A 57,047-nucleotide genomic window follows, 5' to 3' on the forward strand; every position below is an offset into this window, starting at 1 on the left:
ACGCTGCCCGATCTGCAGAACGGCCCGGCCAGCCTGATCCGCGGGGCAAAGACCCAGATCCAGCATGTGGGAATTTCGAATTTCCGCCTGCCGATCCGCTACCACACGCGGGATAACGGCGACCTGACGCTGGAAACCAGCGTGACCGGCACCGTGTCGCTGGAGGCCGAAAAGAAGGGCATCAACATGAGCCGCATCATGCGGTCCTTCTATGCCCATGCCGAACGCGATTTCAGCTTCGAGGTGATCGAACACGCGCTTGAGGACTACAAGCGCGATCTGGACAGCTTCGATGCGCGCATCCAGATGCGGTTCTCCTTCCCGGTGAAGGTGTCGTCGCTGCGGTCGGGGCTGTCGGGCTGGCAGTATTACGACATCGCGCTGGAACTGGTGGACGTGGCCGGGGTGCGCAAGCGGATCATGCACCTCGATTACGTCTACTCCTCGACCTGCCCCTGTTCGCTGGAATTGTCGGAACATGCCCGGCGGACGCGCGGGCAACTGGCAACGCCCCATTCGCAGCGCTCGGTCGCGCGGATTTCGGTGGTGGCCGAGGATGGCCCCTGCCTGTGGTTCGAGGATCTGATCGACATCGCCCGCCGCGCCGTCCCGACGGAAACCCAGGTCATGGTCAAGCGCGAGGACGAACAGGCCTTCGCCGAACTGAACGCGGCGAACCCGATCTTCGTCGAGGATGCCGCGCGCAGCTTTGCCGAACAGCTGCTGGCCGATCCTCGGGTGGGCGATTTCCGGGTTGTGGCCAGCCATCAGGAAAGCCTGCACAGCCACGATGCCGTGTCGGTGCTGACCGAAGGCGCGACCTTCGCCAGCGAAAGCCTTGACCCGCGCCTGTTCGCCACGCTGTTTCACGTCGGCTGATATCCGGGCGGCGCTGAGGGCCGGCTGGCTTCCGGCGCGCAGCGCGTTGCGGGGCGGCAGATCGCGTCACGCCACGATTCGCCGTATTGATCTTGACGCAACCGGTCGAAACGTGGATCGGTTCGCGCATCATGATCGACTTGCGCAGCGTCGCTTATATTCTCGGTCGTCTTCTTGTGGTCTTCGGGATCCTGATGCTGGTTCCGGCTTTGGTAGACCTCATCTTTACAGAGGATCAGGATGCGGGGGCGTATCTGCTGTCGGCCGGTGTCACGGCCGGAACCGGCGGGATGGTGGTTCTTGCGACACGAAACGCCCTGGGGCGCGCGCTTGATTTCCGCTCGGCCACACTGCTGACCCTTGGGATCTGGCTGTTGATGCCGCTGTTCGGGGCCTTGCCCTTTATTCTTGGCGCTCCGCAACTGTCCTTCACCGACGGGTATTTCGAGGCCGCTTCGGGTGTGACCACGACCGGGGCAACCGTCATCGTCGGGTTGGAAGGCTATCCGGTTGCCATGAACCTGTGGCGCGGGATGCTGAACTGGACCGGCGGGCTTGGCGTTGCGTTCCTGGCCATGATCTTTCTGCCCGTGATGCGCATCGGCGGGATGCAGTTCTTCCGGTCCGAAGGGTTCGACACGTTCGGCAAGGTTCTGCCACGCGCCTCGGATATCGCGCGAAGCCTGTTCCAGGTCTATGCATGGCTGACGGTGGCGGCTGCGGCCTGTTATCTTGCGGCCGGGATGACACCTCTGGATGCGGCGGTCCACGCGATGGCGTCGATTTCGACCGGAGGGTTTTCGGCCAGTGATGCCAGTTTCGGAAAGTACCCCGGCGCAGGCGAATATGCCGGTGCCCTGTTCATGATCCTCGGGGCATTGCCCTATGTCCGCTACATCGAACTGTCGCGCGGTGGGTCCCCCCGACCGATCTGGCGGGATGTGCAGGTTCGCGCCTTTCTGGTCTGGATGGCCGTCGCCGTGATGGCGTGCACATTGTGGCGCAAGGCCGTCGCGGGGGGCGAGTTCGAAGACGTCTTTCGCGACGCCCTGTTCAACATCGTGTCGATCTTCACGGGCACGGGGTTCTTTTCCGGCAGTTTCGCCAGTTGGGGCGGGTTTGCATTGGCCGTAGCCTTCGCCGTGGGGTTCGTCGGCGGGTGTTCGGGGTCCAGCACCGGGGCGCTGAGCGTGTTCCGGGTGCAGATCGCCGCCGCCGCGATCGGGTCGGCGATCCGTTCGATCCCGTTTCCCGACCGGCTGTCCCCGATCCGCTATGGCGGTCGGTCGGTCGACATGGACACGATCAACGGGCTGATCCTGTTCATATCCGCCTATGTCGTGGTCTTCGGCCTGTGCACGGTCGCCGTCTCGTTCACCGGGGTCGATCTGGAATCCTCGATCTTCGCGGTCTGGGCATCGCTTGGGAACATCGGTTACGGATTTGGCCCGCTGGTGGCTCCGACGGGGACCTTCATCGACTTTCCCGAGACAGCGAAATGGGCGCTGTCCATTGCGATGCTGACCGGGCGCCTGTCGCTGCTGTCCTTCCTGGTGATCCTGCTGCCAGCGTTCTGGCGCAATTGACAGGGACGAGCCTTCGGCGTTGACAGCCGCGCCTTGCCGGGCCAAGCCTTCGCCCATGATCGACCTTCGCCCCGTTGGCTACATCATCGGCCTCTTGCTTGTCGCCTTGGGGGCGTTGATGCTGTTCCCCATGGCGCTGGATCAGTTTTCCGGCGACCCCAACTGGCGCGCGATGCTGGAGGCCGCGATCATCACGGCGACCTCGGGCGGGGTTCTGGCACTGGCCTGCGCAAATGCAACCGTGCGGGGCCTGACGCTGCAACAGTCCTTCATCCTGACGACCGGGGTCTGGGTCGCGCTTCCGGCCTTCGGTGCGCTGCCGCTGATCCTTGGGGCGCCGGGGCTTGATCCGGTGGATGCGCTGTTCGAATCCGTTTCGGGGATGACCACGACCGGCACGACGGTGATCGCGGGGCTTGACGGTCTGCCGCGCGGCGCGAACCTGTGGCGGGGGATGTTGCAATGGCTGGGCGGGCTGGGGATCGTCATCGTTGCGATGATCTTCCTGCCGGTCATGAAGGTCGGCGGGATGCAGTTTTTCCGTTCGGAAGGGTTCGACACGCTGGGCAAGATCCTGCCCCGTGCGCTGGATATCTCGACCGCGCTGATCCAGATCTACCTTGCCCTGACGGTGGCCTGCGCGGTGACGTTCTTCGCGCTCGGGATGAACGGGTTCGATGCGGTGATGCATGCCCTGACCACCGTGTCCACGGGCGGTTTTTCCAGCTATGACCGCAGCTTCGGGGCCTTTGTCGGCGCGCCGGAATATGCGGCGGTGGTGTTCATGATCCTGGCCTCGCTGCCCTTCATCCGTTTCGTTCAGGTGATGCAGGGGCAGTATGCGCCCCTTTGGCGCGACCCGCAGGTGCGGGCCTATCTGCGCTGGACAGCCTATGCCACCCTGGCCGTCGCCCTTTACGAACTGGTCCATATCGGCGGTTCGGTGGAACCCGTCTTGCGTGAGTCGCTGTTCAACGTGGTTTCCACCTTCTCGGGCACGGGCCTTGCCTCGGTCGACCTGTCGTCATGGGGGCCGTTCCCCTTCGTCGTGCTGATCGTCGTGGGGCTGATCGGGGGCTGCACCTCATCGACCGGCTGTTCGGTCAAGGTGTTCCGCTACCTGATCCTGTTCGAGGCGATCCGCGTTCAGATCCGCCGCCTGCACAGCCCCAACGCCACCGTCGCGGTGCGTTACGAGGGCCGGACCGTCGGCGACGACGTGATCAACTCGGTGGTCGTGTTCTTCACGCTGTTCATCCTCAGCTTCGGGGTGCTCTGCGTGGCCTTGTCCCTGACCGGGCTTGCCCCCAAGACGGCGATCACCGCGGCATGGACCGCGATCGCCAACGTGGGGCCGGTCTTTGGCCCCGAGGTGGGGGCGACGGGCGCGGTGATGGGCTTTCCCGAAAGCGCCAAGTGGCTGATGATCGCCGGGATGCTGGTCGGCCGGCTGGAGCTTTTGTCGGTCTATGTCCTGTTCCTGCCCCGCTTCTGGCGGGTGTGACGGGACAGGGACGGCGGGCCGCCGTGGGTAAGGGCGGCCCGGCCTGCGGTCATTCCCAGCAGGACACCAGAACGGTCATCCGCGTGGCAAGGCGCGTCAGGTCCTCGGGCGCCATCGCGCCGCCGGCTTGCGCCACGCCGCCGGTGAGGCCAGCCCCCTGAAGCATCCCCAGGATGCGGTCGGAGGGGACGGCGAAGGACACATCGGGCGGCAACTGGCGCGTGCCATCGGGCGCGGCGGGCTTCAAGAGCCCGATCACCGCGCCGGATTCGTCCAGCACCGGGCCACCCGCGTCGCCGGGCAACGCTGCCAGCGCAAGGCGTGAGACATCGGTTTCGCCGTTCAGGCCCGTCACGTCCTCGAACCGGCCGAAGGTCAACGCGGGCGAGGGCAGCTGATCTTCATAGCTGTATCCCGCCACGGCGATCTCGCCGCCGATCCGGGGCGCGTCCTGGCGGAACGCGGCCACCGCCTGCGGCGCGAGCGGTGCGGACGGCCTGACCAGCGCAAGGCCAAGGGCGGCATCCTCGACCGCGACGGTCGCGTCGTGGTCAAGTTCGATCGTAAGCCTTCCGCAGCCCTGAACCGCCTCGGTCGTGGTCAGCACCGCGCCCGAGCCGTCAACGAAGAAGCCCGACCGCGACCGGATCGGCCGACGCACCTCGAGCCCGGCCATCAGGCCGCGTTTCGTCGCTTCGGACATGGGCACAAGGCCGGGATCCATCGCGCGGTCGCCGAAGGGGGCAAAGGAGGTCTGCATCGCCTTCAGCACCCGCGCCATGCGGTCTGCATCGGCCACGGGGTAGGACAGGATATACCCCTTGATCAGCCCGCGCGACAGTTCCGCGAAGGCGTGGCTTTGAATGCTGCCGTTCCGCCCGGTCATGGTGAAGCTGCGTTCGCGGCGCTCGCGTTCGCCCTCGACCGGCATGATCGCCAGCGTCTGAAGCACGTCGTAAAGACCATAAAGCGTGGCCTGATCGCCCGGCTGGCTGATCAGCAGGACCGATACGCCCGACCCGTCCTTCTGGGTGAAATGCACGAAGGGCGGTTCGTAATGGTCGAACGCGACCAGCGCCGTGGGCAGGGTGATCTCGATCCCGGCCTCTTCTTCGCGCAGGGTCTGCAAACCCAGTTCCTTCTGTGCCAGATCGTAGGCGGCCAGCAGCGTCTCGCGCTGGAAGGTGGTCAGCACGCCCGAGGCGTCAAAGCCGTTTTCGGCCTGCCAGGCGGCCATCGACTTGCGCGTGCCCGGTCCGAAGGCGCCGTCGATCGCGGCGTCGTAATAGCCGAACCATTGCAGGGCGGTCTGCAACGCCTCGCGCGCGGGCCGGTCAAGCTGGCCTTCGGAACGGCGCGCCTCGGCCGGGGTTTCGTCGACGAACACGGGGGGCGCGGGTTCGGCGGGTGTTTCGGGGGGGGGCGGCGCGGCCTCTGCCGTGCCGTCGGGCAGCGTCGTTTCCTCCACCGGTTCCGGCAGCGGCGCCGGTTCTACAGCCGCCGCAGCGCCCGCTTCGCCCACGGGCCAGAACCTGTCGCGGAAGCTGTTGCCCTCGGCGATGTAACTGTCCCCCGGCACAAGCCCGGCGGAGCGCAGGTCGCGCAGCCGCATCTGCGCCTCACCCGCGCCATAGGGGCCAAGCACGATGGCGTACCAGCCCGAAGACAGCCGGAAACCCGCGACATTGGGGAAGGATTGACCGTAGGCTCGGGCGCGGTCCTCGGCCTCGCGCAGCGTGGGCTGGGCTTCGATCTGCAACCAGACCTGACCCGGCGCGGCGGCGTCCTGTGCGGCCACGGGACGGGCCAGGACCATCGCGGTAACAAGCGCCACCAGCATCACCATGTATTTCATCGTCAAAGATATCCCCGATATGCGTTTTCGGCTCCGGACCCGACGACCCTAGTCGGGACAGGGGGGTGATGCACGCCGAAACTGCACGCCTCCCCCCATCGCCGCATTGACCCTTTTCCGCCTTCTGCCTATGGAGAGGGCGCTTTTCAAGGGGTTCGCGCATGACGGCCAGATCAGACCTGCCTCGGAGTTTCCAGGAAATCATCCTGCGGTTGATGACCTATTGGGGATCGAAGGGTTGTGCCGTGCTGCAGCCCTATGACATGGAAGTCGGCGCGGGCACCTTCCACCCGGCCACCACCCTGCGCGCGCTCGGGTCCAAACCCTGGGCTGCGGCCTATGTCCAGCCCTCGCGCCGCCCGACCGACGGGCGCTATGGCGAAAACCCGAACCGGCTTCAGCACTACTATCAGTATCAGGTGCTGATCAAACCCTCGCCGCCGGACCTTCAGGACCTCTATCTTGGGTCCTTGCGCGCCATCGGCATCGACACCGACCTGCATGACATCCGCTTTGTCGAGGATGACTGGGAAAGCCCCACGCTCGGCGCCTGGGGCCTTGGCTGGGAAGTCTGGTGCGACGGGATGGAAGTCAGCCAGTTCACCTATTTCCAGCAGGTCGGCGGGCATGATTGCCGTCCCGTCTCGGGTGAGTTGACCTATGGCCTCGAACGGCTAGCGATGTATGTGCTGGGGATCGACCATGTCATGGACATGCCCTTCAACGATCCGGACGCGCCGATCCCGCTGAAATACGGCGACATCTTCCGCCAGACGGAAGAGGAATACAGCCGCCACAACTTCGACGGCGCCACGACCGAGATGCTGTTGCGCCATTTCGAGGATGCCGAGGCAGAGTGCGACCGGCTGCTTGCGCAGCCTTCGGTTGATCCGAAGACCGGTAAATACATCGTGATGGCCCATCCCGCCTATGACCAGTGCATCAAGGCCAGCCACCTGTTCAACCTCTTGGACGCGCGCGGCGTGATCTCGGTCACCGAACGTCAGGCCTATATCGGACGCGTCCGTGCCCTGGCGAAGAAATGCGCCGATGCCTTCGTCACCACCGAAGCCGGTCGGTCGGCGGAGGATGCGGCGTGAGCGGCAAGATTGTCGGAGTTTTCATCGTGCTGAGCGCGCTTGTGGCGGGGATCGCCATATACTGGTTGCAGGTCTATGCCTTCTATGAACCCGCGGCCTTCACACCGGGCGAGGAAATCCGCCTTGTGCCCCTCGATCGCGACGCCCCCGAGGTGATCGTGGTCGAGAATATCGAAGGCATCGACGCCACCTCTTCGCCGCTGCGGTTCCGGGCCTGCTTTACCACGCCCCTTACCCAGGCGATGCTGACCGAAACCTACCGCGTCTATGATGACCCTGTGCCGCTGGTCGCGCCCGGCTGGTTCGCCTGTTTCGATGCAGTGGAAATCGGCGCAGCCCTCGAACGGGGCGAGGCGATCGCCTTCCTGTCCGAACGTGAAATCGCCGACGGTGTCGACCGGGTCGTGGCCGTCTTCGGCGACGGCCGCGCCTATGCCTGGCACCAGCTGAACGGCACCCTGGAGGAGTGACATGCCCGACCTTCTGATCGAACTCTTCTCCGAGGAAATCCCGGCCCGGATGCAGGCCCGCGCGCGCGAGGACCTGCGGAAACTCGTGACCGACGGCCTTGTCGCCGCGGGCCTCACCTATGCCAGCGCCGGCGCCTTTTCCACGCCCCGCCGGCTGACCCTGTCGGTCGAGGGGCTGGACGCCACCTCGCGCCCCGTGCGCGAGGAACGCAAGGGCCCGCGCACCGATGCGCCCGCCCAGGCGATCGAGGGCTTCCTGCGGTCGACGGGCCTCACGCTCGACCGGCTGGAACGCCGCTCCGACAAGAAGGCCGAGGTGTTCTTTGCCGTCATCGAACGGCCCGGCCGCCCGGCCGCCGACATCGTGGCCGAGGTGCTGGAAGCCGCCATCCGCGATTTCCCCTGGCCCAAGTCGATGCGCTGGGGATCGGGGTCGCTTCGCTGGGTGCGGCCGCTCCATTCGATCCTCTGCCTGCTGGCCGACGAGGCGGGCAGCAGCATCGTGCCGCTGACGGTCGACGGGATCGTGGCCGGCAACACCACCGAAGGCCACCGCTTCATGTCGCCGGGCCGCTTCCCCGTGTCGTCCTTCGATGACTACCGCGCCAGGCTTGCCCGCGCCCATGTCGTGCTGGACGCCGCCGAGCGCGAGGCGGCGATCTGGAACGCCGCGACCCAGCAGGCCTTTGCCCTCGGGCTTGAGGTCGTGCCGGACGCGGGCCTTCTGGCCGAGGTTGCCGGGCTGGTCGAATGGCCGGTCGTCCTGATGGGCCGGATCGGCGAGGATTTCCTGCATCTGCCGCCCGAGGTGCTGCAAACCTCGATGCGCGAGCATCAGAAGTTCTTTTCGGTGAAGAACCCCAAGACGGGCAGGATCGAAGGCTTCGTCACCGTCGCGAACCGCGAAACCGCTGACCACGGCGAGACGATCATCAAGGGTAACGCCAAGGTGCTGGCTGCCCGCCTTTCGGATGCGCGCTTCTTCTGGGAAAATGACCTCCGCACCGTAAAGGCGCAGGGGCTGGAAGGCATGGCCGCGGGGCTGGCCAACGTGACCTTCCACAACAAGCTGGGCTCGCAGGCCGACCGCATCCGCCGGATCGAGGCGCTGGCGCGCGAGATCGCGCCCGTGGTCGGCGCCTCGCCCGATCTGGCGGCCGAGGCCGCGCGCGTGGTCAAGGCCGACCTGCAATCGGCGATGGTGGGGGAGTTCCCCGAACTTCAGGGCACGATGGGCGGCTACTATGCCCGCGCCGCGGGCCTGCCCGAGGCCGTGGCCGATGCCTGCAAGGCGCATTACCAGCCGCTTGGCCCCTCCGACGACGTGCCGACCGATCCCGTGGCGGTGGCCGTGGCGCTGGCCGACAAGATCGACACGCTGACCGGGTTCTGGGCGATCGACGAGAAACCCACAGGGTCGAAGGACCCCTACGCGCTGCGCCGTGCGGCGCTGGGGGTTATTCGGTTGGTCTTGGGGAATGGGGTGAGGTTGGAACTGTATTCCAAGCTCGCATCGGCTCAGGTTCCCCATTTGCCAGCGATAGCAAGGGACCGGGATATTACGCTTTTGCCTGACAACTGGCAGCGCGATACCAACCTAGACCTCCTCGCCTTCTTCCACGACCGCCTCAAGGTCTACCTGCGCGATCAGGGCATCCGGCGCGATGTGATCGACGCCTGCCTCGCCATGCCGGGGAATGACGACCTGACGCTTCTGGTCAAGCGGGCCGAGGCGCTGGCCGCCTTCCTGAAAACCGATGACGGCGAGAACCTGCTGCAAGGCTTCAAGCGCGCGAACAACATCCTGACCCAGGCCGAGGCCAAGGATGGCGTCGAATATTCCTTCGGCGCCGATCCGAAATTCGCCGAAGGGCCCGAGGAAACCGCGCTCTTCGCCGCCCTCGACGCGGCCGAGGCGGCCATCGCCCCAGCCATGGGGGCAGAGGATTTCGCCACGGCCATGGCGGCCATGGCCGCGCTTCGCGCGCCCATCGACGCCTTCTTCACGGCGGTGCAGATAAACACCGACAACCCCGTGATCCGCCGCAACCGACTGAACCTTCTGCACCGCATCCGCGCGATCTGCGGACAGGTCGCCGACCTGACCCGGATCGAGGGCTGAGAGGCCGGGCCGGGGGTTTTGCACCCCCGGACCCCCGCAGGGTATTGGGATCAGGTTGAAGGGATGCCCGTTCCCCTGTCAACCTGACTGAAAATACCCCCGGGGGGTGCGGGGGGCAGGCAGCCCCCCGCTGCCGATGGTAACGCTTGCGTGACGGGCCGATCCGTCTATTCTGCAGGCGAAATCAAGGGTGCCGCAGTGCAGAAACAACAGCCTCTCACCGATTTTTCGGAAATTACGCCCTCGGCCGCGATCCGGACCGAAACGCATGGCTGGCGCGCGAAATGCCTTCAGCGACTGATCCGTCTTGACCTGCCGGTGCCGCGCACGGTGGCGCTGCCCTCGTCGACGGTGCGGGCGATCGCGGCGGGAACCCCGGTGCATTGCGAGGCGATCCTTGCCCATTTCGGCGAGGGGCCGCTGATTTCGGTCCGGCCGAGCCCGGTCAACCCCGATTGGGGCGGGCCGGCCACGGTGCTGAACATCGGGCTGAACCATGCCCGCCACGCCCGGCTGGTGGAAACCCAGGGGCAGGCGGCGGCGGATGAGCTGTTCCTGCGTTTCGTGCAGGGCTATGCGGTGCATGTGGCACGGCTCGATCCCGACATGTTCGAGGGGCTTGACGCCGGGCCGGGGGCGCTGCGCGAGGCGCTCAGGGCCTATCGCGACGAGATGGACGAGGATTTCCCCGAGGATCCGGCGCGCCAGTTGGCCGAGGTGCTGCGGTCGATGGCCCGCGCCTGGGAAGGCACGACGGCGCGGCTCTTGCGGCAGGCCAAGGGCGCGCCCGAGGATGCGGCGCTGGGGCTTGTCGTGCAGCAGATGGCACAGGGGATCGGGCAGGGCATCTCGGGCTCCGGTGTCGTCCAGTTCATCGACCCGGTGACGGGGCAGCCGCAGGTGACCGGCCGCTATCTGGGGCAGAGCCAGGGGCGCGACGCGCTGAAGCGGACCGAGGCGATGTATCTGACGCGCGATCCGAGGGGGCCCTCGCTTGAGGATATCGCGCCCGATCTGTTTGCCGAGCTTCTGCGCCACGGCCGCGCCTGCCGCGACAGGCTGCGCGAGGAGATGCAGATCGAGTTCACGATCGAGGATGGCCGGCTTTCGGTGCTGGACGCGGTCAAGGTGGCGCGGTCGTCGCGCGCGACGCTGCGGGTGGCGGTCGCGCTGGCCGATGACGGGATCATCGACCGCAACGAGGCGGTGTTGCGGGTGGAACCCCGCGCGCTGTCCGAGCTTTTGCATCCTCAGGTCGATCCGCGCGGGCCGCGCGACGTCTTCGTGCGCGGCATCGCCGCTAGTCCGGGGGCCGCCACGGGGCGGATCGTCTTTTCCAGCCAGGCGGCGCAGGCCAGCGCGTCGCGGGGGGAGCCCTGCATCCTTGTGAGGCGCGAAACCACGCCCGAGGATATCCGCGGGATGCATTCGGCCGTGGGCGTGCTGACCGAGCGGGGCGGCATGACCAGCCATGCGGCGGTGATCGGGCGGGGCCTTGGCCTGCCTTGCATCGTCGGCTGTTCCGACCTGCGGCTTGACCCGCGCGACAAGACGCTGCGCGTGCCGGACGGGCGCATCTTCCGCGAGGGTGACACGATCACCGTCGACGGCACCAGCGGTGAGGCGCTGGTGGGGGCCGCCGACATGCTGCCGCCCGCGCTTGACGCCACCTTCCACAAGCTTCTGGGCTGGGCCGACGCGGTGCGCGACATCGGCATCCGCGCCAATGCCGACACGCCTGCCGATGCCAAGACCGCGCGCGATTTCTCGGCGCAGGGGATCGGTCTTTGCCGGACGGAACACATGTTCTTTGACAGCGACCGCCTGATCGTCATGCGCGAGATGATCTTCGCCGACACCCCGGCCGACCGGGCGGCGGCGCTGACGCGGCTTCTGCCGATGCAGCGCGCGGATTTCGTTCAGCTTTTCGACATCATGCAGGGGCTTCCGGTCTGCATCCGGCTGTTCGACCCGCCGCTGCACGAATTCCTGCCGCACAGCCGCGAGGGGTTGCGCGAACTGGCCGAGGCGCTGGACCGGCCGCTTTCGGAAGTGACCCGGCGGGCCGAGGCGCTGGCCGAGTTCAACCCGATGCTGGGCATGCGGGGCGTCCGGTTGGGCGTGGTCCTGCCGGAAATCTACGACATGCAGGCGCAGGCGATCTTCGAGGCGACGGTCGAAATCGGGCGCCGCGCCGATCCGGTCGTGCCCGAGATCATGATCCCGCTGGTGTCGGCGCGGCGCGAGGTCGAACTGGTGAAGACGCGGATCGAGTCGGTGGCGGCGACGGTGCGCACCAAGACAGGCCGGGATTTCGACTATCGGCTGGGGGTCATGGTGGAAACGCCGCGGGCCGCGCTTCGCGCGGGCGAGATCGCGCAGCATGCATCCTTCCTGTCCTTCGGGACGAACGACCTGACGCAGATGACCTATGGCCTGTCGCGCGACGACGCCGGGCGCTTCATGAACACCTATGTCCAGCGCGGTGTCTTCCCCGAGGATCCGTTCCACACGCTGGATGTCGACGGGGTTGGGGAGCTTTTGCTGATCGGGGCGGACCGGGGGCGTCAGACACGCGATGACCTGACGCTTTCGATCTGCGGCGAACACGGCGGGAACCCCGAATCAATCGCCTTCTGCCGTCGTGCGGGTTTCGACTACGTTTCGTGTTCGCCCTACCGCGTGCCGCTTGCGCGGCTGGCGGCGGCCCATCTGGCGCTATTGGATCCGATTCGGAAACACTGAACGATTCCATGCGCTTGTGTGGCTTGCGCACGAAAATGAGGCGTCAGTTGGGCGACATTCCGCCGAACTGAAGGCGATTCGTAGTTGCAATTTTGCCACAGTATATAGACTCCCAGAGTTTTTTCGACTACTGCGCCCCGCTGTTACGAATTGGGGAAGGGTTTTGTCCCCGACTACCTGACTGAAACAGACCGGGAAATACGCCCAATGTGCTTGCGACTGACCTGGGTCACCGCCCTTCTGGCGGGACTGACCTTCGGGGGCGCGGCCTTCGCCGAAGTCACGGTGAGCCAGTCCAACAACCGGATGGTGCCCGATGCGGCATCCCCCCTCGTGCAGGGTGCCGCCGCGCCGCTGGTGGCGTCGGGGACCCGCAAGGGGGCCGGCCTTGCCAGCCTCTTCGGCGGCGGGACCGCGACAAAGGGCGGGCTGAAGCCTGTCAAGGCATCGGCCACCCGCGTGCCCGAAATCAGCTATTCCCGGTCCTTCCTTGCGGGGATGCCGGTCGCCAGCGGCGATACGGAGTGGGAGTGCCTGGCCAAGGCGCTTTACTTCGAGGCCCGAGGCGAAAGCGTGAAGGGCCAGTTCGCCGTGGCCGAGGTGATCCTGAACCGGGTGCAAAGCCCGCGCTATCCCTCGACGATCTGCGGCGTGGTGCATCAGGGTGGCCGGAAGGGGTGCCAGTTTTCCTTCACCTGCGACCGCCACCCCGACCGGATCCGCGAAAAGGCCGCCTGGGCGCAGGCGGGCAAGATTGCCCGGCTGATGATCGACGGGGCGCCGCGTGCGCTGACCGAAGGGGCGACCCATTTCCACACCCGGAATGTCCGGCCGGGCTGGGCGCGCAAGTTTCCGCGCACGGCCGAAATCGGCGCGCATCTGTTCTATCGCCAGCCCGGCGCGGGTACCTGACCGCCGGGGGCGGCAGGGGCATTTGCGCGCCCCGTCGCCAAGGCAGGCAACAAAGAGCCATGCAGAAGATGTCGCTTTACTTGCGCGGGGCTTCGGCTTCGCGCTAAGGGGCAGGGGCCGGGCAGGGTAATCTGCCCGCCGACACGACCGGCCCGAAGGGGGCAGAATGACCAGCGACATCCGCCTTGCCTTTGCCCATCCCGAAGAGCGCGCCGCCGCTTCGGCCAGCGCCGATCCCCGCGACCGGATTTCCTTGCGTGACCACGTGGTCGAGGCCGACATCGGCGCCTTCCAGCAGGAACGGGGTCGTACGCAGCGCCTGCGCTTCAATGTGGTGGTCGAGGTGCGTCCGCATCCCGCGCCGCTTGAGGATGACGTGGACAGGATCCTGTCCTACGACCGGATCACCGAAGCGATTGCCGCCGAACTGGCCGAGGAACGGCTGAACCTGCTGGAAACCCTTGCCGAACGGGTGGCCGAACGCGTCCTGTCCGAACCGCAGGCGATGCGCGTCTTTGTCCGCGTCGAAAAGCTGGATCGCGGGCCGGGGGCGCTTGGCGTGGAAATCGTCCGCAGCCGGGCCGAAGCGCCGTTGCGCGCGGTTGATGCGGCGGGCGACATGCAGGCGCTGCACCCCTTGGTGATCTTTCTGGACAATGCCGCGATTGCCGCGCCTGACCTGTCGGCCCGGCTGGATGCCTGGCAGGCGCGCGGGCTGCCGATGATCCTGACGGTCGGCCTGCCGGACATGCCGCGCCCGCAGACCGGGCACAAGCCCACGCAGCGCCGGATCGACCTTCTGGCCATCGAACAGAACGCCTGGACGCTGGCCGCGCGGGATGACCGCTGCGTGGTCGTGGCCACAAGGACCGAGATCGACTGGGCGATGAAGCACGGGCGCACCATCGTCTGGGCGCCTTCCAAGCTGGTGCTGGATGCGGTTGACGGCCCCCACTCGCGCGAACCCGTGGCGCTGGCCCTGTGGCTGGCCGAGATGACGGCCGCCGAGGGCTTCATCGTTCACGGCGATGTTGCGATCCCGGCAGGAAGCCGCGTAAAGGCCGAACGCGCCTGAGAGGCCGGGCTTGCCAGCCGCCGCGCCGGGGCCTAATCCGGTGGCCATGACATATTACCGCCCCATCGCCATGACCGATCCCGCCCGGCCCGCCGGTGCCCATGCTCTTGCCGGGGGCTGGTGCTGGTTCGACCGGGTCGAGGTGCTGGAACGCGGCGCTGCCCGCCCCGGCCCGGTGATCCCCGCCTCGGATCTTCCCCCCGAGACGCTTGACCGGCTGACCGCGTCGCGGGCGCCCTTGGCCGGTCTGACGATGGACCGCCCCCGCCTGATGGGCATCCTCAACGTCACGCCTGACAGCTTTTCCGACGGCGGGCTGTTCCTCGCCCCCGAGGCGGCGCTGACGCAGGGGCGGATGATGGCGGGCGCGGGCGCCGAGATCATCGACATCGGCGGCGAAAGCACGCGGCCCGGATCGGTCGAGGTGCCGGTGGACGAGGAAATCGCGCGCACCGCCCCGGTGATCGCGGCGCTGCGCGCGGGCAGGATTGCCACGCGGATCTCCATCGACACGCGCAAGGCCGCGGTGGCGCGGGCGGCGTTGGGGGCAGGCGCGGACATCGTCAACGATGTGTCGGCCTTCACCTTCGATCCGGGGCTTCCGGGCGTGGTGGCCGCAACCGGCGCCCCGGTCTGCCTGATGCACATGATCGGCACGCCGCAGACGATGCAGGACGATCCGCAGTATGACGACGTTCTGCTGGACGTCTATGACCACCTCGAGGCGCGCATCGGCGTGGCCGAGGCGTCGGGCATCTCCCGCGACCGGATCATGGTCGATCCCGGTATCGGCTTTGGCAAGACACTGGCGCACAACCTTGACCTGATCCGGGGGCTGTCGCTGTTTCACGGGCTGGGTTGCCCGGTCCTTCTGGGCGTGAGCCGCAAGAAATTCATCGGCACCATCGGCGGCGAGGCGCAGGCCGACCGGCGCGCGCCCGGGTCCGTCGCGGTTGCGCTGGCCGGGGTCGCGCAGGGGGCGCAGGTGTTGCGCGTGCATGATGTGTGGGAGACGCGGCAGGCGCTGGCCCTGTGGCGTTCGGTAACGGGAGAGGGCGCATGAGTCGCAAGCTGTTTGGCACCGACGGGGTTCGCGGACGGGCGAACGACTATCCGATGACCGCCGAAATGGCGCTGAAGCTGGGCGCGGCCGCGGGCCGGTTCTTCCGCCGGGACGGCAGCCCCGGCCACCGGGTTGTGATCGGCAAGGACACGCGGCTTTCGGGCTACATGCTGGAAAACGCGCTGACCGCCGGGTTCACTTCGACGGGGCTGAACGTGCTGCTGCTTGGTCCGGTTCCGACGCCCGCTGTGGGGTTCCTGACCCGGTCGATGCGCGCCGACGTGGGGGTGATGATCTCGGCCAGCCACAACCCGCACCACGACAACGGCATCAAGTTCTTTGGCCCCGACGGTTTCAAGCTGTCGGACGAGGCCGAGGCCGAGATCGAGGCGCTGGTCGCGCAGGATATCCAGCCCGCCCAACCGCAGAACATCGGGCGGGCAAAGCGGATCGACGACGGGCGCGGACGCTATCAGGAATTCGTCAAGACGACCTTTCCGGCCGGGCTGCGGCTTGACGGGCTGAAGGTGGTGATCGATTGCGCGAACGGTGCCGCCTATCGCGCCGCGCCCGAAGTGCTTTGGGAACTTGGGGCCGAGGTCATTCCGGTCGGTGTGGCGCCCAACGGCACCAACATCAACGACCGCTGCGGATCGACGCATCCCGAAACCGCGGCCGAGGCCGTGGTCGCCCATGGCGCGCATGTCGGCATCTGCCTTGATGGCGACGCCGACCGGGTGATGATCATCGACGAGGCGGGCAAGGTGGCCGACGGCGACCAGATCATGGCGCTTCTGGCGGCCCGCTGGGCCGACGAGGGGCGGCTGGCGGGTGGTGCGTTGGTTGCCACGGTGATGTCGAACCTCGGGCTCGAACGGTTCCTGCAAGGGCGTGGGCTGCGTCTGGTGCGGACAGCGGTCGGCGACCGCTATGTCGTCGAGGCGATGCGCGAAGGCGGCTTCAACCTGGGTGGCGAACAATCGGGTCATATCGTGATGACCGATTACGCCACCACCGGCGACGGTCTGATCGCCGGCTTGCAGTTCCTCGCCGAGATGGCACGCACCGGAAAGCCCGCAAGCGACCTGTCACGGGTGTTCGAAACCGTGCCGCAGCTTCTGAAGAACGTCCGCTACAGCGCTGAAAGACAGCCGCTTTCCGACGCACAGGTCAAGGCGCGCATCGCCGAGGCCGAAGCCCGCCTTGCCGGAAAGGGGCGGCTTCTGATCCGCAAGTCGGGAACCGAACCGCTGATCCGGGTGATGGCGGAATGCGAGGATGAAGGGTTGCTGCGCGCCGAGGTCGACGGGATCGTGGCCGCGGTGGAAGCGGCCGCCTAGCGGCGCTGCGACACCGCCAGCCCGCCCAGGATCAGCGCCAGCGCGGCAAAGAACTGCAACGGCAGGCTTTCCTTCAGGAAGACGACCCCGAACAGGACCGACCACAGCGGCACCTGGTAATTCGTCAGCGTCATGAAGGACGGCCCCGCGCTGCGGATCACCGTCACGCGCAGAAGGGCCGCCAATGCGGTGGGGATCAGGCCAAGCGCCACTATGGCCAGCATCGCATCGGGACGCGCCGGTTCCGGCACCCCCTCGACCAGGATCATGGCCGGAACAAGGATCACCGCCCCCACCAGCAGCGTCGCCGCCGCCAGAACGATCGGGTCGATCGGCGGGCAGCGCCGCGTCAGGATGCCGGAAATCGCATAGCAAAGCGCCGCCGCCACGCAGGCCAGTTGCGGAAGGCCCGCGGAAAGGCCCTGCAGGGCGGCCGGCCCGATCAGCATCGCCGCCCCCGCGAACCCCAGCGAAAAGCCAGCTGCCCGCCGGGGCGTCAACCGGTCATCCGGCAGAAAGACATGTGCCAGGGGCAGCACGAACAACGGCACCGCCGCCATCGACAGGCCGGCAAAGGCCGAGGGCACGGATTGCTGGCCCCAGGAAATCAGGAAGAAGGGCAGCGCCGTGGACAGCGCGCCGATCACGGCGACATGGGCCGCCAGCGCCGCGGACCAGCGGGGCAGGGTCCGGCGCATCGCAACCGCCAGCAGCACCAGCGACACGGCGCCAAGCGTGGTGCGGGCGCAGGCCACGGTCAGCGGCCCGTAACCGCGCAGCGCGACCGAGATGACCATGAACGTCCCGCCCCAGATCAGCCCGAGGGCAAGGATCGAAAGCCAGTCATTTCGCGTGGGCTGGGGCATCCGGTCCATCTGGGCAGAATTGTTGGAATTCATGCGATCAGTTTGCCATCCAAGACATTTCTGCCTGTGGATAGATCGAAAAATCACAAGGCACCGACAGCGAAAAGGGCGCGCAACCGGCGCGCCCTTTCCTTGTTTCGCGAAGGCGGATCAGTTGCGCGCCTTGTCCACCATCTTGCCCTTGGCGATCCAGGGCATCATCGCACGCAGTTTGGCACCGACCTGTTCGATCTGGTGTTCGTCATTGATCCGACGGGTCGCCTTGAAGAAGGGCTGGCCCACGGCGTTTTCCTGCATGAAGTCGCGCACGAACTTGCCGGTCTGGATGTCGGTCAGAACCGCCTTCATCCGCGCCTTGGTCTCGTCATAGGGCAGGATGCGCGGGCCCGAGACATACTCGCCATATTCGGCAGTGTTCGAGATCGAGTAGTTCATGTTCGCGATGCCGCCTTCGTAGATCAGGTCGACGATCAGCTTCACCTCGTGGAGGCATTCGAAATAGGCCATCTCGGGCTCGTAGCCCGCTTCGACCAGCGTTTCAAAGCCCATGCGGATCAGTTCCACAAGGCCGCCGCACAGAACGGCCTGCTCGCCAAACAGGTCGGTTTCGCATTCCTGGCGGAAGTTGGTCTCGATGATGCCCGAACGGCCGCCACCGATGGCCGAGCAGTACGACAGCCCGATTTCCATCGCCTTACCGGTCGCGTCCTGATGCACGGCCACGAGGCAGGGCACGCCGCCGCCCTTGACGTATTCGCCGCGCACGGTGTGGCCGGGGCCCTTGGGCGCCATCATGATGACATCGACGCCGGGCTTCGGCTCGATCAGGCCGAAATGCACGTTCAGGCCGTGGGCAAAGGCAATCGCCGAGCCTTCGCGCAGGTTGTCATGGACGTATTTCTTGTAGGTTTCGGCCTGCAGTTCGTCGGGCATGGTGAACATGATCAGGTCGCACCAGGCGGCGGCTTCGGCGATGCCCATGACCTTGAGGCCTTCGGCTTCGGCCTTCTTGGCCGAGGGGCTGCCCGGACGCAGGGCAACGACCAGGTTCTTGGCGCCCGAGTCGCGCAGGTTAAGCGCGTGGGCATGGCCCTGGCTGCCGTAGCCCAGAATGGCGACCTTCTTGTCCTTGATGAGGTTGATATCGCAATCGCGATCGTAATAGACGCGCATCGGGCGCTCCTTTCCTTGCTGATGACGGGCAGGATAGGGATTTTCGCGTCAATGATCGTGCAATCTTTGACGTTTATGCGGAAATATGGAAAGTATCATTCATTGAAAGTTCATAATGTGAAAGATACATGCAGATTGACGATACCGACCGCCGCATCCTGCGCCACCTGCTGGCCGATCCTGCGCTTGGCACGGCCGCGCTGGCAGATCGAGCCGGGGTCACGCAGGCCACCTGCTGGCGGCGGCTCGACAGGCTGCGCGCCGGGGGCATCATCCGCACCCAGGGGGCGCGGATCGACTGGCGGGCGCTTGGATACGAGGTTGAGGTCTCGCTGCGCTTCAGCCTCGACAAGACCAATCCGCGGGCCTTCGATGAATTCATCGACGCCGCGCGCGCCGTACCCGAGGTGGTGGCGATCGAGACCTTTCTTGGCCGCGTCGACGTGCGGCTGAACGTGATCGCCCGTGACATGCGCGATTATCAGGAAATCTATCGCCACCGCATCCTGACCCTGCCGCATATCGCCGACATCGAGGCGCTGATGCTGGTGGCCACGATCAAGGATGAAAGCGCCCTGCCACTATGATCGACCTTGACGACATCGACCGCGCCTTCCTGCGGGCGCTCGCCCGTGACGGCACGCTTTCGGCCGGGGAACTGGGCCGCAGGCACGGGATCAGCCAGCCGCAGGCCTGGCGCCGCATCCGCCGGCTGGAAGAGGCGGGCGTGCTGGCGGGGCAGCGGGTCGAGGTGGACCGCGCGGCGCTTGGCTTCGGCGTGACGGTCTTTCTGGGCGTGAAGCTGGCCACCAAGGGCCGGGTCAGCCTTGAGGATTTCGAACGCGCGGTCACCGCCATCCCCGAAGTGCAGGTCGTTCAGCATGTCCTGGGCCTGTTCGATTACCGACTGCGCGTCGTCGCGCGCGACATCGCGGATTTCGAACGCGTGCTGCGGCGGCGGATCATGACCCTGCCGGGCGTGGGCCAGGTCGAGGCTAACGTGCTTCTGACCGAAGAGCCGCGCCCGGGTCCCATCGGGTGAGGGGGGCTGTCTGCCCCCATCTTTGGCTGCGCCAAATTCACCCCCCGAGGATATTTTCGTCAGGTTGAAAGCAGTTTGAGTCAAACTTGTTTCACTTTGGCTCAAATATCCCGGGGGTGAAGGCCGCAAGGCGCGAGGGGGCAGCGCCCCCTTTTCCCCGCGACGTCCGGGCGCAGGCCCTTGCCGGTCGCGCGGTTTCGGGCGATGGTCTGGCTTCGACCGAGGAGGATGACCGATGACCCGTTTGCCCCATGCTCATGTCGACCCGGACGGGTTGCAGGAATTTTCGGTGGTGTTCACCGACCGTTCGCTGAACCACATGTCCAAGCGTTTCCAGAAGGTGATGCGCGACCTGTCCGAGGGGCTGCGCGAGGTTTACCGGGCCGAGGCGGTGGCGCTGGTGCCGGGCGGTGGCTCCTATGCGATGGAGGCGGTCGCACGCCAGTTCGGGCAAGGATCGGCGCTGATCGTGCGGAACGGCTGGTTTTCCTATCGCTGGACGCAGATTTTCGATGCGGGCGGGTTCGCCCGCGAGACGACGGTGGTGATGGCCCGGCAGGCCGGCAACGATGCGCGCGCGCCCTACGCACCGCCGCCGATCGATGAGGTGGTGGCGAGGATCCGCGAGGTGAAGCCCGATGCGGTCTTTGCCCCGCATGTGGAAACCAGCGCGGGCCTGATCCTGCCGGATGACTACATCGCCGCGATGGCGGCGGCCGCGCATGAGGTGGGTGCGCTGATGGTGCTGGATTGCATCGCCTCGGGCTGCGTCTGGGTGGACATGGCCGCGACCGGCGTCGATGTGCTGATCTCGGCGCCGCAGAAGGGATGGTCGGCCTCGCCCTCGGCCGGGGTGGTGATGCTTTCGGCGCGGGGGGTGGAACGGCTTGAGGCCACCGCCTCGAACAGCTTCGCGCTGGATTTGAAGAAATGGCGCGCGATCATGGCGGCCTATGAGGGTGGCGGGCACGCCTATCATGCGACGATGCCGACGGATGCGCTTCTGGGGTTCCGCGACGCGCTGGACGAGACGCGCGCGATGGGGTTCGAGGCGGCGAAGGCCGCGCAATGGGACCTGGGGCGCCGGGTGCGCGCGATGCTGGCCGAAAAGGGCATCCGGTCGGTTGCGGCGGAGGGGTTCGCCGCACCGGGCGTGGTGGTCAGCTATACCGACGATCCCGACATCCAGAACGGAAAGAAGTTCCTCGCCGAAGGCATGCAGATCGCGGCGGGCGTGCCGTTGCAGGTGGGCGAGGGGGCAGAGTTCCGGACCTTCCGGCTGGGGCTGTTCGGTCTGGACAAGCTGAAGGACGTGGACGGCACGGTCGCCCGCCTTGGTGCAGTGCTGGACCGGGTGCTGTAGGCGCTTCCGGGGGGCGACGGCCCGGATGTGGCAGGACGGGGCGCCGGGATGGCGCCCCTTTTTCTTACCGCACGCCGAGGCCCGCGCGCATCAGCGTCTTGCGCACCGGCGCAAGGGAATAGAGCGCGTTCAGCCCCGCCGCCCGCAGGTCGCGCAGCGGTTGCGCCCCCATCATCGAGGCCCGGTTCAGAAGGTCGATGCCCGTGACGCGGGCCTTCACCTCAAGATGGCGGGCGCGGTGATAGCGGTCGAGCATCGCCGTCTCGCCGATCAGGTGCGGAGCCTCGGTCGCCAGATCCAGAAGCACGCGCAGGTCCGCAAGGCTCATGTTCAGGCCCTGCGCGCCGATGGGCGGAACCACATGTGCGGCCTCGGCCATGAGCGCGGTGCGCTGGCCGGTCATCCGGTCGGCGATCTGGCTGATGATGGGCCAGACGCTGCGGCGGCTGACCAGCGTCAGCGGGCCGAGGATGCCGCAGGAGCGTTCGTTCATCGCGGCCTCGAATTCCGGGACCGGACGGGCGGCAAGGCGCGCCACCTCGGGGCCGCGTTCCATCCAGACGATGGCCGAAGAGGGCAGGCCGTCGCGGTCGGGCAGCGGGACCAGGGTGAAGGGCCCGCCCGAGCGATGGATCTCGGTCGAGACGTTCTGATGCGGGATCGGGTGGGTGGTGGCGAAGGCCAGCGCCTTCTGACCGTAGCGATAGGTCTTCACCCCGATGCCAAGCGCCTGCCGCACTGCCGATCCGCGGCCATCGGCGGCGATCAGCAGGCGCGCGGTGACGCTGCCGCCATCCGACAGGGTGACGCGCGCCTCGGTGTCGCGGGTCAGCACGCCGGTCGTGGCGGTTCCGGGGCGGAAGGTGACGTTGGGCAGGTCTTCCAGCCGCGCAACCATTTCGCGCCGGAGCAGCCAGTTGGGCAGGTTCCAGCCGAAAGGCTGGTCCGAGATGTCGGAGGCGTCGAAATCCTTGGTGATGCGCGGCTCTGCGATCTTCCCGCCTGCATCGATGATGCGCATGACCTGGAGCGCGGCGGCATGGGGTTCCAGCCGGGTCCAGAGCCCGGCCGCCTGAAGCACCGGGATCGACGGTTGCAGGAAAGCGGTCGTGCGCAGGTCGGCGCCCGTATCCGATTCCGCCGTCACCGGCGGGGCCGGGTCGACGCAGATGACGCGAAACCCCGCCGAACCGAAGGCGGCGGCAGCGGACAGGCCCGCCACGCCGCCGCCGGAAATCAGGATGTCGGTTTCGCTGTGGCCCATGATCCGCCTCTTCGGTCCTTTGCCCGAATGTAGGGCGGAACGGCGGGAAGGTCCAACCGACATTCGGTCCTTGGGGGGCTCGGCCGGTCAACGGGCGCGTACCGGGCGCCCGTTGACCGAACGCGACCTGTCAGAGCTGCGAGACGGCGATGAGGAAGAAGAAGACCACCGGCACGGCCGCCAGCGCGACCATCGTCAGGGCGACAACGCCGAAGGTCTTGACCGCCAGCGCCAGAACCACGACCGCCAGCGCCACCAGCGCAAGGATCAGGTTGGCGCCCCGGGTCGAGGCGGGCGCGGCATGGGTGGACGCCGCAGACGCGGCGGTATCGGTCATGGTCATGGGAAACTCCTGTTCGCTTCGCCCCTCACTTGGCGGCGCGGGCGCGTCCTGACTATCGGGCAGGTTGCCGCAGTGCGACAATCTCACGCAGTCCGGCTTTCGCGGTCCGGCTCAGGATGTCAGGCACGACAGAAAGTGACCAAGGTCATCTGTATGATGGTGGATGTGCGGTGCGTGATGCGGGTCGGGGGCGACATGAACGGTGCGCATGCCCATTTCATGCGGGGCGGCAAGGTTGCGCGGGTCATCCTCGAACATGGCGGCGCGGACCGGATCCAGCCCGTCGGCGGCAAAGACCGTTTCGAACGCCGCGCGTTCCGGTTTCGGGCGGAAACCTGCGTGTTCGACCCCATAGACGGCATCGAACAGCCCCGACAGGCCGCGCGCCTCGATCACGCGGCGGGCATAGGGTTCGCAGCCGTTGGTATAGACGATGCGCCGACCCGGCAGGGCGCGGATCCGCGCGGCCAGTTCGGCATCCGGCCGCAGGGCGGAAAAGTCGATGTCATGCACGTCGGTCAGGTATGGCCCCGGATCGACACCATGTTCTGCCATCAGTCCGGCAAGCGTCGTGCCATAGGTTTCCCAGTAGTGGCGGCGAAGATGATCGGCCCGGGCGCGATCGACCTTCAGCGCCTCCATCACCCAGGCGGTCATGCGCTTTTCGATCTGGTCGAAAAGCCGCGCCGAGGGCGGGTAAAGCGTGTTGTCGAGGTCGAAGACCCAATAGGCGACGTGCGAGAACTGATCTGCTGGCATGCGGCAGAGGTAATGCGCTTTTGCCCGCGCGGCAACGGGCAGGGTTGATCCTTTCGCGGAACGATGGATAGTGTCGCGCAGTTCTGACGTATGAAAGGGCCGGGCCGGTGCAGAAGGACGCCTATACGCTGATCCTCGAGGCGATCGAGGGCGGGGATTACAAGCCCGGCGACAGGCTGGTGGAATCTGAACTGGCCGAACGGTTCGGCGTGTCGCGCACCCCCGTTCGCGAGGCGCTGCAGCGTCTGGAAACACAGTCGATGCTGACGCGCGACGGGCGCAGCCTGATCGTGGCGTCGCTGGATCACAACCAGCTGGCCGAGCTTTACATCGTCCGGACCGAGCTTGAGGGGCTGGCCGCGCGTCTGGCCGCGCGCCATGCCACGGACGAGGAAATCCGCGTTCTGCGGTCGATGGTGAACGAGGATCGGGCGATGGTCGGGGGGGACCCGCGCGCGATGAGCCGGGCGAACAAGCGGTTTCACCGGCAGATCCATCTGGCCTCGCACAACCGGTTTCTGATCCAGCAGCTTGACCTTGTTCACAGGTCGATGGCGCTGATGGCCACCACATCCTTCGCGGCCGAAGGGCGGGACGAGGTGGCGATGGATGAACATGACCAGATCGTGCGCGCGATCGAGGCACATGATGGCGACGCGGCCTATACGGCGTTGAAGAACCACATCTCGAAAGCGTTCGAGACGCGCCTGCGGGTGGATGCGGGCGAATTGCGGACGCGATAAGGCGCGCCCAGGGGACGTTGCGGTGGATCAGGTTTGACCCGGCGGCGCGGGTTCGGCGGGGTCGAACAGGCCGTGATGCGTCTTGTCCCACCAGAAGGGCCGGGTGACCAGTTCCCAGGCCGCCTTGTACGAGGCCAGCGCCCCAAGCGGGAAATAGAGGTGCAGCATCGGCACCCAGAGCGGGTTGATGCGGTTCGGCGTCAGCCGCAGCGCCATCACCCCCACGGCCAGAAGCACCGCTTCGGTCGACAGGAAGACCGTGAAGGTCGCCAGTTGCAGCGCAGGTGGCAGCTGCCCCGCGACAGGATGCGGCAACCCCAGCGGCACCGCCCAGAATGACCACAGCACCGGCGCCAGCAGGAACTGCGACAGCGTCGTGGCAAAGAAGATCTGGAATCCCAGGAACTTGCGCCAGCCCAACTGGTGCAGCAACTGCCGCGGGCGGCGCATGTGCACCGCATAGGTCATCATGTAGCCCTTCAGCCAGCGCGACCTTTGCCGGATCCAGGGGATGGTGCGGCAGTTGGCCTCTTCCATCGTGGTGGAGGCGATCACCTCGGTCCGGTAGCCGTGACGGGCAAGCCGCATGCCAAGGTCGGCATCCTCGGTCACGTTATGGGCATCCCAGGCGCCCAGCTGTTCCAGGATGTGGCGGCGAAAGAAGACGGTCGTGCCACCCAGCGGGATGGCAAGGCCCAGCCGTTCCATCCCGGGCAGGATGATGCGGAACCACATCGCATAGTCGATGGTGAAGCAACGCGACAGCCAGTTGGTGTGCGGGTTGTAGAAATCCAGCACCCCCTGCAGGCAGGCCACCCGTTCCGGTCGGGCATGGAACCGTTCGACGACGCGCGTGATCTGGTCGGGGGCGGGGGCATCCTCGGCATCGTAGATGCCCACGAGGCTGCCCCGGCAAGCGGCCAGCGCATGGTTCAGCGCGCGCGGCTTCGTCTTCAGCCCGCCATCGGGTACCACGATGACACGCATCGTTGCCGGCAGTTGTGCCCGGCGCAGGGCCGCGCGGGTCACATGGTCATCCTCTTCGACGACCAGAAGGATATCCAGAAGGTCTGACGGATAGTCGATCCGCCCCAGACGGCGGACAAGGCGGGGGGCGATGTCGGCCTCGTGGTAGAGCGCGACCATGACCGAAACCACCGGCAGGCGCGCGATGGCGGGGGGCGGCGGGTCGGGGGGCTGTCGCCGAAGGGCGGCGAAGGCCGCTGCCGCGCGCAGCATTGTGGCAAGCGCGAGCGTGGCAATGGCCCAGGCAGTCGCGAGCCACAGAAGGGCCAGTGGAAAGAGAATGAGGCTGGCCAGCAGCGCCGCCGCCAGCCCCGTCAGCACGGACCATAGCCGCAAGCCGCCCCAGTCGCGGCAGCTTTCGGCCGGGGCGACCGAGGTTCGGGCGGCGCGGTCAAGCGCCTTGCCACGCAGCGCAAGCAGGGCGCGTTCGATATCGCCTTCGGTGGCCAGCAACGGGCGGACCGGGCCCAGACCGGCCTCAAGCATCGGGAGCAGGGTGTCGAACCGGCGCGGATGGGCGACCGCGACGAACGTGACGCCGCCGATCGAACGCCACGGCAGCACGCCATCGGCCAGGCATCGCGCTGCGCCGATCCTGTCGATCAGCCGGGCATCGGGCCGATCCATGGTCGGGTCGATCACCGTCCAGCCGGTCAGACGCGCATGGGCGCGTGCCAGCGCGGCCTCTGGCACGGCCTGCGCGGCCAGCACGAGATCGGCCAGCGGCTGACCGGTGCTGCGCGCCGTTTCCAGAAGGGGAAGGACACGATCTGCGGGCAACCCCTCGTCATTCAGAAGCGTGCGGGCCAGCGCCTGATCCCCCCCGTGCGGAGCCGGGGTGTGCGTCGATGGCAACCCGGACGGCGCCGCGTCGCGCATGGCCACCCGTTGGCCCGCACCGGCAGCGGCCGGGGCCAACGGATGGCGTGGCAAAAAGTCGTGGTTTTGCAGGGTCATGACAGCCGCCCGGAAAGGACAGCCGATGCTCGCCGCGCAAAGGTTAAGGGCGGGTTAAGACCCGGTTAAGCCGTCAGCGGCGCGTGCATTTTCCCGGCGTCCGTCAGCCTGCGGCGCGACGGGCGCGCATCGCTTCGGCGAAGCGGTCGAACAGGTAATAGCTGTCCTGCGGGCCGGGGCTCGCCTCGGGGTGATACTGGACCGAGAAGACGGGCTTGCCTTCGACCCGGATCCCGCAATTCGTGCCGTCGAACAGCGAGACATGGGTTTCCTTCACGCCTGCGGGCAGGGTCTGGGCATCGACGGTGAAACCGTGGTTCATCGAGGTGATTTCCACCTTGCCGGTTTCCACGTCCTTCACCGGGTGGTTCGCGCCATGGTGGCCGTGGCCCATCTTCACCGTCTTCGCGCCCAAGGCCAGCGCCAGCATCTGGTGGCCAAGGCAGATGCCGAACAGCGGCACATCGGCCTTCAGCACGTCGCGGATCATCGGCACGGCATAGGTGCCGGTCGCGGCCGGGTCGCCGGGACCGTTCGACAGGAACACGCCTTCGGGATTGTGGGCCAGAACCTCTTCGGCGGTGGCGGTGGCAGGCAGCACCGTCACCTCGCACCCCGCGCTGGCAAGGCAGCGCAGGATGTTGCGCTTGGCGCCGTAATCGACGGCGACGACGCGCAGTCCGGGCCCCTCGCGGCGGCTGTAGCCCTCGGGCCAGGCCCAGCGTTTTTCGTCCCAGCGGTAGGATTGCGCGCAGGTCACGTCCTTCGCAAGGTCAAGCCCGACAAGGCCCGACCAAGCGCGGGCCTTCGCCACCAGCGCCTCGATGTCGAAATTGCCGTCGGGGTCATGGGCCAGCGCCACGTTCGGCGCGCCCTGCTGGCGGATCGCCCGCGTCAGGCGGCGGGTGTCGATACCGCCGATCCCGATCCGGCCCTTGGCCTTCATCCACAGTTCAAGGTCCGTCACCGCGCGCCAGTTCGACGGTTCGGTCGGGTCCCATTTCACCACCATCCCGGCGGCGACCGGATCGGCGGTTTCGTCATCCTCGGGGGTCACGCCGACGTTGCCGATATGCGGGAAGGTAAAGGTGACGATCTGCCCCGCGTAGGAGGGATCGGTCATGATCTCCTGATAGCCGGTCATCGCGGTGTTGAACACCAGTTCGGCAACCGTTTCCCCGGTCGCCCCGAAGCCGTGGCCATAGAAGACCGTCCCATCGGACAGCGCGAGGCAGGCGGTGGGTTTCACGTTCTGTGGCATGGCGCGACTCTCCGGAGGATAAACGGCGGCAACCTACGGTCAGGGGGGGCTGGGGTCAACCCCGGATATCCGGCTGGAATCCAAAAAGGTTGTGCAATTATTTCAATGGGTTAATGGAATTGCGGCATGTTGTGTTACAGCCCGTGATCCTGTATGGTGCGGCTTCGGACAGCCATGGGGATGAATGACCGATGACGTTGCGGGACCGGCTGCAAAGCGCGCTGAAAGACGCCATGAAAGCCAAGGAGGCCGACCGGCTTTCGACCCTGCGGCTGGTCAATGCCGCGATCAAGGACCGCGAGATCGCCTCGCGCAGCGATGGCGAGGCGGTGGAGGTCACCGATGCCGACATTCTGGCCATCCTCGGCAAGATGGTGAAGCAGCGCCAGGAATCGGCCCGTGCCTATGAAGAGGGGGGGCGGCTGGAACTGGCGGAAAAGGAACTGGCCGAAATCACCGTGATCGAGGAATTCCTGCCGCGCCAGCTTTCGGGCGACGAGATCGGCGGCGCGATTGACGCCGCGATCGCGGAAACCGGGGCGACCAGCATCCGCGACATGGGCAAGGTGATGGCGGTGCTGAAGGGCAAATACACCGGCCAGATGGATTTCGGCGCGGTGGGGCCGATGGTGAAGGACCGCCTGGCCTGATCCTGCGGCAGTCCGCGTTCAAGCCTCAGCCCTCGCCCCAGCCCAAGCCTCACCGCATTGCGCGGAGGCGCTGGCGCAGGTCCCATTCCAGCGCAAGGCGTTCGTCTTCGGTCAGGAACGCGCCCAGTTCCACTTCGCGCGGTCCGCCCCTGAGGGTCAGGTAATGCTTGACCGGCCCGCCGGTCTCGTGCCGTTCGACCTGCACCCAATGGGTGTTGGCCTGCCAGTCCTGCCGCTTGCCGCGCGGGCCGTGGCGGACCAGCGTGACCTGATCGGCGGTCAGGGTCAGGTCCTCGACGATTTCGGCATCGCGGTAGGATCGTTCCAGCGCCCACCAGATCGACAGAAGCGCCAGGAGAAGGAAGGGCAGCAGCCCCCACAGCACGGGCGAGCCGATCACCGCCGACAGCGGCACCAGGAGAAGCCCGGCGGTGGCGCCGATGAACCAGACCATGCCCCTTCGCGGAAGCGAACGGTAGGGCCACAGGTGCAGGCGTTGGGTGTCGTCCTGGGGGGGGAGCCATTCATAGGGCATGGGTGCGGGATCGGTTCGTCGTTGTTGGCGAGGGAAAGGGGGCGCTTCGCCCCCCTCTGGCCCTTGCGGGCCATTCACCCCCAGAGGGTATTTCGTTCAGGTTGAAGGGCAAGGCCCGGATGCGGTTCGTGCAATGCAAAAGGCCCCGGATTTCTCCGGGGCCTTCGGGTTTCGGGATCGCCTCAGTGGGCGTGGCCCTTGTCCCAGTCCTCACGCTTCGGCAGCTGCTCGAACGTGTGTTCCGGCGGCGGCGAGGGCAGCGTCCATTCCAGCGTGTCGGCGTATTCGTTCCAGTAGTTGTTCTCGGTCACGCGGCGACCGGCGAACAGCGTGTAGAACACGATGCCGATGAACAGCAGGAACGAGGCGAAGGACAGCATCGCACCCATCGACGAGATCTTGTTCCAGTAGGCGAAAGCCTCGGGATAGTCGATGTAGCGGCGCGGCATGCCCTGACGGCCCAGGAAGTGCTGCGGGAAGAAGGTGATGTTCACGCCGATGAAGAACATCCAGAAGTGCACCTTGCCCCAGAATTCCGGGTACTGGCGCCCCGACATCTTGCCGATCCAGAAGTAGATGCCGGCGAAGATGGTGAAGGCCGCGCCCATCGACATGGTGTAGTGGAAGTGAGCCACGACATAATAGGTGTCGTGATAGGCACGGTCCACGCCCGCCTGGCTCAGCACGATGCCGGTGACGCCGCCGATCGTGAAGAGGATCAGGAAGCCCATGGCGAACAGCATCGGCGTCTTGAACTCGATCGAGCCGCCCCACATCGTCGCGATCCACGAGAAGATCTTGATGCCGGTGGGCACCGCGATGACCATCGTGGCAAGCATGAAGTAGGACTGCTGGGTCAGCGACATGCCGACGGTGTACATGTGGTGCGCCCAGACGACGAAGCCCAGAACGCCGATCGCCACCATCGCATAGACCATCGGCAGGTAGCCGAAGATCGGCTTGCGCGAGAAGGTCGCGATGACCTGGCTGGCGATGCCGAAGCCAGGCACGATCACGATGTACACTTCCGGATGGCCGAAGAACCACAGGATGTGCTGATAGAGGATCGGGTCACCGCCGCCCGAGGGCGAGAAGAAGGTGGTGCCGAAGTTCCGGTCGGTCAGCAGCATGGTGATGGCGCCGGCCAGCACCGGCAGGGCCAGCAGGATCAGCCACGCGGTCACGAAGATCGACCAGGCGAACAGCGGGACCTTGTGCATGGTCATGCCCGGCGCGCGCATGTTCAGGAAGGTGGTGATGATGTTGATCGCGCCAAGGATCGACGAGGCACCCGACAGGTGCACCGCGAAGATGGCGAGGTCCATCGAATAGCCCGCCTCGTTGGTCGAGAGCGGCGGATAAAGCACCCAGCCCACGCCCGAACCAAGCTGGTCGTTGCCGCCCGGCGCCAGCATCGAGGCCACGCCAAGCGAGACGCCCGCGACATAAAGCCAGTAGCTGAGGTTGTTCATGCGCGGGAAGGCCATGTCCGGCGCGCCGATCTGGAGCGGCATGAAATAGTTGCCGAAGCCGCCGAACATCGCCGGAATGACGACGAAGAACATCATCAGGACGCCGTGATAGGTGATCATCACATTCCAGAGGTGTCCGTTCGGGGTGCAGGCCTCGCCCGAGGCGATGAAGCGCGCGCCTTCAAGGCACATGTACTGCACGCCGGGCTCCATCAGCTCCAGCCGCATGTAGACGGTGAAAATGACCGAGATCAGGCCGACAAGCCCGCCGGTGAAAAGATAAAGGATACCGATATCCTTGTGGTTCGTGGACATGAACCAGCGGGTGAAGAACCCGCGGTCGTCATGTTCGTGGCCATGAATGGCTGCGTCGGCCATGCCTGCCTCCCGTTCGCGTTACGATGGGATCGTTGCGGATGGAATCCGCCCGATCATTGCATTCCGTTTCTAGAATGCCTCTGCGGGGGCGGCAATGCAGGAGTTTGATCTGGATCAAAATAATTTGTCGCACCCCCCTTGCGCAGGGGCGATGGAATTCCGTGGCCCCGAACCGGGGTGGCAGGGAGGCAGGCGGGGAGGCGGGCGGGGAGGCGGAAAGCAGAACGCGCGGCCCTTGCGGACCGCGCGTCGATGGATGGCCGCGGCCGTCGATCAGTTGCTGGCAGCCGGGGCGACCGAGGCCAGATAGGCGGCCATGTCCTCGCTGCCCTTGGCCAGCTTGAAGGTCATCTTCGACTTGGCGCCTGCGTCGCCGGTCTTGTCCTTCAGCCAGGCGGCCGGGTCGACCAGGTAGGCGGCCAGTTCGGCTTCGTCCCAGGCCATGCCGGTCGCGCCGACGGCGACGATCGAGTCGCCATACTTGAAGTCGGCGACCGAACCGACCTGGCGGCCGATCACGCCATAGAGGTTCGGACCGGTCTTGCCGCCCTTCTGGATTTCGGTGCCGTCATCGGCCACGATCATGTGGCAGGCCTTGCACTTCTTGAACTCGGCCTCGCCCTTGGCGGCATCGCCCGAGGCGAAGGCAGGGGCGGCGAGGGCAAGAGCTGCGACCGTGGCGGACAGGATGAGTTTCATCGGTTTGATCCCTTACAGTTCGTGGCGACGCGCGCGCTGCGCGTTGGGTGCCTTCATAGCGAACCGGGCCGCGATAGTCGATTCAATTCCCTGAGACAGTGTGTCGCTGATTGATAATTATCAACCGTTGCAGGCGAAAAGCGGCCTGCCGGTTTCGGAAGGGTCATCGGGGAAATGGCGCGGGAATGTGGCCACCAGCGCCGCGTCCAGATCGGCCATCGTCACGGGCAGGCCAAGATCGACGAGGCTGGTCACGCCGTGGTCGCGGATGCCACAGGGAACGATGCCGGAAAAATGCGACAGGTCCGGCTCCACGTTGATCGAAATGCCGTGAAAGCTGACCCAGCGGCGCAGCTTGATGCCGATGGCGGCAATCTTGTCCTCGGCCGGGGTGCCGTCGGGATTGGCGGGGCGGTCGGGGCGCGTGACCCAGACGCCGACCCGACCGGGACGGATCTCGCCCCGGATGTTGAATTCGGCCAGCGTGTCGATCACCCAGTTTTCCAGATGGCGCACGAAGCAGCGCACGTCCCGCCCGCGACGGTTCAGGTCGAGCATCGTGTAGACGACGCGCTGGCCTGGGCCGTGATAGGTATATTGCCCGCCACGGCCTGCGACATGCACGGGAAAGCGGTTCGGGTCTGTCAGGTCCTCGGTCCGGGCCGAGGTGCCCGCAGTATACAGCGGCGGGTGTTCCAGAAGCCAGATCGCCTCGTCCGCCCGGCCCTCGGCGATGGCCGCGGCGCGCGCCTCCATCGCGGCGAGGGTTTCGGCATAGGGCGAAAGCCCTTCAAGGGTTGTCCATTCCACCATGATCCAGCCGGTTCCTGCCTGCGCCCCTTCCCCAGAAAGGGCTTTGTCGGGGGGCAAGTTATGTTAGCCTGACCGCAAAGGTCCATAAGCCATTTTCCGGGAGGTGCATTGTGCGTGTGAAGCATCGGGTCAAGCATGTTGTCGCGACGGCGCTTTTCGGTTCGGTCCTGGCCTTGCCCGCCGAACCGGCCCTGGCCTGGAAGGTCAATGGCCCTGCCGGAGGGATTGGGGGCATGCATGGCCCGATCCTCGTGCAGGAAACGGCGCCGGCGCAGCGGGCGAAGAACCGCGAGGTGCAGACTGCCCTGAAATTCTTCAAATACCCCGTGGGCCCCGCCGATGGCGAGATGGGCCCCAAGACACGGGATGCGATCAGGCGTTTCCAGAGGACGCTTGGCTATCCGCAGACCGGCAACATCTCGGACCATGAACGCAAGATCCTGATCGCGGCCTATCACCGGGCGCGGGCGGGTGGCCCGGTCGTCGCCGAAATCATCGCGACCCATCCGCGCGGGTTGCGGGGGCTTCTGTTCGTGCAGCGCGACGAGATGGCGGGGCTCGCCAAGCCTCCGGCCGGCGCGGTCGCAGGGGCAGGGGCCGCCGCTGCGGTTCCTCAGGCCCCTGCGCCGGTGGAGCCGCCCGCCGAACCGCCCGCACCGGCGGTTGCCGCCGCCCCCGCGCCGGCACCCGAACCAGCACCCGAACCCGCCGCGCCTGCGCTGCCCTCGCTGTTCGGCAGTTCGGGGCTTACTGTGTCGCTGGCCTCGCATTGCGCTCAGGTCGAGGCCGAGGCCGAAGCCGCCGGGGGCCGGGTCACGACCGGCACGATGACCGACCCGAATCGCGCGCTGGCCGAACAGTTCTGTCTGACCCGTGCGCATGTGATGGCCGAGGGCGAGGCGCAGGCGCGCAATGTCCCCGGCTTCACCCCGCAGCAGATCGCCGAACAATGCGCGGCCTTCGGGCCGGTGATGAAGGATCATGTGGCCGCCCTTTCGCTGGCTTCCGCGTCCGAGGTGCTGGACGGCGTGGACAATTTCGTCCTCCAAAGCGGGATGGCCCCCGCGCAGCTTTCGGCGACCGCGCGCATCTGTCTTGGGGTGGGATATGGCAGCGACGACATGGAGGTGGCCGTCGGTTCCGCGCTGATCCTCTCATCGCTGGGTGAACTGGCCTATGCGGAACTGCTGGGTCACCACCTGTCACAGGGCTTCGGGGCCAGCCGCCGCGCCGACCTGGCGCTGGAATGGTACGAACTGGGCGGCGCACCGGGGCTGGTGCCGGGGATGCCCGAACGGGACGAACTGGTGCTTCAGGCCGCGCTTGCGATCAACGGGCTGTTCGACCCGGCGCCCGCCGCGCTGCCGGTGTTTCCCGTGCCCGAAGAGCCGTTGGCGGAAGAGCCGCTGGCCCAAGAGCCGCCGGCAGAAGAGCCAATCGTCGAAGCTCCGGCCGATCCCGCCGCCGAAACGCCTGCGCCCGAAGACCCCGGGCCCGAAGACCCCGCGCCCGAAGACCCCGCGCCCGAAGACCCCGCGCCCGAGGCGGCGGTGACAGATATACCCGAGGCCGAACCCGCGGCGGAACCCGCAGCCGAACCCACAGCCGAACCCGCGGCGGAACCCGCAGCCGAACCCTTGCCCGAGGCTGTGGCGACCATCGCGCCCGAAGCGCCACCAGCGCAACCGGATCCGGATGAAGGTCGGTCGACCGGGGCGCTTTCGGCGGTGTCGGCGGTGGCGCGCCTTCCCTATGTCATCTTCGGCGATTGAGCCCCGGACGGGGCGGGTGGCGGGGCGGCCTCGGTCGCCCCGGCGTTCCGCGCGAGGGGCGCAAGATTCCCTCTTTTCATCCCCGCGCGGCTTCGCTAAACAGCCGCGGACTACCAGAGATCAGATCGTGCGGATGTGGCGGAATTGGTAGACGCGCAGCGTTGAGGTCGCTGTGGGGTAACTCCCGTGAAGGTTCGAGTCCTTTCATCCGCACCACTGGCAGCCGCAAGGCGCAACTGATCCGGCGGCACTGCACCCCCCTCAGCCCTTCTGAAGCAACCGTTTCCCAAGTCGCGTTCGCGCCCTTGCACGTCGGGCGATCGGGTCGTGCGTCAAGGTCCCGGTTGTTAGCGCAAGACAGATTCGACGCGCGTCGCTCGCGGGCCGCAATTGCGCCTGCCCGGCCCCCTCGATCGGACGAAATTGCCGGGGCGACGCAAAGGCATTTTGAACAATCTGCCTTTGAAACGGCCGTTTTTCGGTCGATCTGCCTGCGGAGGTCGCTTTGGCGTGCTCATCAGGTCGTTTCCTGACAAGGCCGTTGCAATGGATAGTGCATTCCGCTTAATTCGGAACACAAGATCAAGCGCAGCACGAGCTGCCGGACCACGGGGAGACTGGAGTGACCGCTAAAACCGGTGCCGATCGATTTGTCGAATTCGATCATGTCCAGAAAAGCTATGACGGCGAAACGCTCGTCGTGAAAGACCTGAACCTGACGATGCCAAAGGGCGAGTTCCTGACGATGCTTGGCCCGTCGGGGTCTGGCAAGACGACCTGCCTGATGATGCTTGCCGGGTTCGAGACCGCCACCCATGGCGAAATCCGTCTGGACGGCCAGCCGATCAACATGGTGCCCCCGCACAAGCGCGGCATCGGGATGGTGTTCCAGAACTACGCGCTGTTCCCGCACATGACCGTGGGTGAAAACCTGTCTTTCCCGCTGGAAGTCCGTGGGCTTGGCAAGTCCGAACGCGAGGCCAAGATCAAGCGCGCGCTGGACATGGTCCAGATGGGAAGCTTCATCAACCGCCGCCCCGCCCAGCTTTCGGGCGGCCAGCAGCAGCGTATCGCGCTTGCCCGCGCGCTGGTGTTCGACCCCTCGCTTGTGCTGATGGACGAACCCCTTGGCGCGCTGGACAAGCAGCTGCGCGAACACATGCAGTTCGAAATCAAGCACCTGCACGAAAGTCTCGGGATCACGGTGGTTTACGTCACCCACGATCAGGGCGAGGCGCTGACCATGTCGGATCGTGTGGCGGTGTTCAACGATGGCCGCATCCAGCAGCTTGCCCCGCCCGCCGACCTGTATGAACGGCCCGACAACAGCTTTGTCGCCCAGTTCATCGGCGAGAATAACAAGCTGCCGGGCACGGTCGAAGAAATCAGTGGTGACAAGTGCACGGTGCGTCTGGACGATGGCGAGATCATCGACGCAACCCCGGTGAACGTCAGCCAGAAGGGCCAGCGCACGCTGGTCTCGATCCGCCCCGAGCGGGTGGAGTTCAAGCCCGAGATGATGCCCGAAGGCGCCCATACCGTCGATGCGACGGTGCTGGAGGTGATCTACATGGGCGATATCCTGCGCGTGGTGCTGCGGGTCGCGGGGTCGGATGACTTCGTGATGAAGATGCGCAACACGCTTGGCCAGACACGACTGGCCGCGGGCCAGAAGATCAAGGTTGGCTGGCACCCGCAGGATGCCCGCGCGCTTGATCCGATCTGAGATCCCCTTCCGCAAGGCCGGGGTGCCGCCACGGGCGGCCAACAAGGTGAAAACCCTTCAACATGGGAGACTACGAATGAAGAAAGTGCTGATCCTGTCCACTGCGCTGACGAGCGTGGCCATGGCCGCCTCGGCCGAGGAAATCTCGGTCATGTCGTGGGGCGGGGCCTATGCGACCTCGCAGATCGAAGCCTATCACAAGCCCTTCACGGCGCAGACCGGCGTGAGCGTGATCAACGTTGATGCCGACAACCCCGCCGCCCCGATCAAGGCGCAGGTCGAGGCCGGCAACGTCACCATCGACGTGGTTGACCTGGAATATGCCGACGCCGTGCGGATGTGCGACGAAGGCCTTCTGGAACCGATCGACCCGGCGATCCTTCCCGCCGGTGCCGATGGCACGCCCGCGGCCGACGACTTCCTGCCGGGCGCCGTGGCCGAGTGCTTTGTCGCGACGATCGTGTTCTCGACGCTCTATGCCTTCGACGAGTCGAAGTTCCCGGAAAACCCGCCGACCACCATCGCGGACTTCTTCGACACCGCGAAGTATCCGGGCAAGCGCGGCATGCGCAAGGGCGCCAAGGTGAACCTGGAAATGGCGCTGATGGCCGATGGCGTGCCTGCGGGCGAAGTCTACGCCCTGCTGGAAACCCCCGAGGGCGTCGACCGCGCATTCGCCAAGCTCGACACCATCAAGAACGACATGATCTGGTGGGAAGCCGGCGCGCAGCCTCCGCAGCTTCTGGCTGATGGTGAAGTGGTGATGACCACCGGCTACAACGGCCGCTTCTTCGCCGCCGCCGTCGCCGAAGGCAAGCCGTTCAAGCAGGTGTTCGACGGCCAGGTCTATGAATATGACGGCTATGCGATCCCGAAGGGCGCGCCGAACATGGAGCGGGCGAAGGAATTCATCGTCTTCGCGTCCCAGACCCAGCAGCTGGCCGATCAGGCCAAGTGGATCGCCTACGGTCCGGCGCGTAAGTCGTCGGGTCCGCTGGTCGGCCTCTATCAGGACGGCAAGACGGAAATGGGCCCCTTCATGCCCACCGCCGCCGCGAACCTGACCAACGCGCTGCCGTCGTCCTACGAGTTCTGGGTCGACCGTGACGCCGAGCTGAACGAACGGTTCAACGCCTGGCTGGCCCAGTAATCGGGCCCAGGGTTGGCGCGGCCCCTTCGCCGGGGCCGTGCCGGGACACCGGCCGCGGGGGGATGCCCCCGCGGCGACCAACACCGGGAACCACAATGGCCGACACCACCTCCACCACCGCCGCGGCACCGCTGACCACCGCCGATGGCCGATCACTCAAGGCCGCGCTGGCCACCGCGCAATCGCGGGCCAAGCGCCGTGCCCTTTTCCTGGTGCTGCCGTTGTTCCTGTTCATCGTCATCACCTTCATCCTGCCGATCGGCCAGATGCTGCACCGATCGGTCAAGAATGACGGGTTCTCTGCCAACATGCCGGCGATTTCGGCATGGTTCGCCGAAAACCCCGCGGGCACCGAGCCTGACGAAGCCGCCTATGCCGCGCTGGCTGCCGATCTTCAGGCGGCGTCTGCGGCCAAGACGATCGGTGTGGTCGGCACACGGGTCAATTACGACATGCCGGGCACGCGGTCGCTGTTTACCTCGTCTGCGCGGAAGTCGAAGGATTTCGTGGCGCCGTTCAAGGAATCGCTTCTGGCTGCGGATGCGAAATGGGGCGACCCGGCGCTGTGGGGCGTGATGCGCCAGGTGTCGAAAACCTATTCCGGCAACTTCTTTCTCGCCGCCGTCGACCTGGCGCGGGATGCCGACGGCAAGATCATCCGTGCCCCCGAGGACCGCCGCATCTATGTGTCGCTGTTCGTGCGCACCTTCTTCATGGCCGGCCTGATCACCGGCATCTGCCTGCTGATCGCCTTCCCGGTCGCGCATCTTCTGGCCACGCTGCCGCTGCGCTATTCCAACCTTCTGATGATCCTGGTCCTGCTGCCCTTCTGGACCTCGCTTCTGGTGCGCACGACCAGTTGGATCGTGCTTTTGCAGACGCAGGGCGTGATCAACAACTCGCTGGTCGCTGGCGGCCTTCTGAGCGAGGAGAACCGGATCCAGATGATCTATAACCAGACCGGGACGATCATCGCGATGACGCATATCCTGTTGCCGTTCATGATCCTGCCGCTTTATTCGGTGATGCGGCCGATCCCGCCCTCTTATGTGCGCGCGGCGCGCAGCCTGGGTGCGACAAGCTGGACGGCCTTCCGCCGCATCTATCTGCCCCAGACCCTGCCGGGGATCGGCGCCGGTGCGCTTCTGGTCTTCATTCTGGCGGTCGGTTACTACATCACGCCCGCCCTTGTCGGCGGCGCCTCGGGGCAGCTGATCTCGAACCTGATCGCCTTCCACATGCAGGACAGCCTGAACTGGTCGCTTGCCGCGGCGCTTGCGGCCATCCTGCTGGGCGCGGTCTTGATCCTCTACTGGCTCTACGACCGTCTGGTCGGCATCGACAACCTGAAGCTGGGGTAAGCAGACATGGCCCTTCCCGTCTATGCAAGCCCGCTGGAGCGTATCTGGCACTACACCTATCTGGTGATCTGCGCGCTGATCTTCCTGTTCCTGATCGCGCCGATCCTGATCGTGATCCCGCTCAGCTTCAACGCCGAGCCCTATTTCACCTTTACCGAAAAGATGCTGACCTTCGATCCGACGGGATACAGCATGCGGTGGTATGATCTGCTGCTGACCTTCGGGATGCAGAACCCCGATGCGGTGCGCGACGGGGCCTGGTGGGCCGACGCCTGGAACAACGCGGCCTGGATCCGCGCGGCGAAGAACTCGATCATCATCGGGGCCTTCTCGACGCTGGTTGCCACGGTTCTCGGCACGCTTGCCGCCCTTGGCCTGAGCCGCCCGGAAATGCCCTTGCGCCGTCCGATCATGGCGGTGCTGATCTCGCCCATGATCGTGCCGATCATCATCACGGCGACGGGCCTGTTCTTCTTCTACTCGGCGACCGGTCTCAGCGGCACCTATGTGGGCATCGTTCTGGCCCATGCCACGCTGGGAATTCCCTTTGTCATCATCACGGTGACGGCGACCCTGGTGGGCTTTGACCATTCGCTGACCCGCGCCGCGGCAAGCCTTGGTGCGTCGCCCTCGACCACCTTCTTCAAGGTGATCATGCCGCTCATCCTGCCGGGGGTCATCTCGGGCGCTCTCTTTGCCTTCGTCACCTCGTTCGACGAGGTGGTCGTCGTGCTGTTTGTCGCGGCCCATGACCAGCAGACGATCCCGCGGCAGATGTGGAACGGCATCCGCGAACAGATCAGCCCTGCGATCCTGTCGGTGGCGACGATCCTGGTGATCATCTCGATCGCGCTTCTGGCCACGGTCGAACTGCTGCGCCGCCGGTCCGAACGGCTGCGCGGCGTCACCCCGCGCTGAGCTGATTTTTCTGCGAAAAATCGACAGGACCCCTTTTTCGACGAAAAAGGGGTCTTTCCTTATGGCAGCAGGTGCAACCAGCCCCAGGCCGTCAGGATCGTGGCCCCGGTGCCGATCAGGACCGCCGAGGCGACGACCCGTTTTCCGACGCCATACATATGGGCAAAGAGATAGGCGTTTACCCCCGGTGCCATCGCCCCCGTGATCACCGCCGACCGCAGCTGATCGGTCGTCAGCCCAAGGACATGTGCGCCCAGTCCGTAGGTGATCGCGGGATGCACCACAAGAGACGCGGCAACCACCCAGGCAATCGCCTTGGCATCGCCCTCCGGGCGATAGCGATAGAGCACACCGCCAAGCCCGAACAGCGCCGCGGGAAGGGCCGCGCGGATCATCAGGTCAAGCGCGCTCTGGACGACTTCGGGCACGGTGAGACCGGACAGGTTCACGAAGAACCCGAGCGCGATACCGATGACCAGCGGTTGCAGCAGGATCGCGCGCAGCACCTGCATCGCAAGCACCGCGCCGCCGATGTTCTGGCCCCGGCTGCGGGCCAGTTCCATGGCCAGGATGCCGGTGGCGTAAAGCAGGGGCGAATGGATCGAGATGATCGCATAGTTCGCGGCAAGCGCGTCGGAACCGTAGGCGCGTTCGGTGATCGGCAGGCCCAGAAGCAGTGAGTTCGAGAACATGCAGGCGAAGCCGAAGGCGACACTGTCGGTCAGGGGCCGCCCGAACAGGAAGCGTCCGCCCAGAAAGCCAAGCGCGAAGCCCGCGAAGGCCCCGGCGTAGAAGCTGACAAAGAGCGAGATGTCGAGCGTCTCGGACAGGTCGAGCCGTGCGATGGAGTTGAACAGGAGGCAAGGGATGGCAAAGGTCTGGGCAAAGCGCATCAGCCCGTCGACCGCGCTTTCAGAGAACTTCCCCGCCCGCGCGGCCACCCATCCGAAGCCGATCACCAGAAAGACCGGCAGGATGACGTTCAGAAGCGCGCTCATTCCTGCGCGGCCGGGACGGTTAGGGTGATCTGCATCCCGTCAAAGGCGGGGCGGACATGCGGCGGCAGTTCGGCTTCGAGCGTGGCGTAGTCCAGATCCAGATGCATGTTCGTCAGCACCGCGCGCGCGGGCCGGGCGCGGGCGATCCATTTCAGCGCAAGGTCAAGGTGGGCATGGGTCGGATGCGGTTTGCGGCGCAGGGCGTCCACCACGAAGACCTCAAGCCCCTCCAGCACGGGCCAGCTTTCGGCGGGGATTTCCACTGCGTCGGGCAGATAGGCCAACCCCCCGATCCGGAAGCCGAGCGCATCCATCGACCCGTGTTCGGCGAGGAACGGGTGCAGCCGGACCGGACCGCCCTCGCCCTCGATCACGAAGGGGCCGTCGATCGTGTTGATCTCGAGGATCGGAGGATAGGGCGACCCGGCAGGCTGGATGAAGGCGTAACCGAACCGGTTCAGCAGACTTTCCTGTGTCGGGCCATCGGCCCAGACCGGCAGCCGGCGCCGCAGGTTGAAGACGATCTGGCGCAGGTCATCGATCCCGTGCATGTGGTCGGCATGGGAATGGGTATAGACCACCGCATCCAGCGTTCCCACGCCCGCATCCAGCAGCTGGTCGCGCATGTCGGGCGAGGTGTCGATCAGAACGCGGGTCATGCCCGCCTCGCCGATCTGTTCCACCAGAAGCGAACAGCGGCGGCGGCGGTTCTTCGGGTTCGTCGGGTCGCAATCGCCCCAGTCGCCGCCGAGGCGGGGCACACCGCCGGAAGACCCGCAGCCGAGGATCGTGAAGCGCAGCATCAGGCGGCCTTTGCGGCGGGGGGCGCCTTGCGGAACAGGCGGTCGAAATTGGCGCTGGTCGTGCGGGCGAAGTCGTCCAGCGACAGGCCGAACAGATCGGCCCCCACTTTCGCGGTCAGGGCGGTGTAGGCCGGTTCGTTCCGTCGCCCGCGATGTGGCGGGGGGGCCAGATAGGGGCTGTCGGTTTCCAGAAGGATCCGGTCCAGCGGGGCGGCGGCGAAGATGTCGCGCAACTCCCGGCTTTTCGGGAAGGCGGCGATCCCTGACATCGACAGGTAGAATCCCAGGTCCAGCGCCGCACGGGCCAGACCCGCGCCCGAGGAAAAGCAGTGCATGACGCAGTCATAGGGGCGGGCGCGATAGCCTTCGGTCAGGATCGCGGCCATGTCCTCGTCGGCGGCGCGGGCGTGGATGATCAGCGGCAGGCCGGTTTCCTGCGCGGCCTCGATGTGCAGCCGGAGCGAGACTTTCTGCGCCTCGGCGCTTTCGGCGGTATAGTGATAATCAAGCCCGCTTTCCCCGATCCCCACCATCTTCGGGTGGCGCGCGGCGGCGACCAGTTCGTCGACCGTGATCATCGGCTCCTCGGCCACGCTCATCGGGTGGATGCCGAAGGCAAAGCTCACGCCGTCATGCGCCTCGGCGATTGCCCGGACCCGGTCGAGGTTCTTCCGCCGGGTGCAGATGGTGACCATCCGCGTCACCCCTGCCGCGCGGGCGCGGTCGATGATCTGGTCCAGTTCCCCGTCGAAATCGGGAAAGTCGAGGTGGCAATGGCTGTCGACGATCTGGGGCGGGTGGTCTGCGGGCATGGCGCTGTCCGGGTGTTGTCCGGGGTCATCCGGAGGCGAGCGTGCCCGCCGTCTCTTCTGTCTTCAGGACCATATCCATGAGAAGCGCGGCAGGGTCAAGGTTGACCGCCCGCCCGCGTCGCGCCCGCGCGCCAAGGCCCTGCGCCAGATCGGCCCAGTGGCGGGCCGTTCGCGGATCGGGCGACAGGCGCGCGATCACCTCGGCCTCGCCGTCCACGGCGGGGTAGGGGGCGTGCCCGATGGTCCCTGCACGGGCCAGACGCGCAAGGAACAGGTCGATCAGCGTCAGGATCAGGTCGAACGACTGGTCCGCCCCCCGCGCAGCGCCGATTTCGGCAAGGGCCAGCGCCCGCCCGCGATCGAGCTGCGGCAGCGTGGCGAACAGCCCGACAATCCCCTGGTACAGCTTCAGCCCGTCGAGGTTCAGGATACGCAGCGCCTCGCCCACCGACCCGCCCGCAAGTTCGGCCAGGGCCCGCGGGTCATCGGGCGCCGATCCGGCAGCGGACAGGGCGGCGGCCATGTCATCGGGCGACAGGGGGTGCAGACGCAATTCGCGGCAGCGCGATCGGATCGTCGGCAGCAACGAAAACGGCTGATGGCTGACCAGAAGGAAGGTGACGCCCGCAGGCGGTTCCTCAAGCAGTTTCAGAAGCGCGTTCGCGGCCGAGGGGTTCATGTCGTCGGCGGCGTCCACGATGGCCACGCGCCGCCCGCCATCGGCGGCCGAAAGCGAAAAGAACGCCTTCATCTCGCGCACTTCCTTGACGAGAATGTTCTGCGCCGGGGCCTTTTCGGTTTCGTTCAGGCCGCGGCGCAGCAGGTAAAGCCGCGGGTCCGACAGGCTGGCCAGACGACGCGCGACCGGATGATCGGGCGCGATTTCCAGCGACACGGGCGGAGCGGGCGCGAACATGCCGCCGTCATCCTCGGGCGTGGCCAGAAGGAAACGCGCGATCTTCCAGGCCAGCGTCGCCTTGCCCACGCCCCGCGGCCCCGTGATCAGCCAGGCATGATGCAGGCGTCCCGCGTTGAAGGCATCGAGAAAGCGATGCTGCGCCTCGGAATGGCCGAACAGCTGCGCGGTTTCGCGCGGGTGCGGCGCGCCCTCGACCCGGTCGGGTTCGGGAAAATCATTCAGGACGACCGAGGGCATCGCGGTCAGACCCCGCGGCGCGCGCGAAGCGTGCTGCGCACGTCGGCGGCGACGTCCTGGGGCGCGCGCCCCCCGTCGATCACGGCGAAGCGGTCCGGGTGGACGCCCGCAAGGTCAAGGAAGGCGCTGCGCATCCGCACCTGCATGTCCTGCCCCATGTCCTCGAAGCGAAGTTCGCTTCCCGCCCGTGCCACTGCGCGCGACAGGCCTACGGCCGGGTCGATGTCGATCAGCAGGGTCAGGTCAGGCTCGGTGCCGATCATGCGGGCGTGCAGGTCATCGACCATGCCGCGCAGGTCGCCCCGCGTCATGCCCTGATAGATGCGCGTGCTGTCGGCGAAACGGTCGGTGATCACGATCGCTCCCCGGTCAAGCGCGGGGCGGATGGTCTTTTCCAGATGGTCGCGCCGGGCGGCGGTGAACAGAAGGATTTCGGTTTCCGGCGACCAGCGATCGACCGCGCCTTCAAGAACAAGGCGGCGGATCTCCTCGGCGCCGGGGCTGCCGCCGGGTTCGCGGGTCAGCACCACGTCGTGCCCTTCGGCGCGCAGGGCTTCGGCCAGAAGGCGGGCCTGGGTGCTTTTCCCCGAACCGTCTATCCCTTCAAAGCTGATGAACGTGCCCTGCACCCGGTCCGGTCCCGGCGTTCAGGACGAAGGTTCGGAGGACGGCATCACCCGGTTCATCAGCACCTGGACCGCCGTCGTCACGCGGGTCGTGAAGCCACCCGCCGCCACATCGGCTTCGGCCACCAGCGGCACCCGCGCATCGGGCAGGTCGGGGATGTGCAGGATCAGTTCCGCCACCGGCGCGCCCTTGGTGATTGGCGCGTTCAGCGGCCCGGAATAGACAACCTCGGCGGTCACCTTGTCCTGCACCAGCGCGGGCACGAGGCGGCTTACGTCCGCGGCCGGGACCAGCCCGACGCGGGGGACCGCGCCCATCCAGACCTCGGCTTCGGCCACGCGCTGCCCGGCCTTGACCAGGGTCTTCATCGAGAACTGGCGAAAGGCCCAGTTGACGATCCGTTCGGATTCCTCGGCGCGCTCCTTTTCGCTGGCAAGACCGGTGATCGCGAAGATCACCCGCCGGTCGCCCTGCCGGGCCGAGCCGACAAGGCCATAGCCGGCCTCGGAGGTGTGGCCCGTCTTCAGACCGTCCGCCCCGATCCCCAGTTTCAGAAGCGGATTGCGGTTGAACCGGTTCTGCGGCGCGCGGTTCTTGTAATCGAATTCGGTTTCGGAAAAGACCGGATAGTATTCGGGAAATTCCTGGATCAGCCGCACGGTCAGAAGGCCAAGGTCCTTCATGCTCATCCGGTGGCCGGGGTCGGGCCAGCCGCTGGAATTGGCGAAGGTGGAATTCATCATCCCCAGGGCGCGCGCCCGCGCTGTCATCTGATCGGCAAAGGCCTCTTCCGTCCCGGCCAGCCCTTCGGCCACCACCACGCAGGCGTCATTGCCGGAATTCACGATCATCCCGTGGATCAGTTCCTCGACCGTCGGGCGGTCGCCCTGCTGAAGGAACATGGTCGAGCCGCCCATGCCTTGCGCACGGGCCGAGACGCCGAAGGTCGTATCCTTCTGCACCCGGCCGTCACGCAGCGCCTCGAACAGCATGTTGATCGTCATCAGCTTGGACATTGACGCGGGCGGCACCGGCGTGTCGCCGTTCTTGTCCATCAGCACGGTCTGCGTTGTCATGTCATAGACCCAGGCCGCCGTCGCGCGCGTCTCGAAGGCCTGCGCGGGCAGGGCAGCGAGGAGGGACAGAAGGACGATCAGGCTGCGCAGCATCGGGTCAGAGTCTCCGGTTCATCCCTTGAGGAAATAGGCATCGGTAAAGCCGAGGCCCTTGATCTTGTCCAGAAGCGCGGCACGGTCGCCGCCGCCGGTCGCGGTCACGCTCCAGAACGCCTTGCCCTGTGTGTTGCCGGGGCGGATCGAGGCGCTGATCCCGGCCTTCTTCAGTGCGTCGACCGCCCGCTTTGCGTTCGCCTCGACACTGAAGATGCCGATCTGCACGCGGTGTTCGCCTCCGGCGGCAGCCGGGGCCGGCGGAGGGGCCGCCGGCGCTGCGGGGGCTGCCGGTGCCGGCTGTGTCGTGGCTTCGGTCGCCGTGTCGATCGCGGCAGAGGCGGTTTCGGTCAGCGTCGTCGTCTCGACCCCTTCCGCCGCATCGAGGATCGGGCGCGTTGCGTCGGGGGCCGTCACCGGGGCCTCGTCACGGCGCAGGGCGGTCACGTTGATCGTCGCGGGTTGTCCCGCAAGCATCCCAAGCGCCGCCGCCGCATCCGAAGATATCTGCAGCCGCGGCCCGGGGTTTTCGCGTTCGCGCCGGAACAGGGCACCGATCACGAACTTGCCGTTCGCCGGGTTCCGCAGGATCACCCGTTCGGGATCGACCGCATCGGGAGAGGCCACCCAGACGCCGCCGAGCGACGGCCGACCATCCCAAAGCGCCTGGTCCGTCACCTGAAAGACATCCGGCGCCTCGACATCGCGATCCACCAGCCGGACCGAGGTTTCCCCGGCCGGCGTCCCGCCTTCGCCCGCAACCTCTTCGCCCGCACCGGGTCTTGCAAGGCCGGCAAAGGGGTTCTGCCCGTCCTGGCAGGCGGCCAGAAGGCCCGTCGTCAATGCGATCAGGGTCATGTGCCGCAGCGCTGCTCGTCTCATTCCTGGCCCCTTGTTCGCGCGTGTTTTCCTGCCCGCGCTTTAACCGTCATAAAACCACCCGCGCCAGTCACGATGCCGCGACGGCGGGCCGGATGGCCAACACGCGCGCATCATACCGACAAGCCGCGCGGCTGGAAAGGGTGCCATGCCCCGTCGGCAGAAATCGGCATCCATGCCTTTCAGAATCGCCGGGATACCCCTATGCAATCCGCAACGGAGGAGTGGCCGAGCGGTTTAAGGCACCGGTCTTGAAAACCGACGTGGGGGAAACTCCACCGTGGGTTCGAATCCCACCTCCTCCGCCACTTGAAAATAATTTTTCGTTTAAAAACAAAATATTGCGGGATTTTTTTTGTTTTTTCCCCCCAGCGCTTCCCCCACTTGGCTATTCCGAAGGGCAATTGAGCGGCAGATCGGCCCCGCTCGATCCGGCCTGACTGCCCTTCGCGCGCGGGCGTGTCTGATTGCCGGAAAATCATCAGATCGGGGAAGCCATCGCGGGCAAGTCGGCACAGGCCCGAACGCGACGGCGGCGCGTGGCGCAATCATGCCCCCGGCTATCTGCCCTGGCGTTTGATTTCCTCATGTTTCCTTTACATCGGGTTACATAACGCTTTTGGTGCTTGGGGCTGTTAACCGCGCCGGGTTTGCCTGAGGCTCCAACTCCTGAGTAGGATTGATCATCATAAGCAAGACGACGAACAAGTTTTCCCCTGGAGTGCGTAAACGCGCGGTGCGGCTGGTCTTGGACAACGAGGGGCGTATGGGTGAATGACATGAACGGCAGGGCCGGGGATTTCCTGCGGGCCGTTAGCAGCCCTACAGCGGACTTTGTAGAGAAAGTCGCCCCACGCGTGTATCACGACCGACCGGTTCGACCGCTTTTCCGGTTCCAGGGCCCGCCCGCCTTACGCTGACGCTCCGAGGCGACCGATCCCGAGCCACGAAGAGGTGATCCCTTTCCCGGGGAGTTTGGTGTCTTGGGGGTCTGTGCGCCCTCGCAGGCCCGGGTCGCCCGGCAGGGCCTCGCGAAGGATTGTGATGCTGCCGTTTCGTGGAAGCGTGTCGAGCGTTTCGATCTGGGCGAGGACGGTAGCACGGTCGTTGTGGGGGCGCGTGCAAAGCACGCCCACGTCGCTGGCCGACAGCATGAACCGTGTGGCCAGACGATCCGAAAGGCTACCGGACGACAGGATAATTACGTCAAAGCTCTGGGCAAGACGGTCGATGGCCGTGCGTACCATCGCAGCGGTGGCGGTGCGGTCCCGGGCGCCTTCCAGGGTGCCTGCCCGAAGTTCCCAAAGGTCAGCCTGTCCCTCGACCGGGACTGGATCGACGGGCCTTCCCGCCAGAAGGTCGCTCCAGCCGGCCGGGGCGGCCAGGTCGGGCCGACCGCCGATGTCGGCCTCGACGAACAGGGTGCGCAGATGGCCGCGCGCGTGGCTTTCTGCCAGCGCCCGTGCAAGCGCCGTCGTCGGCCCATGGTCGGCGCGCGTCACCGCGATGACCGGCGCCCGGCCCACCAACCGCGGCGTTCGGAGGGGATGAAGCTGCAAGGCGTTGCGCAGCCGGTCGGCGGCGTTTAGATCGGTGTCGCCCGCGGCTGAGACATCGACCACCGGCACCCGGTGTGCGACCGGCGCCAGCGTCTCGGAAAAGCGCAGCCTGCGATCGCGCAAGCCAAGGCCGAGAGCCCCCAGAAGTCCTAACGCCAGGCCGCCGGCCAGACCGCCCGCCGCCAGCAACTTGCGGCTGTCGTCGGCCGGGGTGGCGGGTTCCGAGGGCGGTGACATCAGCACCGCATAGCCCGGCAGGGCACGTCCGGACTCCAGGCGGATGACCTCCAGCGCGCGGCGCGTCTCGGCCAGTAGCTTGCCGTCCTCTTCGATCTCGCGCTCAACCCGTTCCAGGTCGATCCGCCGCCGGTTCAGGTCGCGCGCCTCGGCGCGGGCAGTTTCCAGCTGTTCGGCGATGCGGTCGCGCACCATGGTGATATCGGCCAGGCTGGTGGGCGCCCCCGTGGCGCTGGCATCGGTCAGCGCGCCGGTTTGGCCCAGCACGCGGATCTGCTCGCGCCGGTCGGCAAGCGCGGCTTCGATCACGCCGATCCGGTCAATCAGTTCCTTTTCGGCCTGGACGAAGCGCAGATTGCTGCGCCCATCGTAGGACGCCCGCAGGCTGGCCAGCTGGGACAGAAGCTTGGCACGTTCAAACCCGATGTCGGCCATGGTGCGGTCAAGCAGGGTCGCACGCATGATCTCGGCGTCCGCAGTGTCGGCCGAGGCACCGCCCTGATCGGCCGACAGCGCTTCGATGGTCGCCTCGATCTCGGACAGGCGCCCCGCAAGCTGATCAATCTGCGCGATCTTCTCGCCATGCGCCTTCGCGATGGCGCCGATGCCGAACTCGCCGCCGATGTCCAGTTGCGCACGAGTGAGGCTAGACACGCGCCCGGCCAGCTCGGTCTCTCGTGCCAGCAGTTCCGACAGGCGCACGGCGGAACGGGCGGCCTCGGCCTCTTGCACCAGTGACAGGTACGCAGCGACGACGGCCTCCAGCTTGTCGGCGGCAAAGGCGGCTTCGCGGCTGCGTGTGGTCAGCACGATCAGGCTGTCGTTGCGGCGGATCTCGACAGAACCCGTCAGGTCCGACACGCGCATGCCGGTGGCCATGTCTGGGCGTTCGCGCAACAACGTATCCACCGCCCGCGCCATCACCGGGTGCGAGGCGACATAGCTCGTCTCGGCCTTCACGAAGCTGTCGAAGGTCTTAAGGACAGAGTCGTCGCCCGTGGCATATAGGATGTTCGATTCCTGCGGAAAAACCCGCAGTATCGCCTGGGACGCAAAGAGTTCCACCCCGGCCAGATAGCCCGCCGTGCCAAGAACGGTGGCCAGCACGGCCCCGGCGGCCAGCGCCGGTCGCCAGCGCCCGCGCATCGCGCGTGCCAGTATGTCTAGCGGGCCGGGCACCGGCACAGAATCGGCGCGCGGGGTCGGCGGGTCGTAGTCCTCGGCGGGGGGCATGACGGCAAGCGAGATGGCCATGGCTTCACCGGTCGTCGGTCGGCCGCCGGGGCGGCATCACCGCAGGGTGGCTGCTTGGATCAAGGGTTTGGTCTGGCATCGTTTCGTTTCCCGGGCCGCTTCATGTGTTCGTGCGGTCCGTTGAGGGATACGCGATGAGGCGGCCCGGGCGCAGCGCGCAAGGGTTTAGCCCGCGGGGCGGACGGACAGGCTGCCTATCCTTTCGGATGGTGCCTGCCCTTCCACCCTGCTGCTCCAGCGTCAGACCAGCAGGGCATCTAGTGTCCAGCCCGCGGCGTCGGTCACTCCGGTGAATGTCACCGAGGTCGCAGGATCGATGGTCAGCAGCAGGATCGAGCCTACCGCCCGCAGCGAGGCGCCCGTGGCATCGGTCAGGCTGATGTGGTCGATGCCAAGGTCAAAGGACTTGACCGTGTCGCGGCCTGAACCGGGGGTAAACACCAAAAGGTCGCTGCCTGCCCCTCCGGTCAGCAGGTCGTTGCCCGCCTCGCCCGCCAGCGTGTCGCCGCCGCTCCCTGCGGCCAGCGTGTCGGCGCCGTCCCCGCCGGACAGGCTGTCGCCGTCCTCACCGCCGAACAGCTTGTCGCTGCCCGCCCCGCCCGATAACAGGTCGCGCCCGTCGCCAGCATAAAGGTTGTCGTTGCCGTTGCCGCCAAACAGTCGGTCATCGCCGCCCGCGCCGAACAGGGTGTCGGCTCCGTCGAGGCCCTGAAGGGTATTAGCAAGGGCGTTGCCCACGATCTTGTTGGCCGTGGCGTTGCCGGTACCGGTCTTGGCGGTCGAAGCTTCTTTTAGCCACAGCTCCTCGAGCGGATCGGCCAGCGTGTACGAAACGCCCGACATCACCTTGTCGTAGCCGCCGGCCGACTGCTCGATCACCATGTCGTTCGCGCTGTCGATCCAGTACACATCATCGCCTCCTCCGCCCGCCATGGTGTCGTCGCCGGCCTGCCCGTCTAGCACGTCATTGCCCGCGCCGCCGTCGATCAGGTCGTTCGCGTCGCCCGCGCGGATGAAGTCATTCCCGTCGCCGCCGTAGATGTCGTCTTCGCCCGCGCCCGACGTCACCTTGTCGTTGCCTCCAAAGGCCAGAATAACCTCGGACAGGCCGTCATTGCCGTCGATCGTGTTGCCCTGCGAATCGAAAAAACCCACATGCATTGCGTCATCGCCTGACGTCCCGTCGACGGGTGAGGGCGTGACGGTGACAAAGGCGGTATCGACCGTGCCCGCAGCGTCGGCAATCGTATAGGAGAAAACCACCCCCGCACCCGCCGTTGCGGCCAGCACCGTGACGCTGCCATTGGCGTTTAGCCGCAGCGCATCGCCCGAGGGCAGTGCCACGGTCTGCCCGGCCTTCACCGCGATGTCGTTCAGGTGGGTGATCTGCACCCCCGTCCGCAGCGCAGTGGTGTCGTTCGCCAGAAGATCGACCGTTGTCTCGCCCTTCGCCGTGACGCCGATCCGGTCGTCCTGCGCCACGAGTGCCGTCTGCACACTGTCGGCCACGATCAGCAGAGCGCTGTCGTAGATGCGGTCGCCTGCATCGGCGATGCCGATGCGGATGGTGTTGACCGACCCGGGAATTACGGGCGCCTTGAGCGTCAGGACCAGCGTCAGCCCGTCCATCTCGGTGTTGAAGGTGCTGGTGGAATTGTCGCGGAACAGGTTGGCGTTGGTGCCGGTGTTGATGTTGTCGATAGAGATGTCACCATCCCCCAGCGCGAGTTCGACCTTGACCCCGTTGACCCAGATGCCGACGGCATCATTGTAGCCCGAATGTACCCATTCAAGATACTCTTCGGACCCGAACACCAGCCGCATGGTCAGCGTGTCGCCGACGGGGATGAAGCTCGCGTCAATGAAGGCTCCGTCATATGTCGGCACGCCCGCGATTGCGTTCATGCCCGGATCGCCGTTGACACCAGCCATCTGGCCCGAACGCGAGTCGGTCTGGTTCTCGGCGCCGGTGGCATTGGTGAATCGGCTGGCATAGCCCGTGGACAGGATCACCCCGGAAGCCGATGGCACAACATCCGGAGAGACCGTGTCGCCATTGGTGTAGATCCCGGCGGCGCGGGGATCGCCCGAGAAGGTGGCCGAAACCAGGGTGACACCTTCGCCGAACATAGTTTCGGCAAGGGCCCAGCCGGTCTGATTGGTAGCCACGGGGAGGAGGGTCGCAGTCATTCTGGAAATACCTTGCTATATTTCTGGGGCATCAATAGGCACCGCGCCCCGAGACGACGGCAGAGAGTGTACGGGCAAGGAGGGTCAGGTCGGCCCACAGGCTGGGGTCGCGAGCATAGCCGAGGTCCATCTCGACCATCGCGTCAAAACCGACCTCGGCCCGGCCCGACACCTGCCACGGCCCGGTGATACCGGGCAGCACGGAAAGGCGACCAAGCGCGCGGGCCGGATAGGCCGCCACTTCCTCGGGCAGCGCGGGGCGCGGGCCCACAAGCGACATCTGGCCTGCCACCACGTTGAAAAGCTGCGGCAGTTCGTCCAGCGACAGGCGCCGCAGGATGCGACCCACGGGCGTGACACGGGGATCGTTCCGCGCCTTGAAGCACAGGCCCGGGCGGTCGCTGTGTGCCAGCAGGGCTGCCCGACGCGCCTCGGCATCGCGGTACATCGAGCGGAACTTGATCATGCCAAAAGGCCGACCGCCGCGGCCGATGCGGGTCTGGATAAAGAACACCGGGCCGGGGCTGGTCAGCCGCACGGCCAGCGCGATGGCCAGGAACAGCGGTGCCAGCGCCAGCAGGCCGGGCAGGGTCAGCGTCAGGTCAAGAAGGCGCTTCCACGCAGGAACGAGCAATGCGCCCTGCACGGGTACAGGGCGGGTCGGAGCGGCAAAACGGGTGGGCGATAAGGGCATGGCAGTCCTGTCGGCACTTCGGAGGAATAGGGTTGAGGTTGAGGTCAGGGCGTGGTCAGGGCGTGGTGAGGGGGCGCGGCACGCGGGTAGCCTCGTCGCGGTCCCAGTGGGGAACGGCGGCCCGGCGCTCCACGGCCAGCGACAGCCGTACCCAAAGCGCAACACCGGCAAAGACGGCAAGGTCGGGCCAGCGAGACGGGTGGCGCAGGGCCGCACGCAGCAGGGCACGACCGCCCTCGCCCGGCGGGCGCCTGGCGGTCAGCGCTTGGTTGCCGCGCAGCACCCGTTTGCGCACCCGGACCAGCGCCGCCAGCGTCCGCGGCGCTTCGGCCACAAAGCGGCAGCCGTGCACGCGGGCGATCTCGGCGGGGAGGAAACTGCGGCGGATATATTCGTCATCGGCGGTAACGGCGGGCAGCGGAAAGACCCGCGCGACGCCGTGCGGCGACAGCGCGAACAACCCACCGAACTTGCCCCGCGCGAAATAAGGGTTCAGCGCCCATGCCCTCGCCCAGCACTGGACGGACCGCGCCGCGCCTGTGGTTGAGACCTCCATCTCCCCGCAGGCTGCCAGCGCCTCGCCCTGCGCCAGAGGCGCTGCAAGGGCCAGAACGGCGTCGGCCGTCACCTGCAGGTCGGCGTCCAGCACCACCACCGGCAGGTCCAGCGCGGCATATTTCAGCCCCAAGTTCAGCGCCGCGCACTTGCCGGGCACGGGCGTTTCCAGAACCACCGCCCCCGGCGCCGCCTGCCGCGCAACGGCGGCGGTGTCGTCGGTACAGGCATTGGCGATCACCACAATGCGCAGCCGCTCCCCTGCTGCAGCAAGCCCCGCCAGCGTGCGCCCGATGACGGCGGCCTCGTTCCATGCAGGCACCAGGACGGTTGCGACGATCATGGCCGCACCTCCGGCGTGAGCCCCGTCCAGATGAAGGACCGCACCGCCTCTATCAGCGCTTTGGGTTCGGCGGCGACTGGCACGTCGCCCACGGCACGGGGCGCGGCCAGCGCCCGGTCCAGGGCAACGCACAGGGCTGCGCTCGACTGGACCACGGTGACGTTCGAGAGCTGCGCCATCTCGGCCGCGGTGTCCTGCTGGTGGTCGTTCCGATGCTCGCCCAGATCGGCGCGGCGCGGCATCAGTATAAGCGGCTTGCCCAGGTCGAGCGCGGTCAGAATGGTGCCCATCCCGGCATGCGCGACGACCACCCGCGCGGCGGCGAAGGTGTCGGCAAAGGCGCGCTGGTCCAGATGCGCGCAGGTTTGCAGATGGGTATAGGTCTTGGAGGACTGGCCAGTCTGGGCGATCACTGGCACCTCGAGGTGCAGCGCGGCCCACGTGTCCAGCGCAAGCAATAGCCGGTCAAAGGGCAACTGCGTGCCCACGGTGGCAAAGATCATGGCGGTGACTTTCGGGGGAGGGGGCTTACAGGACCGCGCCGCGATAGGCGGCGCCGGTGGCGCGGGCGACGGCGGGCCATTGGCTCAGCACCAGGTCGGCGGCCTTTTGGGCCAGCCGGGCCGAGACCGACAGGTCGCGGGCGTTGGCGATCGAGTCGATGAACATGGTGCGGGCGCCTATCAGCCGGGCAAAACGGATGGCCAGATAGCCGCCCGCCGCCCCGGTCGAGACCACGACATCGGGCCTTACGCGCAACACGATCAGCGCAAGCTTCAACGCGGCGAAGACCAGCCGCAGGGGCGTGTCCTTGTTGGCATCGGGATAGACATGCACCGGCGCAGGGGCCACGGCTCCGGCGACCGAGCGGTCAACGGTGGCAAAATGCACCTCGGCACCCGCAAAGGCCGGGCGCAGGCGCATCAACTGCACCCAGTGCCCACCGCCCGATGCCACGGCCAGCACGCAGGGCGGGCGGGGTGTGTTATCGGCGCGGCGAGCGGCCTTGCGGGCGGTGAAAGGGGCGGTCATGGTGATCATTTCAGTGTCCTCGGGCGGTGTTTCTTCTGCCCTGCGGTGTATCGGCTTCGTGATGTAAACACATGCAATCAAACGGTATTCATCTGACCGCTTTGGGGTCTTTCGGCTATCCTTGCGGATAGCACAGGCACCCGGCGGAGCACGGCCAGTTGTTCGTACAGGGCAACCATGCGCGCCGCCTTGGCGGGCCACAGCCCCTCGGCCGCGACCTTTGCCCGGGCGGACTGGCCGAGGCGGGTACGCAACAGGGGGTCATCATCCAGCCGCCGCACCGCTCCAGCGATGGCGGAAGCAAAAGCGTCGGGCGTGGTGACCGGCAGGCGCAGGCCGCAATCGTCGTCCACGATGAAATCCGGGCCCCCGCGCGCAGCGGTGACAACGGGCAGGCCGTGGCGCATCGCCTCGTAAAGCACGCCCCCTGCCGGTTCGCGGAAGGACGGGAAGACGAAGACGTCGTGGCTTGCGTAAAGCGCCTCAACATGCTCGCGCGGCAGGCGACCGTGGAAGGTCACGCGCTCGGCCACGCCCAGCGCCTGTGCCTCGGCCTGACAGAGCGCGATCTCTTCGCCTGCCCCGGCGCTGGTCAACGTGATGCCGGGCCGGTCGGCCAGATGCGCCAACGCGCGCACCGCATCGCGCAAGCCTTTGGTGCGTACGCCCCGGCCCACATGCAAAAGGCGCAAGGGCCGCTCGGGCGCTGCCACGGGCGGGGGCAGGTCGTCGATGCCCAGTTCCAGCACGGGTTCGAACCGTTGCAAGGGGATGTCGGCAAGCACCTCCCGCACATAGGGCGCCACGCCCAGCACACAGGCTGCGCGGCTGTAGGAGGCGCGCAGCCAGGGGTCGTGCCGGAACCGCCAGGTATCGAGCGCGCGCAGGCGGGTAAAAATTGGGGCCGAAGCAGCCTCGGCCTGGAACGCCTGCGGCGTGTCGAGCGCGCCGCCGAGCGGACCAATGATATAGGGCATGTCGAAGTGGCGTAGTGGCGAGGGATAGCGGGCGGCCTGCGGCATCAGCTGGTGGGCGATGTCGAAGTGCTCTCCCTGAACCAACGCGCGTGCGATCCAGCGGCGGACATGGGCGGCAAACACCGGCCAGGCGGGCTTCAACATTGCGTTCAGCCTTTCGTTGCGCCGCGCCCAACGGGGCTCGGGCCAAGTGACGACGCGAACGCCAGGCAGTTGGGTCGCGAGGTCGGGTCGGCCGGGGCGCTGGAAGGCAAGGACCGTCAGATTTACAAGGCCGGCCAGCGCCTGCGCCCATTTCAGGGCAACAAAGGCCTCGCCCACGTCAGAGGCATCGATATTGGGCGCGATGAGAAGGACCTTCATGCCCGCCCCTCCTGCGGCCAGGCACGGGGATAGTCGGCCACCACGTTTGCGAAATGCTGGGCGCGGTCGCGCGCGCCGGGGCGTCGCGCCAGCGCGAGGCCCGCCCACAGCACCGCACGCGAGGCGTTGAAGCCCAGCAGAAGCCCATAGCAGGCCAGCCCCGCGGCGAGCCCGCCATGCTTGCGGTGCAGCCGCACCGTGCCTTCGGTCAGCATCACGTCGCGCCGGTGGTCCAGCCGCCGCGCGGCGCCGCCGCCGAAATGCACGATCTCTCCCACGGGCGCAAAGTGCACGCCCCAGCCCGCGACGGCAAAGCGGCGGCACCAGTCGGTTTCCTCGCCGTAGAAGAAGAACGCCTCGTCCAGGACGCCTACCTCGGCCAACGCCGCACGGCGGACGAACATTGCGCAGCCGGAAACGGCGGGCACCTCTGCCTCGGCCACAAGGCCCAGATTCGGCGCGCGGTTGCGACCAAGGCCCAGCGTCTGACGCATGAGATAGCCGAACCCCGGCCAGCCTTTGACCGAATCCTGCACCGTCCCGTCGCGGTTCAGTACTCGTGGCCCCAGCACCGCCGCCTTCGGATGCGCGTCCAGCCAGTGCACGGCGGCGCATAGCACATCCCCCCGGACCAGCGTGTCGGTGTTCAGCAGAAGAACATGCCGACCCCGCGCCCAAGACAGCGCCTGATTGTTGGCCGCCGCAAAACCCCTGTTGGTGACGTTGGCGATGACCCCCACCTGCGGGAAGTGGGCCGCCAGCATCGCAAGCGATTCGTCGGTCGAGCCGTTGTCGACCACGATGACCTCCATCGTCAGGGCGCCCTGGCCGGCGAAGACCGTGGCAAGGCAGTCGCGCAGCATCTCGTGTGTGTTCCAGTTGACTAGGATGACCGTCAGATCCATTGGCTTTGTCCTTGCTGATCCAATGTTTGGCTATCAGAACAGCCGCGCCACGGGTGCGCGCGGGCGGGTGGCGCGGCAGTGCAGAAGGGGGGCGGCGCCTATCCCTTTGCGCCGCTCTGGCAGCGGTGCATCCGACAGCCAGGCCCCGGCGCCGATCAGGAACAGAAACAGCACGAAGAGAGCGTTCCACAGGTGCACGGTGGCCGCCGCCACCGCGATGCCGAACAGGGTAAAGGCCCAGGCGTGCCGCGCGCGCTTCCACGCCTCGGGCAGGCCCTGCCGACGGGCGTTCGCAACCACCATCCCCAGTACCAGTCCCACCAGCATCGCCCAGGCCGGAAGGCCATAGCGCATGGCGATCAAGAGCCAGAAGTTATCCATGCTGTCCGACATCCAGACTGGGCGTTCCCATTCACCAAGCCCAATGCCTAGGAGGGGATGGCGCGCGACCTCGGCGGTGCCGAACTCGAACAAGAGGATTCGGTTGTAGGCGGACTGGGTGGAGAAGGTGAAATACGTGACGAATACGTGGAAGGGTGTGCGGTTTGAAAACAGGTCGATGCCCAGATAAACTAGGACGAACAGACCCAGTAGCATCAACCAACGGCCCTGGATGCCACGGAACAGCCGCTCCCAGGCGGCGACGAAGCCCTGCATCATCAGCACGAGGTAAGGTCCGCCCGAGGCCGACAGGAAAGTGGCCAGCCCCACACCCAGAACCTGCGCCATGCCGGGCAGGTTCGTCAGCCGCTTTTCGGCCACCACGTACCAGGCCATTGAAAAGGCCGCCGCCGAGAAGACGCCATACAGGATCGGGTGGTCGAAGGGGCCGAAGGTGCGCTCCAGCCCCATGCGCTGCTCGATGAACGGCGCGGGCGCCCCGCCGCTGATCGCCGCAAGGCCATCGTGCAGGATATGTACCGAGGTCAGCGCCTCTGGCAGGGTGAAGCTGACCATGGCGACCACGGTGATGACAAAGGCGTGGGCAAAGGCGCGAAAGTCCGCGTAGCTGCGGATGTAAACGCGGCCCATCAGCCAGGCACCTGCGAACTCGACGAAATAGATGCCGCCCGACTCGATCCCCTGCTGCAGGCCGCCCCAGTTGATCAGCGACACCAGCGCCAACGTGCAATGCCCCAGCACCAGCGCGTCGAAGATGTTCGGCTTGACGTTACGTCCGGACAGAAGCCGTAGCAGCATGGGCAGGAACATCGCCAGCAGCACGATGCGATAGGCCGACATGCGCAGGCCGCCCAGCGAGACGCCGACCGAGGTGGGCAGCATCATCCCTAGGAAGAACAGCGCCACCGGCACCGGCACGCCAAGGATGCGACGGTCCGCCATGGGTCACGCAACCGCCCGGTGCCGCAGCACGGGGGCCTCGACAAGGGTCCAGCTGGCCCAGGCTATTGGGAGGACGGCGGCAAGGCTCGCCACAGCCAGCATGGGCGCCGGCAGGCCCGGCATCAGATACGCCAGCGTCTGCGCCACTGGCCAGCCGTAGATGTAGATGCCATAGGACAAATCGGCCCGCATTGCATGCGCAGGCAGACGGAAGGCCACGACCAGCGC

At 66.5% G+C, this 57,047-nt stretch carries 50 protein-coding genes and 2 tRNA genes (2 of these 52 only partly in view); 23 read left to right on the forward strand and 29 right to left on the reverse strand.

What is annotated here, in order from left to right:
* The 3 genes from folE2 to E7811_RS14435 all read left to right on the forward strand — a co-directional run.
* On the forward strand, nucleotides 1–879 hold the 3' portion of the coding sequence (folE2, locus tag E7811_RS14425) for a GTP cyclohydrolase FolE2 (RefSeq protein WP_136395372.1). The gene continues 210 nt to the left of window position 1, outside the view; 879 of the gene's 1,089 nt are visible here — the last part of the coding sequence; its start codon lies beyond the left edge, outside the window; its stop codon occupies nucleotides 877–879.
* Between the two features lie 92 nt (nucleotides 880–971).
* A complete protein-coding gene (locus E7811_RS14430; protein ID WP_246020468.1) occupies nucleotides 972–2,465 on the forward strand; it encodes a TrkH family potassium uptake protein in 1,494 nt (497 codons plus the stop codon).
* Nucleotides 2,466–2,520: 55 nt separating this feature from the next.
* Complete coding sequence (locus E7811_RS14435) at nucleotides 2,521–3,969, forward strand: TrkH family potassium uptake protein (protein ID WP_136395373.1); 1,449 nt, start codon at nucleotides 2,521–2,523, stop codon at nucleotides 3,967–3,969.
* Nucleotides 3,970–4,018: 49 nt separating this feature from the next.
* Here the strand turns inward: E7811_RS14435 and E7811_RS14440 are convergent, their stop codons facing one another.
* On the reverse strand, nucleotides 4,019–5,824 hold the full coding sequence (locus tag E7811_RS14440; RefSeq protein WP_136395374.1) for a serine protease: 1,806 nt from the start codon (nucleotides 5,822–5,824) through the stop codon (nucleotides 4,019–4,021).
* 161 nt (nucleotides 5,825–5,985) lie between these two features.
* Here E7811_RS14440 and E7811_RS14445 point away from each other — a divergent pair, with 161 nt between their 5' ends.
* From E7811_RS14445 to glmM, 8 genes are all read left to right on the forward strand, one after another.
* Nucleotides 5,986–6,924, forward strand: coding sequence for a glycine--tRNA ligase subunit alpha (locus tag E7811_RS14445; protein WP_136395375.1), 939 nt, complete (start codon nucleotides 5,986–5,988; stop codon nucleotides 6,922–6,924).
* Nucleotides 6,921–7,394, forward strand: coding sequence for a DUF6446 family protein (locus E7811_RS14450; protein WP_136395376.1), 474 nt, complete (start codon nucleotides 6,921–6,923; stop codon nucleotides 7,392–7,394). The genes E7811_RS14445 and E7811_RS14450 overlap by 4 nt, the downstream gene beginning before the upstream one ends.
* A 49-nt stretch (nucleotides 7,395–7,443) precedes the next feature.
* Complete coding sequence (glyS, locus tag E7811_RS14455; RefSeq protein WP_394345629.1) at nucleotides 7,444–9,516, forward strand: glycine--tRNA ligase subunit beta; 2,073 nt, start codon at nucleotides 7,444–7,446, stop codon at nucleotides 9,514–9,516.
* 198 nt (nucleotides 9,517–9,714) lie between these two features.
* Nucleotides 9,715–12,261, forward strand: a complete 2,547-nt coding sequence (locus E7811_RS14460) for a putative PEP-binding protein (protein ID WP_136395378.1) — start codon at nucleotides 9,715–9,717, stop codon at nucleotides 12,259–12,261.
* 207 nt (nucleotides 12,262–12,468) lie between these two features.
* On the forward strand, nucleotides 12,469–13,173 hold the full coding sequence (locus tag E7811_RS14465) for a cell wall hydrolase (protein WP_168733042.1): 705 nt from the start codon (nucleotides 12,469–12,471) through the stop codon (nucleotides 13,171–13,173).
* Between the two features lie 166 nt (nucleotides 13,174–13,339).
* Nucleotides 13,340–14,248, forward strand: coding sequence for a dihydroneopterin aldolase (locus E7811_RS14470; RefSeq protein WP_136395379.1), 909 nt, complete (start codon nucleotides 13,340–13,342; stop codon nucleotides 14,246–14,248).
* Nucleotides 14,249–14,294: 46 nt separating this feature from the next.
* Nucleotides 14,295–15,311, forward strand: a complete 1,017-nt coding sequence (gene folP / locus E7811_RS14475) for a dihydropteroate synthase (RefSeq protein ID WP_136395380.1) — start codon at nucleotides 14,295–14,297, stop codon at nucleotides 15,309–15,311.
* The gene (glmM, locus tag E7811_RS14480) at nucleotides 15,308–16,651 is read left to right on the forward strand and encodes a phosphoglucosamine mutase (RefSeq protein WP_136395381.1); all 1,344 of its coding nucleotides are present in this window, start codon (nucleotides 15,308–15,310) and stop codon (nucleotides 16,649–16,651) included. The genes folP and glmM overlap by 4 nt, the downstream gene beginning before the upstream one ends.
* On the opposite strand, the gene E7811_RS14485 is transcribed toward glmM, so the two are convergent.
* Nucleotides 16,648–17,550: a DMT family transporter gene (locus tag E7811_RS14485; protein ID WP_246020470.1), complete on the reverse strand. Its 903-nt coding sequence runs from the start codon at nucleotides 17,548–17,550 to the stop codon at nucleotides 16,648–16,650. The two genes, glmM and E7811_RS14485, sit on opposite strands and share 4 nt — an antisense overlap.
* A gap of 117 nt (nucleotides 17,551–17,667) precedes the next feature.
* Nucleotides 17,668–18,690: a ketol-acid reductoisomerase gene (gene ilvC / locus E7811_RS14490; RefSeq protein ID WP_136395382.1), complete on the reverse strand. Its 1,023-nt coding sequence runs from the start codon at nucleotides 18,688–18,690 to the stop codon at nucleotides 17,668–17,670.
* A 128-nt stretch (nucleotides 18,691–18,818) separates the two neighbouring features.
* Between ilvC and E7811_RS14495 the strand changes: the two genes are divergently transcribed.
* The 3 genes from E7811_RS14495 to E7811_RS14505 all read left to right on the forward strand — a co-directional run bounded on the left by E7811_RS14495 (nucleotide 18,819) and on the right by E7811_RS14505 (nucleotide 21,095).
* Nucleotides 18,819–19,277, forward strand: a complete 459-nt coding sequence (locus E7811_RS14495; RefSeq protein WP_136395383.1) for an Lrp/AsnC family transcriptional regulator — start codon at nucleotides 18,819–18,821, stop codon at nucleotides 19,275–19,277.
* Nucleotides 19,274–19,732, forward strand: a complete 459-nt coding sequence (locus E7811_RS14500; RefSeq protein WP_136395384.1) for an Lrp/AsnC family transcriptional regulator — start codon at nucleotides 19,274–19,276, stop codon at nucleotides 19,730–19,732. Before E7811_RS14495 ends, E7811_RS14500 begins: the two co-directional genes overlap by 4 nt.
* Nucleotides 19,733–19,967: 235 nt before the next feature.
* Nucleotides 19,968–21,095: an aminotransferase class V-fold PLP-dependent enzyme gene (locus tag E7811_RS14505; RefSeq protein WP_136395385.1), complete on the forward strand. Its 1,128-nt coding sequence runs from the start codon at nucleotides 19,968–19,970 to the stop codon at nucleotides 21,093–21,095.
* A gap of 64 nt (nucleotides 21,096–21,159) precedes the next feature.
* Here E7811_RS14505 and E7811_RS14510 read toward each other — a convergent pair whose 3' ends face one another.
* The 3 genes from E7811_RS14510 to E7811_RS14520 form a co-directional block, all read right to left on the reverse strand.
* Nucleotides 21,160–22,359 (reverse strand): UbiH/UbiF family hydroxylase, encoded by a 1,200-nt coding sequence (locus E7811_RS14510; RefSeq protein ID WP_136395386.1) that lies wholly within the window; start codon nucleotides 22,357–22,359, stop codon nucleotides 21,160–21,162.
* Between the two features lie 130 nt (nucleotides 22,360–22,489).
* Nucleotides 22,490–22,702, reverse strand: a complete 213-nt coding sequence (locus E7811_RS14515) for a hypothetical protein (RefSeq protein ID WP_136395387.1) — start codon at nucleotides 22,700–22,702, stop codon at nucleotides 22,490–22,492.
* Nucleotides 22,703–22,813: 111 nt separating this feature from the next.
* Complete coding sequence (locus E7811_RS14520; RefSeq protein WP_136395388.1) at nucleotides 22,814–23,461, reverse strand: pyrimidine 5'-nucleotidase; 648 nt, start codon at nucleotides 23,459–23,461, stop codon at nucleotides 22,814–22,816.
* Nucleotides 23,462–23,568: 107 nt separating this feature from the next.
* Here E7811_RS14520 and E7811_RS14525 point away from each other — a divergent pair, with 107 nt between their 5' ends.
* Entirely contained in the window at nucleotides 23,569–24,204 is a 636-nt protein-coding gene (locus tag E7811_RS14525; protein WP_136395389.1) for a GntR family transcriptional regulator, read from the forward strand.
* 27 nt (nucleotides 24,205–24,231) lie between these two features.
* Here the strand turns inward: E7811_RS14525 and E7811_RS14530 are convergent, their stop codons facing one another.
* The gene (locus E7811_RS14530; RefSeq protein ID WP_246020471.1) at nucleotides 24,232–26,187 is read right to left on the reverse strand and encodes a glycosyltransferase; all 1,956 of its coding nucleotides are present in this window, start codon (nucleotides 26,185–26,187) and stop codon (nucleotides 24,232–24,234) included.
* Nucleotides 26,188–26,290: 103 nt separating this feature from the next.
* The gene (gene carA / locus E7811_RS14535; protein ID WP_136395390.1) at nucleotides 26,291–27,448 is read right to left on the reverse strand and encodes a glutamine-hydrolyzing carbamoyl-phosphate synthase small subunit; all 1,158 of its coding nucleotides are present in this window, start codon (nucleotides 27,446–27,448) and stop codon (nucleotides 26,291–26,293) included.
* A gap of 191 nt (nucleotides 27,449–27,639) precedes the next feature.
* Here carA and E7811_RS14540 point away from each other — a divergent pair, with 191 nt between their 5' ends.
* The gene (locus tag E7811_RS14540) at nucleotides 27,640–28,098 is read left to right on the forward strand and encodes a GatB/YqeY domain-containing protein (protein WP_136395391.1); all 459 of its coding nucleotides are present in this window, start codon (nucleotides 27,640–27,642) and stop codon (nucleotides 28,096–28,098) included.
* Between the two features lie 49 nt (nucleotides 28,099–28,147).
* On the opposite strand, the gene E7811_RS14545 is transcribed toward E7811_RS14540, so the two are convergent.
* The 4 genes from E7811_RS14545 to lipB all read right to left on the reverse strand — a co-directional run bounded on the left by E7811_RS14545 (nucleotide 28,148) and on the right by lipB (nucleotide 31,995).
* Nucleotides 28,148–28,633 carry a DUF2244 domain-containing protein gene (locus E7811_RS14545; RefSeq protein ID WP_136395392.1) on the reverse strand — a complete coding sequence of 162 codons (486 nt, stop codon included), beginning with the start codon at nucleotides 28,631–28,633 and terminating at the stop codon, nucleotides 28,148–28,150.
* 182 nt (nucleotides 28,634–28,815) lie between these two features.
* Nucleotides 28,816–30,483 (reverse strand): cytochrome c oxidase subunit I, encoded by a 1,668-nt coding sequence (ctaD, locus tag E7811_RS14550; protein ID WP_136395393.1) that lies wholly within the window; start codon nucleotides 30,481–30,483, stop codon nucleotides 28,816–28,818.
* A gap of 273 nt (nucleotides 30,484–30,756) precedes the next feature.
* Nucleotides 30,757–31,182 (reverse strand): c-type cytochrome, encoded by a 426-nt coding sequence (locus E7811_RS14555; RefSeq protein ID WP_136395394.1) that lies wholly within the window; start codon nucleotides 31,180–31,182, stop codon nucleotides 30,757–30,759.
* Between the two features lie 120 nt (nucleotides 31,183–31,302).
* Nucleotides 31,303–31,995: a lipoyl(octanoyl) transferase LipB gene (gene lipB / locus E7811_RS14560; RefSeq protein ID WP_136395395.1), complete on the reverse strand. Its 693-nt coding sequence runs from the start codon at nucleotides 31,993–31,995 to the stop codon at nucleotides 31,303–31,305.
* A gap of 110 nt (nucleotides 31,996–32,105) precedes the next feature.
* Between lipB and E7811_RS14565 the strand changes: the two genes are divergently transcribed.
* From E7811_RS14565 to E7811_RS14590, 6 genes are all read left to right on the forward strand, one after another.
* A complete protein-coding gene (locus E7811_RS14565) occupies nucleotides 32,106–33,767 on the forward strand; it encodes a peptidoglycan-binding domain-containing protein (RefSeq protein WP_136395396.1) in 1,662 nt (553 codons plus the stop codon).
* Nucleotides 33,768–33,896: 129 nt separating this feature from the next.
* A tRNA-Leu gene (locus E7811_RS14570) sits at nucleotides 33,897–33,983 on the forward strand.
* Nucleotides 33,984–34,389: 406 nt separating this feature from the next.
* The gene (locus E7811_RS14575) at nucleotides 34,390–35,493 is read left to right on the forward strand and encodes an ABC transporter ATP-binding protein (protein ID WP_136395397.1); all 1,104 of its coding nucleotides are present in this window, start codon (nucleotides 34,390–34,392) and stop codon (nucleotides 35,491–35,493) included.
* Nucleotides 35,494–35,569: 76 nt separating this feature from the next.
* Nucleotides 35,570–36,643, forward strand: coding sequence for an ABC transporter substrate-binding protein (locus E7811_RS14580; RefSeq protein ID WP_136395398.1), 1,074 nt, complete (start codon nucleotides 35,570–35,572; stop codon nucleotides 36,641–36,643).
* Between the two features lie 95 nt (nucleotides 36,644–36,738).
* Nucleotides 36,739–38,004, forward strand: coding sequence for an ABC transporter permease (locus tag E7811_RS14585; protein ID WP_136395399.1), 1,266 nt, complete (start codon nucleotides 36,739–36,741; stop codon nucleotides 38,002–38,004).
* Between the two features lie 6 nt (nucleotides 38,005–38,010).
* Nucleotides 38,011–38,922: an ABC transporter permease gene (locus E7811_RS14590; RefSeq protein ID WP_136395400.1), complete on the forward strand. Its 912-nt coding sequence runs from the start codon at nucleotides 38,011–38,013 to the stop codon at nucleotides 38,920–38,922.
* Between the two features lie 59 nt (nucleotides 38,923–38,981).
* Here the strand turns inward: E7811_RS14590 and E7811_RS14595 are convergent, their stop codons facing one another.
* Genes E7811_RS14595 through E7811_RS14625 form a run of 7 tightly spaced genes read right to left on the reverse strand, consistent with a single transcriptional unit; the run spans nucleotide 38,982 to nucleotide 45,369 of the window.
* A complete protein-coding gene (locus E7811_RS14595; protein WP_136395401.1) occupies nucleotides 38,982–39,920 on the reverse strand; it encodes an AEC family transporter in 939 nt (312 codons plus the stop codon).
* Nucleotides 39,917–40,723, reverse strand: coding sequence for an MBL fold metallo-hydrolase (locus tag E7811_RS14600; protein WP_136395402.1), 807 nt, complete (start codon nucleotides 40,721–40,723; stop codon nucleotides 39,917–39,919). The genes E7811_RS14595 and E7811_RS14600 overlap by 4 nt, the downstream gene beginning before the upstream one ends.
* Complete coding sequence (locus E7811_RS14605; protein WP_136395403.1) at nucleotides 40,723–41,535, reverse strand: TatD family hydrolase; 813 nt, start codon at nucleotides 41,533–41,535, stop codon at nucleotides 40,723–40,725. The genes E7811_RS14600 and E7811_RS14605 overlap by 1 nt, the downstream gene beginning before the upstream one ends.
* Nucleotides 41,536–41,560: 25 nt before the next feature.
* Entirely contained in the window at nucleotides 41,561–42,691 is a 1,131-nt protein-coding gene (locus E7811_RS14610; RefSeq protein ID WP_136395404.1) for a DNA polymerase III subunit delta', read from the reverse strand.
* Nucleotides 42,692–42,696: 5 nt separating this feature from the next.
* Nucleotides 42,697–43,320: a dTMP kinase gene (gene tmk / locus E7811_RS14615; RefSeq protein WP_136395405.1), complete on the reverse strand. Its 624-nt coding sequence runs from the start codon at nucleotides 43,318–43,320 to the stop codon at nucleotides 42,697–42,699.
* Nucleotides 43,321–43,338: 18 nt separating this feature from the next.
* Nucleotides 43,339–44,487: a D-alanyl-D-alanine carboxypeptidase family protein gene (locus E7811_RS14620; protein ID WP_136395406.1), complete on the reverse strand. Its 1,149-nt coding sequence runs from the start codon at nucleotides 44,485–44,487 to the stop codon at nucleotides 43,339–43,341.
* Between the two features lie 18 nt (nucleotides 44,488–44,505).
* Nucleotides 44,506–45,369, reverse strand: coding sequence for an SPOR domain-containing protein (locus E7811_RS14625; RefSeq protein ID WP_246020473.1), 864 nt, complete (start codon nucleotides 45,367–45,369; stop codon nucleotides 44,506–44,508).
* A gap of 215 nt (nucleotides 45,370–45,584) precedes the next feature.
* Here E7811_RS14625 and E7811_RS14630 point away from each other — a divergent pair.
* Nucleotides 45,585–45,674 (forward strand) — tRNA-Ser (locus E7811_RS14630).
* 603 nt (nucleotides 45,675–46,277) lie between these two features.
* Here E7811_RS14630 and E7811_RS14635 read toward each other — a convergent pair.
* The 10 genes from E7811_RS14635 to E7811_RS14680 form a co-directional block, all read right to left on the reverse strand.
* A complete protein-coding gene (locus E7811_RS14635; protein ID WP_136395407.1) occupies nucleotides 46,278–48,416 on the reverse strand; it encodes a GumC domain-containing protein in 2,139 nt (712 codons plus the stop codon).
* Between the two features lie 240 nt (nucleotides 48,417–48,656).
* On the reverse strand, nucleotides 48,657–50,585 hold the full coding sequence (locus tag E7811_RS14640; protein ID WP_168733043.1) for a choice-of-anchor L domain-containing protein: 1,929 nt from the start codon (nucleotides 50,583–50,585) through the stop codon (nucleotides 48,657–48,659).
* Nucleotides 50,586–50,637: 52 nt separating this feature from the next.
* The gene (locus E7811_RS14645) at nucleotides 50,638–51,240 is read right to left on the reverse strand and encodes a sugar transferase (RefSeq protein ID WP_342773364.1); all 603 of its coding nucleotides are present in this window, start codon (nucleotides 51,238–51,240) and stop codon (nucleotides 50,638–50,640) included.
* Between the two features lie 115 nt (nucleotides 51,241–51,355).
* The gene (locus E7811_RS14650; RefSeq protein ID WP_136395410.1) at nucleotides 51,356–52,198 is read right to left on the reverse strand and encodes a glycosyltransferase; all 843 of its coding nucleotides are present in this window, start codon (nucleotides 52,196–52,198) and stop codon (nucleotides 51,356–51,358) included.
* A complete protein-coding gene (locus E7811_RS14655) occupies nucleotides 52,195–52,701 on the reverse strand; it encodes a glycosyltransferase (RefSeq protein ID WP_136395411.1) in 507 nt (168 codons plus the stop codon). The genes E7811_RS14650 and E7811_RS14655 overlap by 4 nt, the downstream gene beginning before the upstream one ends.
* A 25-nt stretch (nucleotides 52,702–52,726) precedes the next feature.
* A complete protein-coding gene (locus E7811_RS14660) occupies nucleotides 52,727–53,239 on the reverse strand; it encodes a UDP-N-acetylglucosamine--LPS N-acetylglucosamine transferase (protein ID WP_211092121.1) in 513 nt (170 codons plus the stop codon).
* Between the two features lie 68 nt (nucleotides 53,240–53,307).
* Complete coding sequence (locus E7811_RS14665; RefSeq protein ID WP_136395412.1) at nucleotides 53,308–54,570, reverse strand: glycosyltransferase family 4 protein; 1,263 nt, start codon at nucleotides 54,568–54,570, stop codon at nucleotides 53,308–53,310.
* A complete protein-coding gene (locus E7811_RS14670) occupies nucleotides 54,567–55,475 on the reverse strand; it encodes a glycosyltransferase family 2 protein (RefSeq protein WP_136395413.1) in 909 nt (302 codons plus the stop codon). Before E7811_RS14670 ends, E7811_RS14665 begins: the two co-directional genes overlap by 4 nt.
* Nucleotides 55,476–55,508: 33 nt before the next feature.
* Entirely contained in the window at nucleotides 55,509–56,819 is a 1,311-nt protein-coding gene (locus tag E7811_RS14675; protein ID WP_136395414.1) for a hypothetical protein, read from the reverse strand.
* Nucleotides 56,820–56,822: 3 nt separating this feature from the next.
* Nucleotides 56,823–57,047, reverse strand: partial view of an acyltransferase family protein gene (locus tag E7811_RS14680; protein ID WP_168733044.1) — the 3' end only. It continues 744 nt past the right edge of the window; 225 of the gene's 969 nt are visible here — the last part of the coding sequence; its start codon lies off the right edge, out of view; its stop codon occupies nucleotides 56,823–56,825.

The organism is Aliigemmobacter aestuarii (assembly GCF_004799285.1).
GTDB lineage: Bacteria > Pseudomonadota > Alphaproteobacteria > Rhodobacterales > Rhodobacteraceae > Aliigemmobacter > Aliigemmobacter aestuarii.

What these genes read in the sequence shown, in the direction of transcription:
- E7811_RS14435 (WP_136395373.1), top strand. Translation starts at nt 2,521, where the DNA reads ATGATCGACCTTCGCCCCGTTGGCTACATCATCGGCCTCTTGCTTGTC.
- folP (WP_136395380.1), top strand. Translation starts at nt 14,295, where the DNA reads ATGACATATTACCGCCCCATCGCCATGACCGATCCCGCCCGGCCCGCC.
- E7811_RS14530 (WP_246020471.1), bottom strand. Translation starts at nt 26,187, where the DNA reads ATGACCCTGCAAAACCACGACTTTTTGCCACGCCATCCGTTGGCCCCG.
- lipB (WP_136395395.1), bottom strand. Translation starts at nt 31,995, where the DNA reads ATGGTGGAATGGACAACCCTTGAAGGGCTTTCGCCCTATGCCGAAACC.
- E7811_RS14610 (WP_136395404.1), bottom strand. Translation starts at nt 42,691, where the DNA reads ATGCCCTCGGTCGTCCTGAATGATTTTCCCGAACCCGACCGGGTCGAG.
- E7811_RS14505 (WP_136395385.1), top strand. Translation starts at nt 19,968, where the DNA reads ATGACCCGTTTGCCCCATGCTCATGTCGACCCGGACGGGTTGCAGGAA.
- E7811_RS14520 (WP_136395388.1), bottom strand. Translation starts at nt 23,461, where the DNA reads ATGCCAGCAGATCAGTTCTCGCACGTCGCCTATTGGGTCTTCGACCTC.
- E7811_RS14590 (WP_136395400.1), top strand. Translation starts at nt 38,011, where the DNA reads ATGGCCCTTCCCGTCTATGCAAGCCCGCTGGAGCGTATCTGGCACTAC.
- E7811_RS14585 (WP_136395399.1), top strand. Translation starts at nt 36,739, where the DNA reads ATGGCCGACACCACCTCCACCACCGCCGCGGCACCGCTGACCACCGCC.
- E7811_RS14470 (WP_136395379.1), top strand. Translation starts at nt 13,340, where the DNA reads ATGACCAGCGACATCCGCCTTGCCTTTGCCCATCCCGAAGAGCGCGCC.
- E7811_RS14500 (WP_136395384.1), top strand. Translation starts at nt 19,274, where the DNA reads ATGATCGACCTTGACGACATCGACCGCGCCTTCCTGCGGGCGCTCGCC.
- E7811_RS14515 (WP_136395387.1), bottom strand. Translation starts at nt 22,702, where the DNA reads ATGACCATGACCGATACCGCCGCGTCTGCGGCGTCCACCCATGCCGCG.
- E7811_RS14660 (WP_211092121.1), bottom strand. Translation starts at nt 53,239, where the DNA reads ATGATCACCATGACCGCCCCTTTCACCGCCCGCAAGGCCGCTCGCCGC.
- E7811_RS14495 (WP_136395383.1), top strand. Translation starts at nt 18,819, where the DNA reads ATGCAGATTGACGATACCGACCGCCGCATCCTGCGCCACCTGCTGGCC.
- E7811_RS14620 (WP_136395406.1), bottom strand. Translation starts at nt 44,487, where the DNA reads ATGCTGCGCAGCCTGATCGTCCTTCTGTCCCTCCTCGCTGCCCTGCCC.
- E7811_RS14670 (WP_136395413.1), bottom strand. Translation starts at nt 55,475, where the DNA reads ATGGATCTGACGGTCATCCTAGTCAACTGGAACACACACGAGATGCTG.
- E7811_RS14655 (WP_136395411.1), bottom strand. Translation starts at nt 52,701, where the DNA reads ATGATCTTTGCCACCGTGGGCACGCAGTTGCCCTTTGACCGGCTATTG.
- glyS (WP_394345629.1), top strand. Translation starts at nt 7,444, where the DNA reads ATGCAGGCCCGCGCGCGCGAGGACCTGCGGAAACTCGTGACCGACGGC.
- E7811_RS14555 (WP_136395394.1), bottom strand. Translation starts at nt 31,182, where the DNA reads ATGAAACTCATCCTGTCCGCCACGGTCGCAGCTCTTGCCCTCGCCGCC.
- carA (WP_136395390.1), bottom strand. Translation starts at nt 27,448, where the DNA reads ATGCCACAGAACGTGAAACCCACCGCCTGCCTCGCGCTGTCCGATGGG.
- E7811_RS14635 (WP_136395407.1), bottom strand. Translation starts at nt 48,416, where the DNA reads ATGGCCATCTCGCTTGCCGTCATGCCCCCCGCCGAGGACTACGACCCG.
- E7811_RS14545 (WP_136395392.1), bottom strand. Translation starts at nt 28,633, where the DNA reads ATGCCCTATGAATGGCTCCCCCCCCAGGACGACACCCAACGCCTGCAC.
- E7811_RS14650 (WP_136395410.1), bottom strand. Translation starts at nt 52,198, where the DNA reads ATGATCGTCGCAACCGTCCTGGTGCCTGCATGGAACGAGGCCGCCGTC.
- E7811_RS14665 (WP_136395412.1), bottom strand. Translation starts at nt 54,570, where the DNA reads ATGAAGGTCCTTCTCATCGCGCCCAATATCGATGCCTCTGACGTGGGC.
- E7811_RS14510 (WP_136395386.1), bottom strand. Translation starts at nt 22,359, where the DNA reads ATGGGCCACAGCGAAACCGACATCCTGATTTCCGGCGGCGGCGTGGCG.
- E7811_RS14625 (WP_246020473.1), bottom strand. Translation starts at nt 45,369, where the DNA reads ATGAGACGAGCAGCGCTGCGGCACATGACCCTGATCGCATTGACGACG.
- ilvC (WP_136395382.1), bottom strand. Translation starts at nt 18,690, where the DNA reads ATGCGCGTCTATTACGATCGCGATTGCGATATCAACCTCATCAAGGAC.
- E7811_RS14580 (WP_136395398.1), top strand. Translation starts at nt 35,570, where the DNA reads ATGAAGAAAGTGCTGATCCTGTCCACTGCGCTGACGAGCGTGGCCATG.
- E7811_RS14675 (WP_136395414.1), bottom strand. Translation starts at nt 56,819, where the DNA reads ATGGCGGACCGTCGCATCCTTGGCGTGCCGGTGCCGGTGGCGCTGTTC.
- E7811_RS14440 (WP_136395374.1), bottom strand. Translation starts at nt 5,824, where the DNA reads ATGAAATACATGGTGATGCTGGTGGCGCTTGTTACCGCGATGGTCCTG.
- E7811_RS14485 (WP_246020470.1), bottom strand. Translation starts at nt 17,550, where the DNA reads ATGAATTCCAACAATTCTGCCCAGATGGACCGGATGCCCCAGCCCACG.
- E7811_RS14465 (WP_168733042.1), top strand. Translation starts at nt 12,469, where the DNA reads ATGTGCTTGCGACTGACCTGGGTCACCGCCCTTCTGGCGGGACTGACC.
- E7811_RS14605 (WP_136395403.1), bottom strand. Translation starts at nt 41,535, where the DNA reads ATGCCCGCAGACCACCCGCCCCAGATCGTCGACAGCCATTGCCACCTC.
- E7811_RS14595 (WP_136395401.1), bottom strand. Translation starts at nt 39,920, where the DNA reads ATGAGCGCGCTTCTGAACGTCATCCTGCCGGTCTTTCTGGTGATCGGC.
- E7811_RS14445 (WP_136395375.1), top strand. Translation starts at nt 5,986, where the DNA reads ATGACGGCCAGATCAGACCTGCCTCGGAGTTTCCAGGAAATCATCCTG.
- E7811_RS14540 (WP_136395391.1), top strand. Translation starts at nt 27,640, where the DNA reads ATGACGTTGCGGGACCGGCTGCAAAGCGCGCTGAAAGACGCCATGAAA.
- glmM (WP_136395381.1), top strand. Translation starts at nt 15,308, where the DNA reads ATGAGTCGCAAGCTGTTTGGCACCGACGGGGTTCGCGGACGGGCGAAC.
- E7811_RS14600 (WP_136395402.1), bottom strand. Translation starts at nt 40,723, where the DNA reads ATGCTGCGCTTCACGATCCTCGGCTGCGGGTCTTCCGGCGGTGTGCCC.
- ctaD (WP_136395393.1), bottom strand. Translation starts at nt 30,483, where the DNA reads ATGGCCGACGCAGCCATTCATGGCCACGAACATGACGACCGCGGGTTC.